The 57671-nt window shown below is 73.2% G+C and carries 43 protein-coding genes (2 of these 43 cut by a window edge); 32 read left to right on the forward strand and 11 right to left on the reverse strand.

The features are described 5' to 3' along the window. Nucleotides 1-1089: the 3' portion of an ATP-dependent DNA helicase gene (locus SNE206_RS22740; protein ID WP_407915321.1), read on the forward strand. Its footprint begins 1005 nt before the window's first position; 1089 of the gene's 2094 nt are visible here — the last part of the coding sequence; the start codon falls outside the window, past its left edge; the stop codon is at nucleotides 1087-1089. A 132-nt stretch (nucleotides 1090-1221) separates the two neighbouring features. On the opposite strand, the gene lexA is transcribed toward SNE206_RS22740, so the two are convergent. Further along, nucleotides 1222-1959: a transcriptional repressor LexA gene (gene lexA, locus SNE206_RS22745; RefSeq protein WP_405015383.1), complete on the reverse strand. Its 738-nt coding sequence runs from the start codon at nucleotides 1957-1959 to the stop codon at nucleotides 1222-1224. Nucleotides 1960-2427: 468 nt separating this feature from the next. Between lexA and nrdR the strand changes: the two genes are divergently transcribed. After that, nucleotides 2428-2925 carry a transcriptional regulator NrdR gene (gene nrdR, locus SNE206_RS22750; protein WP_407915322.1) on the forward strand — a complete coding sequence of 166 codons (498 nt, stop codon included), beginning with the start codon at nucleotides 2428-2430 and terminating at the stop codon, nucleotides 2923-2925. 184 nt (nucleotides 2926-3109) lie between these two features. Continuing rightward, the gene (locus SNE206_RS22755; protein WP_407915323.1) at nucleotides 3110-6166 is read left to right on the forward strand and encodes a vitamin B12-dependent ribonucleotide reductase; all 3057 of its coding nucleotides are present in this window, start codon (nucleotides 3110-3112) and stop codon (nucleotides 6164-6166) included. On the opposite strand, the gene SNE206_RS22760 is transcribed toward SNE206_RS22755, so the two are convergent. Next, entirely contained in the window at nucleotides 6084-7586 is a 1503-nt protein-coding gene (locus SNE206_RS22760) for a DHA2 family efflux MFS transporter permease subunit (RefSeq protein ID WP_407915324.1), read from the reverse strand. The genes SNE206_RS22755 and SNE206_RS22760 overlap by 83 nt on opposite strands. Nucleotides 7587-7661: 75 nt before the next feature. Then, the gene (locus SNE206_RS22765) at nucleotides 7662-8150 is read right to left on the reverse strand and encodes a MarR family winged helix-turn-helix transcriptional regulator (protein WP_407915325.1); all 489 of its coding nucleotides are present in this window, start codon (nucleotides 8148-8150) and stop codon (nucleotides 7662-7664) included. 201 nt (nucleotides 8151-8351) lie between these two features. On the opposite strand from SNE206_RS22765, the gene SNE206_RS22770 reads away from it, so the two are divergent. From SNE206_RS22770 to SNE206_RS22835, 14 genes are all read left to right on the forward strand, one after another. Beyond that, nucleotides 8352-8678, forward strand: coding sequence for a hypothetical protein (locus SNE206_RS22770; RefSeq protein ID WP_407915326.1), 327 nt, complete (start codon nucleotides 8352-8354; stop codon nucleotides 8676-8678). A 71-nt stretch (nucleotides 8679-8749) separates the two neighbouring features. Further along, nucleotides 8750-8983, forward strand: coding sequence for a helix-turn-helix domain-containing protein (locus SNE206_RS22775; protein WP_405011342.1), 234 nt, complete (start codon nucleotides 8750-8752; stop codon nucleotides 8981-8983). Nucleotides 8984-8985: 2 nt separating this feature from the next. Beyond that, the gene (locus tag SNE206_RS22780) at nucleotides 8986-9522 is read left to right on the forward strand and encodes a Clp protease N-terminal domain-containing protein (RefSeq protein ID WP_407915327.1); all 537 of its coding nucleotides are present in this window, start codon (nucleotides 8986-8988) and stop codon (nucleotides 9520-9522) included. Between the two features lie 348 nt (nucleotides 9523-9870). Continuing rightward, nucleotides 9871-11520, forward strand: coding sequence for an ATP-binding protein (locus SNE206_RS22785; protein ID WP_407915328.1), 1650 nt, complete (start codon nucleotides 9871-9873; stop codon nucleotides 11518-11520). After that, nucleotides 11520-11933: a roadblock/LC7 domain-containing protein gene (locus SNE206_RS22790; RefSeq protein WP_407915329.1), complete on the forward strand. Its 414-nt coding sequence runs from the start codon at nucleotides 11520-11522 to the stop codon at nucleotides 11931-11933. The genes SNE206_RS22785 and SNE206_RS22790 overlap by 1 nt, the downstream gene beginning before the upstream one ends. After that, nucleotides 11930-12292, forward strand: coding sequence for a DUF742 domain-containing protein (locus SNE206_RS22795; protein WP_407915330.1), 363 nt, complete (start codon nucleotides 11930-11932; stop codon nucleotides 12290-12292). The genes SNE206_RS22790 and SNE206_RS22795 overlap by 4 nt, the downstream gene beginning before the upstream one ends. After that, on the forward strand, nucleotides 12273-12896 hold the full coding sequence (locus tag SNE206_RS22800) for a GTP-binding protein (protein WP_407915331.1): 624 nt from the start codon (nucleotides 12273-12275) through the stop codon (nucleotides 12894-12896). The genes SNE206_RS22795 and SNE206_RS22800 overlap by 20 nt, the downstream gene beginning before the upstream one ends. Continuing rightward, nucleotides 12893-14140, forward strand: a complete 1248-nt coding sequence (locus SNE206_RS22805) for a cytochrome P450 (protein WP_407915332.1) — start codon at nucleotides 12893-12895, stop codon at nucleotides 14138-14140. Before SNE206_RS22800 ends, SNE206_RS22805 begins: the two co-directional genes overlap by 4 nt. 59 nt (nucleotides 14141-14199) lie before the next feature. Next, a complete protein-coding gene (locus SNE206_RS22810) occupies nucleotides 14200-15402 on the forward strand; it encodes a cytochrome P450 (RefSeq protein ID WP_407915333.1) in 1203 nt (400 codons plus the stop codon). A 255-nt stretch (nucleotides 15403-15657) separates the two neighbouring features. Beyond that, the gene (locus SNE206_RS22815; protein WP_407915334.1) at nucleotides 15658-17019 is read left to right on the forward strand and encodes an ABC transporter substrate-binding protein; all 1362 of its coding nucleotides are present in this window, start codon (nucleotides 15658-15660) and stop codon (nucleotides 17017-17019) included. Between the two features lie 76 nt (nucleotides 17020-17095). Continuing rightward, nucleotides 17096-18112, forward strand: a complete 1017-nt coding sequence (locus SNE206_RS22820) for a carbohydrate ABC transporter permease (RefSeq protein ID WP_407915335.1) — start codon at nucleotides 17096-17098, stop codon at nucleotides 18110-18112. Beyond that, nucleotides 18109-19056 carry a carbohydrate ABC transporter permease gene (locus SNE206_RS22825; RefSeq protein ID WP_407915336.1) on the forward strand — a complete coding sequence of 316 codons (948 nt, stop codon included), beginning with the start codon at nucleotides 18109-18111 and terminating at the stop codon, nucleotides 19054-19056. The genes SNE206_RS22820 and SNE206_RS22825 overlap by 4 nt, the downstream gene beginning before the upstream one ends. 231 nt (nucleotides 19057-19287) lie before the next feature. Continuing rightward, entirely contained in the window at nucleotides 19288-22410 is a 3123-nt protein-coding gene (locus SNE206_RS22830; RefSeq protein ID WP_407915337.1) for an Ig-like domain-containing protein, read from the forward strand. A 415-nt stretch (nucleotides 22411-22825) separates the two neighbouring features. After that, nucleotides 22826-24346 (forward strand): DUF4153 domain-containing protein, encoded by a 1521-nt coding sequence (locus SNE206_RS22835; RefSeq protein ID WP_407915338.1) that lies wholly within the window; start codon nucleotides 22826-22828, stop codon nucleotides 24344-24346. Between the two features lie 46 nt (nucleotides 24347-24392). Here SNE206_RS22835 and SNE206_RS22840 read toward each other — a convergent pair whose 3' ends face one another. Continuing rightward, nucleotides 24393-25940: an MFS transporter gene (locus tag SNE206_RS22840; protein WP_407915339.1), complete on the reverse strand. Its 1548-nt coding sequence runs from the start codon at nucleotides 25938-25940 to the stop codon at nucleotides 24393-24395. Between the two features lie 276 nt (nucleotides 25941-26216). Here SNE206_RS22840 and SNE206_RS22845 point away from each other — a divergent pair, with 276 nt between their 5' ends. The 3 genes from SNE206_RS22845 (at nucleotide 26217) to SNE206_RS22855 (ending at nucleotide 28497) form a co-directional block, all read left to right on the forward strand. Next, nucleotides 26217-26927, forward strand: coding sequence for a TetR/AcrR family transcriptional regulator (locus tag SNE206_RS22845; protein WP_407915340.1), 711 nt, complete (start codon nucleotides 26217-26219; stop codon nucleotides 26925-26927). A gap of 116 nt (nucleotides 26928-27043) precedes the next feature. Further along, nucleotides 27044-27727 (forward strand): ribonuclease HII, encoded by a 684-nt coding sequence (locus tag SNE206_RS22850; RefSeq protein ID WP_407915341.1) that lies wholly within the window; start codon nucleotides 27044-27046, stop codon nucleotides 27725-27727. 311 nt (nucleotides 27728-28038) lie between these two features. Continuing rightward, the gene (locus tag SNE206_RS22855) at nucleotides 28039-28497 is read left to right on the forward strand and encodes a hypothetical protein (RefSeq protein WP_407915342.1); all 459 of its coding nucleotides are present in this window, start codon (nucleotides 28039-28041) and stop codon (nucleotides 28495-28497) included. A 43-nt stretch (nucleotides 28498-28540) separates the two neighbouring features. Here the strand turns inward: SNE206_RS22855 and SNE206_RS22860 are convergent, their stop codons facing one another. Next, entirely contained in the window at nucleotides 28541-29164 is a 624-nt protein-coding gene (locus tag SNE206_RS22860; RefSeq protein WP_407915343.1) for a hypothetical protein, read from the reverse strand. Nucleotides 29165-29599: 435 nt separating this feature from the next. Then, nucleotides 29600-31915 (reverse strand): DEAD/DEAH box helicase, encoded by a 2316-nt coding sequence (locus SNE206_RS22865; protein ID WP_407915344.1) that lies wholly within the window; start codon nucleotides 31913-31915, stop codon nucleotides 29600-29602. 205 nt (nucleotides 31916-32120) lie between these two features. On the opposite strand from SNE206_RS22865, the gene SNE206_RS22870 reads away from it, so the two are divergent. Further along, on the forward strand, nucleotides 32121-33752 hold the full coding sequence (locus tag SNE206_RS22870) for a DUF4192 domain-containing protein (RefSeq protein ID WP_407915345.1): 1632 nt from the start codon (nucleotides 32121-32123) through the stop codon (nucleotides 33750-33752). A gap of 52 nt (nucleotides 33753-33804) precedes the next feature. On the opposite strand, the gene SNE206_RS22875 is transcribed toward SNE206_RS22870, so the two are convergent. Continuing rightward, complete coding sequence (locus SNE206_RS22875) at nucleotides 33805-35118, reverse strand: alpha/beta fold hydrolase (protein WP_407915346.1); 1314 nt, start codon at nucleotides 35116-35118, stop codon at nucleotides 33805-33807. A gap of 985 nt (nucleotides 35119-36103) precedes the next feature. On the opposite strand from SNE206_RS22875, the gene SNE206_RS22880 reads away from it, so the two are divergent. The 5 genes from SNE206_RS22880 (at nucleotide 36104) to SNE206_RS22900 (ending at nucleotide 43594) form a co-directional block, all read left to right on the forward strand. Next, the gene (locus SNE206_RS22880; protein WP_407915347.1) at nucleotides 36104-38077 is read left to right on the forward strand and encodes a glycogen debranching N-terminal domain-containing protein; all 1974 of its coding nucleotides are present in this window, start codon (nucleotides 36104-36106) and stop codon (nucleotides 38075-38077) included. Nucleotides 38078-38327: 250 nt separating this feature from the next. Further along, nucleotides 38328-39086: an NUDIX hydrolase gene (locus tag SNE206_RS22885; protein ID WP_407915348.1), complete on the forward strand. Its 759-nt coding sequence runs from the start codon at nucleotides 38328-38330 to the stop codon at nucleotides 39084-39086. Nucleotides 39087-39533: 447 nt separating this feature from the next. Then, nucleotides 39534-40406, forward strand: coding sequence for a FadR/GntR family transcriptional regulator (locus SNE206_RS22890; RefSeq protein ID WP_407915349.1), 873 nt, complete (start codon nucleotides 39534-39536; stop codon nucleotides 40404-40406). 421 nt (nucleotides 40407-40827) lie between these two features. Continuing rightward, nucleotides 40828-42447 (forward strand): RNA polymerase sigma factor, encoded by a 1620-nt coding sequence (locus tag SNE206_RS22895; protein WP_407915350.1) that lies wholly within the window; start codon nucleotides 40828-40830, stop codon nucleotides 42445-42447. A gap of 229 nt (nucleotides 42448-42676) precedes the next feature. Beyond that, the gene (locus tag SNE206_RS22900; RefSeq protein ID WP_407915351.1) at nucleotides 42677-43594 is read left to right on the forward strand and encodes a S1 family peptidase; all 918 of its coding nucleotides are present in this window, start codon (nucleotides 42677-42679) and stop codon (nucleotides 43592-43594) included. 149 nt (nucleotides 43595-43743) lie between these two features. Here the strand turns inward: SNE206_RS22900 and SNE206_RS22905 are convergent, their stop codons facing one another. Next, nucleotides 43744-43974, reverse strand: a complete 231-nt coding sequence (locus SNE206_RS22905; protein WP_407915352.1) for a hypothetical protein — start codon at nucleotides 43972-43974, stop codon at nucleotides 43744-43746. Nucleotides 43975-44469: 495 nt separating this feature from the next. Between SNE206_RS22905 and SNE206_RS22910 the strand changes: the two genes are divergently transcribed. From SNE206_RS22910 to SNE206_RS22920, 3 genes are all read left to right on the forward strand, one after another. After that, nucleotides 44470-46578, forward strand: coding sequence for a type IIA DNA topoisomerase subunit B (locus tag SNE206_RS22910; RefSeq protein ID WP_407915353.1), 2109 nt, complete (start codon nucleotides 44470-44472; stop codon nucleotides 46576-46578). 385 nt (nucleotides 46579-46963) lie between these two features. Further along, the gene (locus tag SNE206_RS22915) at nucleotides 46964-47461 is read left to right on the forward strand and encodes a DUF485 domain-containing protein (RefSeq protein ID WP_407915354.1); all 498 of its coding nucleotides are present in this window, start codon (nucleotides 46964-46966) and stop codon (nucleotides 47459-47461) included. After that, a complete protein-coding gene (locus SNE206_RS22920; RefSeq protein WP_407915355.1) occupies nucleotides 47458-49092 on the forward strand; it encodes a cation acetate symporter in 1635 nt (544 codons plus the stop codon). The genes SNE206_RS22915 and SNE206_RS22920 overlap by 4 nt, the downstream gene beginning before the upstream one ends. 30 nt (nucleotides 49093-49122) lie before the next feature. Here SNE206_RS22920 and SNE206_RS22925 read toward each other — a convergent pair whose 3' ends face one another. The 3 genes from SNE206_RS22925 to SNE206_RS22935 form a co-directional block, all read right to left on the reverse strand. Next, complete coding sequence (locus SNE206_RS22925) at nucleotides 49123-49515, reverse strand: hypothetical protein (protein WP_407915356.1); 393 nt, start codon at nucleotides 49513-49515, stop codon at nucleotides 49123-49125. A 332-nt stretch (nucleotides 49516-49847) separates the two neighbouring features. Next, nucleotides 49848-50747, reverse strand: coding sequence for a sucrase ferredoxin (locus SNE206_RS22930; protein ID WP_407915357.1), 900 nt, complete (start codon nucleotides 50745-50747; stop codon nucleotides 49848-49850). 175 nt (nucleotides 50748-50922) lie between these two features. Next, a complete protein-coding gene (locus SNE206_RS22935) occupies nucleotides 50923-53382 on the reverse strand; it encodes a DNA topoisomerase (ATP-hydrolyzing) subunit A (RefSeq protein ID WP_407915358.1) in 2460 nt (819 codons plus the stop codon). Between the two features lie 380 nt (nucleotides 53383-53762). Here SNE206_RS22935 and SNE206_RS22940 point away from each other — a divergent pair, with 380 nt between their 5' ends. From SNE206_RS22940 to SNE206_RS22950, 3 genes are all read left to right on the forward strand, one after another. Further along, the gene (locus SNE206_RS22940; RefSeq protein ID WP_407915359.1) at nucleotides 53763-55109 is read left to right on the forward strand and encodes a M16 family metallopeptidase; all 1347 of its coding nucleotides are present in this window, start codon (nucleotides 53763-53765) and stop codon (nucleotides 55107-55109) included. Then, entirely contained in the window at nucleotides 55106-56491 is a 1386-nt protein-coding gene (locus SNE206_RS22945) for a M16 family metallopeptidase (RefSeq protein WP_407915360.1), read from the forward strand. The genes SNE206_RS22940 and SNE206_RS22945 overlap by 4 nt, the downstream gene beginning before the upstream one ends. Nucleotides 56492-57000: 509 nt before the next feature. Then, nucleotides 57001-57671: the 5' portion of an RtcB family protein gene (locus SNE206_RS22950; RefSeq protein WP_407915361.1), read on the forward strand. 523 nt of this gene lie beyond the right edge of the window; the window shows 671 of its 1194 coding nt (coding positions 1-671); its start codon is at nucleotides 57001-57003; the stop codon falls past the right edge of the window.

The following is a 57671-nucleotide window of genomic DNA, read 5'->3' on the forward strand; positions in this document are numbered from 1 at the left end:
CAGATCATCACCTCGCTCGGCGAGACGCGCGACAAGGCGCTCAGCGACGAGGACGCCGTGCGCAAGCAGGCGATGGCCTCCGCCGAGCACCTGCACGAGACCGCCGAACGCCTGCTGGAGGGCTCCGAGTACGACGTCGTCTGGATCGAGCGCAGCGACCGCTTCGGCATGGGCGCCGCCTCGCTGCGGGTCGCCCCGCTGAACGTCTCCGGGCTGCTCCGCGAGGGCCTCTACAAGGACCGCTCGGTCGTGCTGACGTCGGCCACGCTCAAGCTGGGCGGCGACTTCACCGGGGTCGCCGCCTCCGTCGGACTGCCCGGCGAGGGCCGGCTGCCGGACGAGCGTGCCGAGGGCGAGCCGCAGCCCCCGGCCGGGGACGACCCGCCGCTGCTCTGGCGCGGGCTGGACGTCGGCTCGCCGTTCACCTACCCGAAGCAGGGCATCCTCTACGTCGCCCGGCACCTGCCGCCGCCCGGCCGGGAGCCGGACCGCCCGGAGATGCTCGACGAGCTCGCCGAGCTGATCGGTGCGGCCGGCGGCCGCACACTCGGCCTGTTCTCCTCGATGCGGGCCGCCCAGGCCGCCGCGGAGGCGCTGCGCGAGCGGCTGGACAACCCGATCCTCCTGCAGGGCGAGGAGACCCTGGGCGAGCTGATCCGAACGTTCGCCTCGGACGCGGAGACGTGCCTCTTCGGCACGCTCTCGCTCTGGCAGGGCGTGGACGTGCCGGGTGCGGCCTGCCAGCTGGTCGTGATGGACCGCATCCCGTTCCCGCGGCCCGACGACCCGCTGATGAGCGCCCGTCAGAAGGCCGTCGAGGAGGCCGGCGGCAACGGCTTCATGGCGGTCGCCGCCACCCACGCGGCGCTGCTGATGGCGCAGGGCGCGGGGCGGCTGGTCCGGGCGGCGGAGGACAAGGGCATCGTCGCGGTGCTCGACCCGCGGCTGTCCACCGCCCGCTACGGCGGGTTCTTCCGCTCCTCGATGCCGGACTTCTGGTACACCACCGACCGCAACCAGGTGCGGCGGTCGCTCGCGGCGATCGACGCCGCGGCGCCGCCGGTGCGCCCGGTGGCGAAACGGGGCTGAGTGCACGGCAGGGCCCGGAAGGTGCGTGTGCGCCTTCCGGGCCCTGCCGTGTACCGGCGCTGCCGCCGGTGCTGCTGTCGAAGCCGCTGCGGGGTGTCGCGCGGGTCGGCGACGGGTGGGGCTCGTCGGCGGTCAGAGGCGGCGGAGCACCGCGACGACCTTGCCGAGGATGGTCGCGTTGTCGCCGGGGATCGGGTCGTACGCGGCGTTGTGCGGCATCAGCCAGATCTTCCCGTCCTCGCGCTTCAGGCGCTTGACGGTTGCTTCGCCGTCGATCATCGCGGCGACGATGTCGCCGTTCTCGGCGACCGGCTGGCGGCGCACGGTGACCCAGTCGCCGTCGCAGATCGCCGCCTCGATCATCGAGTCGCCGCGGACGGTCAGGGCGAACAGTTCGCCCTCGCCGACGAGCTGGCGCGGCAGCGGGAACACGTCCTCGACCGTCTGCTCGGCGAGGATCGGGCCGCCGGCGGCGATCCGGCCGACGAGCGGCACGTACGAGGTGGACGGCCGGCCGGCCGTCTCGGCGGTGTTGGGGCGGGCGACCTCGACGCCGCGGACCTCGTACGCGCGGGGACGGTGCGGGTCGCGGCGGAGGAAGCCCTTGCGCTCCAGGGCCATCAGCTGGTGGGCGACGGACGAGGTGGAGGACAGGCCGACGGCCTGGCCGATCTCCCGCATGGAGGGCGGGTAGCCCCGGCGCTGGACCGAGTCCCTGATGACTTCGATCACGCGGCGCTGGCGTTCGGTCAGTCCGGCCTCGTCGGTGCGGATGCCGGGGGGACGGCCGGGGAGGGAGCGGGTCGGGGTGGGCGCGCCGAGCACGGCATCCTGCACGGCAGCGTGCTCGATCGGCTGGCTACGGCTCATGCTGTGGTCCACGCCTTGCTGGTCCGTGGTGCGAGCGGAGCGCTCCTGCACCGGGATGGAGTTGCTCTTGAGTTCTACGGCGTTCATGGCGGCCCCTCTTGGACAGGCGTTTCTCCCTTGCCCCGCTCAACTGGTGCCCCTATCGAAAGGTTGCGCCAAACACACGTTCGAGTGAATTATTTAGCAGTCCGCTGACTCGATCAAGGCTTTGGGTGTACATCGATTAAATGTTCGACTCCGGCAGTCTATTTCACCCCTGCCGAAGATTTCGACCCGTCCGGTTCCGGGCCCCGTCGAAGCCCCCGGAAAGCCGCTCTCCCGTCCGGCGTGGCGTGCCCCCGGAGCCCAGATCTTGTGCCAGTCTCTCCGCTCAGGCCTACAGGTTGTGGTCGAGGTTGCCGTCGGCCCGCATCCATCGCGTAGAGTGTCGTGGTCCGCTGCTACGCCGCCAGAGAGGGAGTCCCCCCGGTGCACTGTCCCTTCTGCCGGCATCAGGACAGCCGTGTCGTGGACAGCCGTGCCAGTGACGACGGCAGTTCCATCCGCCGTCGCCGGCAGTGCCCCGACTGCGGTCGGCGGTTCACCACCGTCGAGACCGCGACCCTGATGGTGATCAAGCGCAGCGGCGTCACCGAGCCCTTCTCCCGGGAGAAGGTGATCTCGGGCGTCCGCAAGGCCTGCCAGGGCCGGCCGGTCACCGAGGACGCGCTCGCGCAGCTCGGCCAGCGGGTCGAGGAGTGCGTGCGCGCCTCCGGCAGCGCCGAGCTGTCCACCCACGACGTGGGTCTGGCCATACTCGGGCCGCTGAAGGAGCTCGACGTGGTCGCATACCTCAGGTTCGCGTCCGTGTACCGGGCCTTCGACGGCCTTGAGGACTTCGAGGCCGCCATCGCGGAGCTCCGCGCCGAACAGCCTTTCGTTCCGGAGTGCGGCACCGTGGTGCCGCCCCCCGCCGCCGCGCCCTGACCGGCGCGGCCCCCGGCCGTCCGCGGCCGGGCGTGCCCTCACCGACGGCACACAACACCACACATCGTGCGACAGCGGCCCGTGTCCGAGGCTGCCCGCACACCAGGAGAAGCGAACCACCGGGTGCCCCGTAAGCCGGAAGCATCGGGGCGTCCAGGGCGTTTGCCCAGGAGGAGGAGAAGAAGTGACAGACACGACGAGCGGTTCCGCACGCGGGTCGAAGTCCGAGAAGGCGGTCAAGGGGACCGGCAAGGCTCCCAAGGGCGGTCTGCGGATCGAGCGCATCTACACCACCCCTGGCGTCCACCCCTACGACGAGGTCACCTGGGCGCGCCGCGACGTCGTCATGACCAACTGGCGCGACGGCTCGATCAACTTCGAGCAGCGCGGCGTCGAGTTCCCCGACTCCTGGTCGGTCAACGCGGTCAACATCGTGACCTCGAAGTACTTCCGCGGCGCCGTGGGCACCCCGCAGCGCGAGTGGAGCCTCAAGCAGATCATCGACCGCGTGGTGCTCACCTACCGCGCGGCCGGCGAGAAGAACGGGTACTTCACGTCCCCGGACGACGCCGAGATCTTCGAGCACGAGCTGACCCACGCCCTCCTCCACCAGATTTTCAGCTTCAACTCGCCGGTCTGGTTCAACGTCGGCACCAAGCAGCCCCAGCAGGTGTCCGCCTGCTTCATCCTGGCCGTCGACGACTCCATGGAGTCGATCCTCGACTGGTACAAGGAAGAGGGCATGATCTTCAAGGGCGGTTCCGGCGCCGGCCTCAACCTCTCCCGCATCCGCTCCTCCAAGGAGCTCCTCTCCTCCGGGGGCAACGCCTCCGGCCCGGTGTCCTTCATGCGCGGCGCCGACGCCTCCGCCGGCACGATCAAGTCCGGCGGCGCCACCCGCCGCGCGGCGAAGATGGTCGTGCTCGACGTCGACCACCCGGACGTCGAGGCCTTCATCGAGACCAAGGTGAAGGAGGAGGAGAAGATCCGCGCCCTGCGGGACGCCGGCTTCGACATGGACCTGGGCGGCGACGACATCGCGTCCGTCCAGTACCAGAACGCCAACAACTCCGTCCGCGTCTCGGACGAGTTCATGACCGCGGTCGAGAACGGCACCGAGTTCGGCCTGCGCGCCCGCATGACCGGCGAGGTCATCGAGACCGTCGACGCCAAGAAGCTCTTCCGCAAGATGGCCGAGGCCGCCTGGGCCTGTGCCGACCCCGGCATCCAGTACGACTCGACCATCAACCGCTGGCACACCTGCCCGGAGTCCGGCCGCATCAATGCGTCCAACCCGTGCTCCGAGTACATGCACCTGGACAATTCCAGCTGCAACCTCGCCTCGCTCAACCTGATGAAGTTCCTGCGCGACGACGACACGTTCGACGCCGCGACCTTCGCCAAGGTCGTCGAGCTGGTCATCACCGCGATGGACATCTCCATCTGCTTCGCCGACTTCCCGACCGAGAAGATCGGCGAGACCACCCGCGCCTACCGCCAGCTCGGCATCGGCTACGCCAACCTCGGCGCCCTGCTGATGGCCACCGGCCACGCGTACGACTCCGAGGGCGGCCGCGCGCTCGCCGGCGCCATCACCTCGCTGATGACCGGCACCGCCTACCGCCGCGGCGCCGAACTCGCCGGTGTCGTCGGCCCGTACGACGGCTACGCCCGCAACGCGGCCCCGCACCAGCAGGTCATGCAGCAGCACGCCGACGCGAACGCCGCCTCCGTGGCCGTCGACGACCTCGACGCCCCGGTCTGGGCCGCCGCCACCGACACCTGGGGCGACGTGCTCCGCCTCGGTGCGCAGAACGGCTTCCGCAACGCGCAGGCGTCCGTGCTGGCCCCGACCGGCACGATCGGCCTGATGATGGACTGCGACACCACCGGTGTCGAGCCGGACCTCGCCCTGGTGAAGTTCAAGAAGCTCGTCGGCGGCGGTTCGATGCAGATCGTCAACGGCACCGTGCCGCGCGCCCTCCAGCGCCTCGGCTACCAGCCGGAGCAGGTCGAGGCGGTCGTCGCGCACATCGCCGAGAACGGCAACGTCATCGGCGCCCCCGGCCTCAGGGCCGCGCACTACGAGGTCTTCGACTGCGCGATGGGCGAGCGCTCCATCTCGCCGATGGGCCACGTGCGGATGATGTCGGCGATCCAGCCGTGGATCTCCGGCGCGATCTCGAAGACGGTCAACATGCCGGAGAACGCCACCGTCGAAGAGGTCGAGGAGATCTACTTCGAGGCGTGGAAGCTCGGCGTGAAGGCGCTCGCGATCTACCGCGACAACTGCAAGGTCGGCCAGCCGCTCTCCGCCAAGACCAAGACCCCCGCGGTCGAGGAGAAGCCGGCGGCGGCGCCCGTCGCCGCGGTCGAGAAGGTCGTCGAGTACCGCCCCGTCCGCAAGCGCCTCCCCAAGGGCCGCCCGGGCATCACCACCTCCTTCACGGTCGGCGGCGCCGAGGGCTACATGACGGCCAACTCCTACCCGGACGACGGCCTCGGCGAGGTCTTCCTCAAGATGTCGAAGCAGGGCTCGACCCTCGCGGGCATGATGGACGCCTTCTCCATCGCCGTCTCCGTCGGCCTGCAGTACGGCGTGCCGCTGGAGACCTACGTCTCGAAGTTCACCAACATGCGCTTCGAGCCGGCCGGTCTGACCGACGACCCGGACGTGCGGATGGCGCAGTCGATCGTCGACTACATCTTCCGCCGCCTGGCGCTCGACTTCCTGCCGTTCGAGACGCGTTCCGCGCTGGGCATCCACTCGGTGGAGGAGCGGACCCGCCACCTGGAGACCGGCTCCTACGAGCCCGTCGAGGAGGACGTCGACGTCGAGGGCCTCGCGCAGTCCGCGCCGCTCGCCGCCCCCAAGGCGGTGGAGCCCGTGGCCGAGAAGCCGAAGGCCGTCCCGGCGAAGGCCCACAACTCCACGGAGCTCGTGGAGATCCAGCTCGGCCTCAACGCCGACGCGCCGCTCTGCTTCTCCTGCGGCACGAAGATGCGCCGCGCCGGCAGCTGCTACCTCTGCGAGGGCTGCGGCTCCACCGCTCCTCCCGTTCGTGCTGCCTGCTGCGGGGGCGGAGGACCACCGCCGGCGGCGGCGGGGGACGAGGGCCGTCCCCCGCCGCCCCCGGCGTCTCCGGGCCGTCCGCGGATCACCGGCGGGCGGCCTCCGGGGTGCCGTGCCGGCCCGGACCGGCGGCCAGGGGCGCCGGGCGGCGGAGCAGGACCGCGCTGACGACGAGGGCGGCGGCGAGGAGGCCGGCGCCGGTGCCGAAGGCGAGGTGGAACCCGGCCGTCAGGGCCTCGGCCCGGGCGTGGCCGTCGGCGGTGAGGCGGTCGGCGCGGGCGGTGGCGAGGCTGGAGAGGACGGCGACGCCGAGCGCGGCGCCGACCTGCTGCGTGGTGTTGAAGAGGCCGGACGCCGCTCCGGCGTCCTCGGGCCCGGCGCCGGACATGCCGAGCACGGTGAGGCCGGAGAGGACGAGCCCGCCGCCGCCGGCGAGCAGCATGGTGGGCAGCAGGTGCAGTGCGTAGTCGGCGTGCACGGGGAGTCGTGCGAGCAGGGCGAGGGCGGCGGTCAGCAGGGTGAGCCCGGCGAGCAGGGTGGCGCGTTCGCCGAAGCGGGCGTTGAGCCGGGCGGAGAGGCCGAGCGAGACGCCGCCGATGAGGACGGCTGCGGGGAGCAGGGCGAGACCGGTGGCGAGCGGGCCGTAGCCGAGGACGTTCTGCAGGTAGAGGGCCGTGAGGATCTGGAAGCCGAACATCGCGGCGATGGCGAGCACCTGGACGAGGTTGGCGACGGTGACGTTGCGGGAGCGGAACATGCGGAGCGGCAGGAGCGGCCGGTCGGTGGTGGCCTGACGGGCGACGAACGCGCCGAGCAGGGCGGCGGAGACGCCTGCCTCGCCGAGGGTGCGGGGGGAGGTCCAGCCGTGGGCGGCGGTCCCGACGACGGTGTGGACGGTGAGCATCAGGCCGGCGGTGACCAGCAGGGCGCCGAGGAGGTCGGTGTGTCCGCCGGACAGGCCGGGCCCGCGGTCGTCGGCGAGGACGCGCAGGGCGACGAGGGCGGCGGTGAGCCCGATCGGCAGGTTGACGAAGAAGATCCAGTGCCAGTCGGCGGCCTCGGTGAGGATGCCGCCGAGGACCTGGCCGATGGAGGCGCCGGTGGCTCCGACGAAGCTGAACGCGCCGATGGCGCGGGCCCGTTCGGCGGGTTCGGGGAAGAGCGTGACGATCATGCCGAGGCTGACGGCGGAGGCCATGGCGCCGCCGGCGCCCTGTCCGAACCGGGCTGCCACCAGCATCTCGCGGCTGGTGGCGAGGCCGCAGAGCAGCGAGGCGAGGGTGAAGACGGCGATTCCGGCGACGAAGATCCGGCGGCGGCCGAGGAGGTCGCCGAGGCGTCCGGCGAGGAGGAGCAGGCCGCCGAAGGCGATGGCGTAGGCGTTGACCGTCCAGGTGAGGTCGGCGGGGGAGAAGTCCAGGTCGCGCTGGATGGCCGGGAGGGCGACGGTGACGATGCTGCCGTCCAGGATGACCATGAGCATGCCTGCGCAGAGCACCGCGAGGGCCGCCCGGCGTGAGGCGGCGGGCGCCTCGGAGGGCCGCGGACGGGGGGTGGGGCGCGGGGTGGTGAGGGCGTGCGGGCGCATGGCGTCGCCTCCTGCTTCGTCGGGAACAGGTGAGACGCTAGCAGATGGTTTTGTATGGGACTATCTTTTTCGGGATCAGCTTCGGGCCCGGCGCGCCCGCCGCACCGGGCGGTCGGACTCCACCGGGGTGGCGAGGATGCCCTCCGACAGTCTCGCCAGCGCCCGGGCGAACACCTCCCGCTCGTCGCCGGGCAGGGCGTCGAGCACCTCCTGGTGCACCCGGTCGGCGATCCCCGCGCCCTCGGTCACGGCCACCTCGCCGGCCGGGGTGACGTGGATGATCCGTGCCCGGCGGTCGGTGGTGGACGGCCGCCGCTCGGCCAGTCCGGCCTGTTCGAGCTCGTCCACCGTGACGACCATCGTGGTCTTGTCGAGGTCCGAGAGCTCGGCGAGCTGGATCTGGGTGCGCTCCTCCTCCAGGGCGTGGTGGAGGACGCAGAAGGCGCGCGGTGTGATGCCGAGCTCGCCGAAGGCGGCCGTCATCCGGGTGGCGAGGACGTGGCTCGTGTGGGCCAGCAGGGCCGAGACGTCGGTGACCTGGGGGCCTGGGGTGCTCGGGCTCATGCTGCGAGGGTAGCAATTCCGGACGGTCCGGGATTATCCCGTCATGGACGTTCCGTCCCGGTGCTGCGGGGGCCGTCGCCGCCCGGGCCGTGGCGCGGGGGCGGGGTGGCCGCCGGACGCATTTGTTGGCATGTTACTGACGAACGCGGGGCGCCGGGGGAGCGCGCGGAAGCAGGCTCGACTTCTGGAGGTGGCGGCAGGATGAGCTTCGGTTGGCATGCGCGCCGGGTGGCGGACCCGGCACTGCCGCTGCGGGCGCGGGTGGCGGCGCTGCGCTCGTGCGTGCAGCTGTACCGGCCGCTCGGTTTCCACGGCACGCTCGACCGCCTGGCCGGGCTGGCCGGTCCGTACCAGCGGGACGAGGCCGCGCTGCTGCGTGCGCTGGCCGTGCTGGAGGCGGACCGGGCGCGCTGGCTGGCGGAACTGGAGGCGTACGCCCGCTCGCGGCGGACCGGCAAGCGCCGCGGTCGAAGAATGCCGGCGGACGGCGAGCGGAACCCCAACGACCGGGCCCACTGGTCGACGTAGCGCGGCGGGCGGCGCCGGCGCAGGCGTCAACCTGGGTTGACATGCGGGAGATGTCAACCTAGGTTGACAGCATGAGCGAGACGAAACAGCTCGCGGCGGACGCGAGCAGCCGCGACCCCGCGATCGGCCTCCGGGCCGTCCGGGCCCTGCGCGACCTCGCCGACCGGCTGGAGGACCTCCAGGTCGGCAACGCCCGCGCGCAGGGATGGTCCTGGCAGGAGATCGCCTCCTGCCTGGGTGTCAGCCGGCAGGCGGTGCACAAGAAGTACGCACGCCGGATCTTCGGTTCGAGAGAGGAGGGCTGACCGTGTTCGAACGGTTCACCGACAGCGCACGACGCGTCGTGGTGCAGGCCCAGCAGGAAGCACAGGAACTCCGGCACGAGCGGGTGGGCACCGAGCACCTCCTGCTCGCCTTGGTCCGCGAACCCGCCACCCCGGTGGCCGGGTTGCTGGCCGGCGTCGGCCTCGACCACCCTGCCGTCCGCGCCGACGTGCGGCGGCTGGCCGGCGGCGACGTCGACGGCCCGGCCCTGGCCGCCATCGGCGTCGACCTGGACGCCGTCCGGGAAGCCGTCGAATCGGCCTTCGGAGAAGGGGCGTTGGAGCGGAAGCCGGCCACCGGACGGCGCGAGCGCACCCGCAGCAGGTTCGCGGCCGACGCCCGCCGGACGCTGGAGCTCTCGCTGCGCGAGACGGTCCGGCTCAAGGGCCTCGAGATCTCCGACGGCCACATCCTGCTCGGCCTGCTGAGGGAGGAGCAGGGCCTCGGCGGCCGGGTGATCTCCGGCCGCGGCGTGGACGTCGTCCGGCTCCGCCAGGAGGTGGAGGCCGCTCTCGCCTGATCCGGGCCGCCGCCCGTCCGCCCCCGTCGGGGTGCGGGCGGGAGCGGGTGGATGCGGGCGGGCGGGCGCGGTCGGGAGCGGTCGGTCGGCGGCCGCGGGCCGACCGGCAGGCGGCGGCGGGATGGTGGATCCGTGGAGGCCTGGTGGAGGCCGTCGGGTGGTGCGGGCGCGGAGCGTCCGGAAGCGCGACGGGCAGTCAACTCGCGCGTCGAGGACCGAAGCTGAATGGTTATGATCTGCTGACCGCGTGTACCGATCAAATGCCCGGTGTGCGCCACGGGTGCGCCTCCGGTCGCCCGGCGCGCGGTCGTCCGTTCCGCAGCCGACGCCCGCACGAGGATCAGACTGATGAGAGCCCGCACGCGCCCCGCCCGGGCAGCGACCCAGGGACACGACAGCGGGCCCGCGATCCGGGCCGCGGCCGGGATCGTCCTCGGAGCCGGGGCCGCCGCGGCCGCCCTCGCCCTCACCCCCTCCGCCCACCGCGCGGCCGTCGCCGGAGCCCTGGCCGTCACCACCGCCCTCTGGTGCCTCCTGGTGTGGCACGCCGCCCGCCTCGACGGCCGGGCCCGGCAGGCCGAGCGCCTGCTCGCCGACACCCGCCGCGAACTCGCCGGGCACACCGCCGCCGCAGGCACCCTGCACGCCGAACTCAACGCCGCCCACACCACCGCGGGCTCCCTCCGGGCCGCCCTCGTCACCGCCCAGGCGGAGGCCCGCGAGGACCGCGCAGGCCTCGCGCACGCCCACGCCGTCGAGGAATCCCTGCGCACCGAACTCGCCGGCCTGCACGAGGCGCACACCGCCGCCGTCCGCGAGCGCACCGAACTCACCGCGCTGCGCGACACGGTGCTGCCCGACGTGGTCACCCGCCTGCGCGCCGGAGCCTCGGTCGACGCCGTGCTCGCCCGGCACGACCTCCCCGTGCACCACGCGCTGCTGCGCCGCATCGCCGTCGAGGTCTCCCGCGGCGAGCGCCAGCGGGCCGCCGCCCTGGCCGTCTGCGCCACCGCCGCCGGACGCGTCCAGGCACTGGCCACCAGCATGCACGCCGAACTGCGCGAGATGCAGCACCGGCACGGCGACGACGTCCTCGGCGACCTCCTCGCCCTCGACCACTCCACCGCCCAGGTCGGCCGGATGGCCGACTCCATCGCCGTGCTCACCGGCGCCCGCTCCGGCCGCCGCTGGACGAAGCCGATCGGCGTCGAGTCGATCCTGCGCGGCGCCCTCGGCCGGATCGGCGCCTACCAGCGCGTCCGCCTGCACTCCGCCTCCACCGCCGCCGTCGCGGGCTTCGCCGCCGAGGGCGTCATGCACGCCCTCGCCGAACTCCTCGACAACGCGGCCAACTTCTCCGCCCCGCCGGCCGAGGTGCACGTCTACGTCGAGGAGGTGCACTCCGGCCTCGTCATCACCGTCGAGGACGGCGGCCTCGGCCTCAGCGAGAGCTGGCTGCGCCGCGCCGAACACGCCGTCTCGGCCGAGCCGCTGGACCTCACCGCACTCTCCGCCGGTACCCGGCTCGGCATGGCCGTCGTCGGCTCGCTGGCCCGCAAGCACGACCTGTCGATCTCCTTCCGGCCGTCCGCCCGCGGCGGCACGGGCGTCGTCGTGCTGATCCCCGAGCAGCTCGTCACCCACCCCGCCCCCGTGCTGACCAAGGCCCTCGCGGCGGCGCCCGACCGCCGCACCGCCACGCCCGCACTCCCCGCGGCCCGCCCGGCCCAGGCCGTCCGCCCGGCGCCGGAGACCGCACCGACCCCCGCCGGCGCCCGCACCGGGGCCGGCCACGACTCCCCGACCGCCCCCGGGACCGGCCTGCCGCAGCGTCGCCGCGGCCAGACCCTGGCGGCGGCCACCCCGGAGGCCGAGCCCACCCCGGCACCGCGCTCCGACCGCGCCGGAGCGGCCCTCTCGGCCGCCCGGTTCGGCGCCTTCCGCAAGGCCCTGCAAGGGGCCGAGTCCCCCGACGCCCATCCGAAGGACGATGCCTGATGAGCAGCAGCACCGACCGCGACCTCGACTGGCTCCTGGAGAACCTGCTGAGCGCCACCCCCGGTGCCCGGCACGCCCTGGTGCTCTCGGCCGACGGCCTGAAGCTCTGCCACACCGCCGGCCTCGGCGCCGACCGCGCCGACCAGCTCGCCGCCATCGCCTCCGGGATGCAGAGCCTCGCGCACGGCGCCTCGATGGAGTTCGGCGACCGCAGCGGCGGCGTCCGGCAGTCGATGACCGAGTTCCACGGCGGCATCCTGTGCATCGTCGCCGCCGGTGAGGGCGCCCACCTCGCCGTGGTCACCGACGACGACGCCGACGTCGGCGTCGTCGGGCACAACATGCAGGGGCTGATCGAGCAGATCGGGGTGTTCCTGAGCGCCCCGCCGCGCGAGATCGAGGCCGGGGTGTGACCCGGCGGCTGCCCGGCCGGGACGAGGACCCGGACCGGCTCTACACCGTGACCCGCGGCCGCAGCCGGCCGCCGGAGCACGCGTTCGACCTGGTGACGCTGATCGTCGCCGAGCAGGAGCCCGTGCCCGGCATGCAGTCCGAGCACGCCCGCATCCTCACCCTGTGCGCCGACCCGATCGCCGTCGTGGAGATCGCCGCCGAGCTCGGCCTGCCGGTCAGCGTGGTGAAGATCCTGCTCGGCGACCTGCTGGAGACGGGCCGGATCACCGCCCGCCATCCGCGGTTCGCGCCCACCAAGGCCCGGCTGCCCGACCTCGACACGCTGAAGCAGGTACTGCATGGTCTCCAACAGCTCTGACACCGCCGCCCCGGCCAGAGCACCGCTGAGCAGCACCGCGACGAACGGTCTGAAGATCGTCGTGGTGGGCGGCTTCGGCGTCGGCAAGACCACGCTCGTCGGCTCGGTGAGCGAGATCCGCCCGCTCAACACCGAGGAGACCATGACCCGGGCGGGGGAGGGCATCGACGACCTCTCCGGCATCCAGGGCAAGCGGTCGACCACGGTGGCCTTCGACTTCGGGCGCATCACGCTCAACGCCGAGAACGTGCTCTACGTCTTCGGCGCGCCCGGGCAGGAACGCTTCTGGTTCCTGTGGGACCGGCTCTTCAGCGGCGCGCTCGGCGCCGTCGTGCTGGTGGACACCCGCCGGCTGGAGGAGTCCTGGTACGCCATCGACCGGCTGGAGCACCACGGCACGCCGTTCGTGGTGGCCCGCAACAACTTCGGGCCGCAGGAGCACACCCTCGACGAGATCCGGGCCGCCCTCGACCTCGGGGCCCACGTGCCGCTGATCGACTGCGACGCCCGGGACCGCACGTCGAGCAAACAGGTGCTGATCGAGCTCGTCCGCCACCTGCAGCACCTGGCCCAGGCCCAGACCACCGGAGAGGACACCCCGTGACCGAGCCCGCGACCACCCCGCCGCCCGGCTGCCCGGCCCACGCGGACGCGGCGCCGCTGTACGGGCCGCGGTTCCAGACCGACCCGGGCGCCGTCTACCAGGAGCTGCGCGACCAGCACGGCCCGGTCGCCCCGGTGGAACTCGCCGGCGGCGTCCCGGCCTGGCTGGTCATCGGCTACCGCGAGCTCCAGCTCGTGACCGGCCGGCCCAAGGTGTTCGGCCGCGACTCCGCACGCTGGAACCAGTGGCCGCACATCCCCGAGGACTGGCCGCTCAAGCCGATGATGGCGCCCGTCCCGTCGATCCTCTACACGGAGGGCGCCGAGCACCAGCGCCGCAGCACCGCCGTGACCGACGCCCTGGCGGGCATCGACCCGTACGAGCTGCGCAGCATCTCCGAGGAGGTCGCGGACCGTCTCGTCGACGGCTTCGCGGGCCGCGGCGAGGTGGACCTCGTCGCCGAGTACGCGCACCGGATGCCGCTGATGGTCCTCTGCCGGGTGCTCGGCCTCGACGAGGACGAGGCGCCGGTGCTGATCAAGGGCCTGCTGGCGATGCTCGACGGCGGCGCCGACGCGCAGGAGGGCGCGCAGCAGCTGCTGTCCGTCATGCACGGCCTGGTGCGGCACCGCCGGGAGCGGCCCGCCGCCGACCTCGCGTCGCGGCTGCTGGGGCACGACGCCGGGCTCGACGACGACGAGGTGATGCGCGACCTGCGGGTGCTGCTCATCGCCGGCCACCAGCCGTGCGCGTACTGGATCTCCAACGCGCTGCGGCTCATGCTCACCGACGACCGCTTCGCCGCCTCGCTCTCCGGCGGACGGCGGTCGATCGGGCAGGCGCTCGGCGAGGCGCTCTGGGAGGACCCCCCGACGCAGATCTTCGCGGGCCGCTGGGCCACCCGGGACGTGCAGCTCGGCGGGCAGCAGATCGCCAGGGGCGACATGGTGCTGCTCGGCTTCGCCGGGGCCAACGCCGATCCGACGGTCCGCGACGACGCCGGCCGCCCCGCCGAGGGCAACCGCGCCCACCTGAGCTTCTCCCACGGCGACCACGGCTGCCCGTACCCGGCACGGGAGGCGGCCGAGGTGATCGCCGCCACGGCGATCGAGGTGCTGCTGGACCGCCTGCCGGACATCCGTCTCGCGGTCTCCGAGAGCGCCCTCGTGTGGCGTCCCTCGGCGTGGGTGCGCGGCCTGATGGCCCTGCCGGTGGCGTTCACCCCGGGCTACGTCGCGGGGTGACCCGGCAGGGCGAGGGCGGGAACGGGGGTTCCTGGAGTGACGATTCCCCTGGAGGGGCGATGACGGCCGAGCCGATCGTGATGGACCCGCTGGCGCGGGACAACGCCGCGGAGGGTGCGCTGCTGCGCGCCGCGGGCCCGGCGGTGCCGGTCGAGCTGCTGGGCGTGCGCGGCTGGGCGGTGACCCGGCACGAGGAGGCCCGGCAGCTGCTGACCGACGCCCGGCTGGTGAAGGACGCCACGCACTGGGGGGCGTACCGGAGGGGCGAGGTGCCGGCGACGTGGCCGCTGATCGGCCTCGCCGTCCCGGGCCCGTCGATGGTCACCACGGACGGCGCCGAGCACCGCCGCCTGCGGGCGATCGTCGCGCAGGCGTTCACCCCGCGGCGGGTCGAGCTGATGCGGCCCCGGATCGAGCGGATCACCGCCCGGCTGCTCGACGAGGTGGAGGCGGCCGGTCCGGTCGTCGACCTCAAGACGGCGTTCGCCTTCCCGCTGCCGATGTCGGTGATCGGCTGGCTGCTCGGCGTGCCGGAGGACGACCACGCGTACATCCGCGAGCTGTACGAGCGGTTCTTCTCCAGCACCACCCGGCCGGCGGACGTGCCGGCCACCATCGCGGCCCTCAACGTGCTCGTGGCGGACCTGGTGGCCCGCCGCCGTGCCGAGCCCGGCGACGACCTCGTCAGCGCGCTGCTGGCGGCCGACGTCGAGGGCGGCGCGCTGAGCGACGCGGAGGCCGCCGCCACCCTGCGGGTGATCATCGCGGCGGGGCACGAGACGACGGTCAACCTGATCACCAACGCGGTGCGGGCGCTCCTGGCGCATCCGGACCAGCTGGAGCTGGCCCGTGCGGGTGAGGTGGCGTGGTCCGCGGTGGTCGAGGAGTCGCTCCGCTGGACGCCTCCGACGAGCAACTTCCTGTTCCGTTTCACCACCGAGGACGTCGCGGTCGGGGAGACCGTGATCCCGGCCGGAGACGCGGTGCTGATCTCCTACAACGCCATCGGCCGCGACCCCCTGCAGCACGGCGTCACCGCCGAGCTGTTCGACGTCACCCGGGCCCCCTCCCGGCACCTGTCCTTCGGGCACGGCCCGCACGTGTGCCCGGGCTCCCCGCTGGCCCGGCTGGAGGCGGCCGTGGCGCTTCCCGCGCTGTTCGCGCGCTTCCCGCGGCTCCGGCTCGCGGTCGGCGAGGGAGATCTGCGGCCGAACCCGACGACGGTGGTCAACAGCCTGAGGGAGCTGCCCGTCCGGCTCTGACCGGCGCCGGAGGGCCGCCGGGGGCGGCGGTCCTCCAGCACGGCCGTGTTACGACCGGGACACTGCGTGATGAAGGTCGAACGTGGATCTTGGCGTGGGGTAACCCGTGAGTTAACGTCTTCAAGCCAGCGACTGCTGGGCACAGCTCGATCAACCGGTTCAGCGCAGTGTTGTTCTGTCTTACGGCCGGCATCTCGGTGCCCTGGCGAGGAGGACCGCATTGACCACCACGACGATCGCCTGCGAGGCCTGCCGATGACTTCCCACACGCGGCGGCGCCTGCTGGCCGCCCCCGCCGTACTCGCCCTGGCACTCACTGCGGCGTGTTCGAACAGCTCCTCGAAGGACGATTCCGCCTCGTCCGCTGCACCGACCCTCACCGGCGACTGCGCCCAGTTCCAGCCGTACGCGGGTCACGCGGGCAAGAAGGTGACGATGTTCGCATCGATCCTCAGCCCGGAGTCCGACTCGCTGGAGAAGTCCTGGGCCGACTTCAGCAAATGTACGGGCATCAAGATCTCGTACGAGGGTTCCAACGACTTCGAGTCCCAGCTCCCCGTCCGGGTGAGCGGCGGCAACGCCCCGGACTTCGCGATCATCCCTCAGCCGGGCCTGCTCGCCCAGATGGTGAAGACCGGAAAGGTCGCCAAGCCGCCGGCGCAGACCGTCACCAACGAGGACAAGTGGAGCCCGGTCTGGAAGACCTACGGCTCCGTCAACGGCACCTTCTACGCGGCGCCGATGAGCGCCAACATGAAGTCGCTGGTCTGGTACTCGCCGAAGTCGTTCAAGCAGGCCGGCTACGAGGTGCCCAAGACCTGGGCCGAGCTGATGGGCCTCAGCAACAGGATCGCGACCTCGGGCGGCGCCAAGCCGTGGTGCGGCGGCATCGCCTCCGGCACCGCCACCGGCTGGCCGGCCACCGACTGGGTCGAGCAGGCCGTGCTCGGCTCGTACGGCGGTGACGTCTACGACCAGTGGGTCTCCCACAAGATCAAGTTCAGCGACGCGCAGATCACCGGCTCGATGAAGACGGTGGCCGACTGGATGCAGAACCCGGCGTTCGTCAACGCGGGCATCGGTGACGTGAAGTCGATCGCCACCACGACCTTCCAGGACGCGGGCGCCCCGATCCTCACCAACAAGTGCGCGATGCTGCAGCAGGCGTCGTTCTACCGCGCGCAGTGGCCCAAGGGCACCAAGATCGACCCGGACGGCGACATCTTCGCCTTCCACCTGCCGGCGGTGAACCCCGAGATCAAGAACCCGGTCATCGGCGGCGGCGAGTTCCTGGCCGCCTTCTCCGACCGGCCCGAGGTCCAGGCCGTGCAGAACTACCTGTCGAGCAGCGACTGGGCGAGCAGCCGGGTCAAGACCTCGCCCGGCTGGGTCTCCGCCAACCAGGGCGTGGACAAGAGCCTCTACACGGACCCGATCGACAAGCTGTCCGCCGAGGCGCTGACCGACCCGGCCGCCACCTTCCGGTTCGACGCCTCCGACCTGATGCCGGCCGCCGTCGGCGCGGGCCAGGAGTGGAAGTCGTTCACGGCGTGGTTCGCCGAGGGCCAGTCCATCCAGAAGGTGGCGGCCGACATCGACGCGGCCTGGCCGCAGTAACCGTCGGCCACCCCGGGCAGCGCGGGCTCCACCCACCCGCGCTGCCCCTCCCCATGTCCGAGGAAGGACCCTCCGCATGCCCACGGCACCGGTCCACGCCGTCCACCTCGCCGACTCGGCGTGGACGGACGCGACGATCAAGCTAGGCAACAGCGTCGGCGCGGTCGCCGGCTTTCTCGGCATCCTGCTCCTGGTCTTCTTCGCCGCGGGCCGGGCGAGCGGACGGCTCTCCCGGCCGCTGTCGATCGGCGTCATGCTGGGCCCGGCCGCGCTGCTGCTGGTGGTCGGCCTCATCGTGCCGCTCATCCGCACGGTGTACCTGAGCTTCTACAACGACGACTCGACGAAGGCGGTCGGCGGCCGCAACTACGGCTGGGCGTTCACCACCGACTCGATCCACCAGGTGCTGTGGAACACCTTCCAGTGGCTCGTCGTCGCCCCGCTGGCCGCCACCGGCGCGGGCCTGCTGCTCGCCCTGCTGGTCGACCGGATGCGCGGCCAGGCGATCTACAAGTCGCTGCTGTTCATGCCGATGGCGATCTCCCTCGTCGGCGCGTCGATCATCTGGAAGTTCGTCTACGAGGACCGCGACCCCTCCCAGCCGCAGATCGGCCTGCTCAGCCAGCTGGCCGTCAGCCTCGGCTGGGACGACCCGCCGAACTGGATCCTCAGCCACCCCCTCAACAACTTCCTGCTCATGATCGTCATGGTCTGGGTGCAGACCGGGTTCGCGATGGTCGTGCTGTCGGCGGCGATCAAGGCCATCCCGGACGAGATCACCGAGGCCGCCCGGCTCGACGGCGCCCGCGGCTTCCGGCTCTTCCGGTACGTGACCGTCCCGATGATCCGCACCACCCTGGTGGTGGTGCTCACCACGGTCATGATCACCACGCTGAAGGCCTTCGACATCGTGCGGACGATGACCGGCGGCAACTTCGGCACCCAGGTGCTCGCCAACGAGATGTACTCGCAGTCCTTCGTGCAGTTCAACGTCGGGCACGGCAGCGCACTCGCGGTGATCCTCTTCCTGGCCGTGACCCCCCTGGTGATCTACAACATCGTCCAGCTGCGCAAGGAGCGTGAGCACCGATGAGCGCCAAGCTCTCCCCGGCCACGCCCGCCGAGGGCGCACCGCCCGCACGGTCCGTACGGCGCGCGTTCAGCAGCCCGCTGGCCTCGCTGTTCATGATCGTGGTCACCGTGCTCTGGACCATCCCCACGATCGGCCTCCTGGTCACCTCGGTGCGCCCGGAGGAGGACGTGGCGTCCAGCGGCTGGTGGACGTTCTTCAGCGACCCGAACGCCACGCTGGACAACTACCACACGGTGCTGTTCGAGGGCGGGTTCGGCGTCAGCGGCGGTCTGTTGCCGTACCTGGTCAACTCGGTGGCGATCAGCATCCCGGCGACCGTCTTCCCGCTGGTGCTCGCCGCGATGGCCGCGTACGCGCTCGCCTGGGTGCGGTTCCGCGGCAGCGACGTGGTGTTCTTCCTGATCTTCGCGCTGCAGATCGTGCCGCTGCAGATGGCGCTGATCCCGCTGCTCCAGCTGTTCTCCGGCGGCGCCCACCTGGGCTCGGTCACGATCATCCCGGCCTTCGACCTGAGCGGGACGTACGCGCCGGTGTGGCTGGCGCACACGATGTTCGCGCTCCCGCTGGCGATCTTCCTGCTGCACAACTTCATCGCGCAGCTCCCGCGGGACATCATGGAGGCCGCCATCGTGGACGGCGCCTCGCACTTCAAGATCTTCCGGTCCATCGTGCTGCCGCTGTGCACGCCGGCGCTCGCCTCGTTCGCGATCTTCCAGTTCCTGTGGGTGTGGAACGACCTGCTGGTCGCCCTCACCTACGCGGGCGGCACGCCCGAGGTGGCGCCGATGACCGTACGGCTGGCGCAGCTCACGGGCTCCTTCGGCGGACGCTGGGAGCTGCTGACCGCAGGAGCGTTCCTGTCGCTGATCATTCCGCTGATCGTCTTCTTCGCCCTCCAGCGGTACTTCGTCCGGGGCCTGCTCGCGGGTTCCGTGAAGGGCTGACGCCGCCCGCCGATCCGCCCGCCGATCCGCCGCCGATCCGCCCGCCGGTCCGCACGCGGGCCGTGGGCCCGAACGCCCGCCGACCCTGCTCCGGGTCGGCGGGCGTTCCGTCTGACTGTGCGTGACATGGCCCAGGAATGTGTGGATTTCGAGGACGCACCCGCCGCCCGACCGGTAGACCGGTAGCGGCAGTTCCGCCTTTGATCCGGTGATCGGAATATGGGGGATGGTGTGAGGTTCAGAAGACGTCTGGCCGGCCTGGTGGCCGCCGTACTGGCCGGGGCCGTGCTGGCCACCGGGCCCGCCGCGGGGCCGGCGGCGGCGGCGGGCACCGCGACCCTCGGCAGCACCGCGATCGGCGGCTCCACCGACTCGGGTGACTCCAACCACATCAACACCTCCCGGTTCGTCACCGGGTCCACCGGCGGCACCGTCACCGGCATCAGCGTGCACGTCGGCGCCGTCGGAACGGCGCCCAACAACCAGTACCAGGTCGCGGTCTACGCCGACGCCGCCGGGAAGCCCGGCGCACTCGTCGCCTCCAGCCCCTCCGGCACCCTCACGGCCAACGCCTGGAACACCCTCGCCCTCAGCGCCCCGCTCAACGCCAACACCGCGTACTGGCTGGCGTACAACACCAACGGCACGAGCGGCGCCGTCAACAACCTGCACTACGCGAGCGGCGGCACCAGCGGCTACTCCACCGGCGGCACCGCCTACGGCACCTGGCCCGCCGCGTTCGGCGCGATGAGCTCCATGAGCGCCACCTTCTCCATCTACGCCACCTACACGCAGGACGGCGGCGGCACCACCCCGCCCGGCAGCGGCCCCGGCACCGAGGGCCCGATCCTGCTGGTCGGCAGCGCCTCCAGCCCGTACACCGCGTACTACGCCGAGATCCTCAAGGCCGAGGGCCTCAACTACTACCGGCGGACCGACCTCGCGGACGTCACCGCCGCCGCGCTCGCCGCCCACGACGTGGTGCTCCTCGCCGAGACGGCCCTCACCGCCGCCCAGGTCTCGATGTTCACCACCTGGACCAACGGCGGCGGCCGGCTGATCGCCATGCGTCCCGACAAGCAGCTCGCCGGCCTGCTCGGCCTCACCGCGACGACCGGCACCCTCGGCGACGCCTACCTCAGGATCGACACCGCCGCCGCCCCCGGCGCCGGCCTCACCGCCGACACCATCGGCTTCCACGGCACCGCCGACCGCTACACCCTCAACGGCGCCACCGCCGTCGCCACGCTCTACGACGACGCCACCACCGCCACCGCCAACCCGGCCGTCACCCTGCGCACCGCCGGCAGCGGCCGGGCCGCGGCCTTCACCTACGACCTCGCGAAGTCCGTCGTGCAGACCCGCCAGGGCAACATCGCCTGGGCCGGGCAGCAGCGCGACGGCACCGACGGCTACGAGGCCGCCGAGATGTTCTTCGGCACCAACGGCCAGGCCGACTGGAACGACCTCGGCAAGGCGCTGATCCCGATCGCCGACGAGCAGCAGCGGCTCCTCGCCAACCTCATCGGCCTGATGGACGCGCCGAACAAGCCGCTGCCCCGCTTCTGGTACTTCCCGCGCGACGTGAAGGCCGTCGTCGTGATGAGCGGCGACGACCACGGCATCGGCGGCACCGTCGGCCGCTGGGACAGCTACATCGGGCAGTCGCCCGCCGGGTGCTCCGTCGCGGACTGGGAGTGCGTGCGCGGCTCCTCGTACATCTACACCAACGACCCGATGACCGCCGCGCAGGCCCAGGCCTACACCGACGAGGGCTTCGAGGTGGGCGTGCACGTCACGACCAACTGCAAGCCGTGGGGCACCGCCGCCGACCTGCAGAGCCTCTACAGCAGCCAGCTGACCGCCTGGAAGGCCAAGTACGGCTCGCTGCCCGACCCGTCGAGCAGCCGCACGCACTGCGTGGAGTGGGACGACTGGGCGACGCAGGCGAAGACCAAGCTCGCCAACGGCATCCGGCTCGACATGGACTACTACTACTATCCGTCGGCCTTCGTGCAGGACCGGCCCGGCTACTTCAACGGCACCGGCATGATCATGAAGTTCGCCGACACCGACGGCAGCATCGTCGACGAGTACCAGGCCACCACGCAGCTCACCGACGAGTCCGGGCAGTCCTACCCGTCGACGATCACCGCGCTGCTCGACGGCGCGTACGGCAGCAAGGGCTACTACGCGGCGATCGGCGCCAACATCCACACCGACTTCGCCGCCTCCAGCGCCTCGGACGCGGTCATCGCGGCCGCGAAGGCCCGCGGCGTGCCGGTGGTCTCCGGCCGCCAGATGCTCACCTGGCTCGACGGCCGCAACGGCTCCGCCTTCACCGGCCTCGCCTGGAGCGGCTCCTCGCTCACCTTCGGCATCACCGGCGGCACCCGCGGCCTGCGCGCCATGGTGCCGGTCAACTCGGCCTCCGGCACGCTCACCGGGATCTCCCGGCAGGGGCAGACCGTGCCGTACCGGATCGAGACGGTCAAGGGCACGGCCTACGCCTTCTTCGACGGCACGGTCGGCTCGTACGCCGCCGTCTACGGCCAGGACACCACCGCACCCACCGTCACCGGGACCACCCCGGCCAACGGCGCGACCGGGGTGTCCGCCACCGGACCGGTGAAGTTCTCCTTCAGCGAGCCGCTGGACGCGGCGACGGTCACCTCCGCGGCCGTCACCCTGCGGACGACGAGCGGCGGCACGCCGGTGGCCGGCACGGTCACCTACGACGCGGCCACCAGCACGGCCGTCCTCACCCCGAGTGCCGCACTCGCCCTGACGACCGGTTACACCGCCACCGTCCAGGGGGTGAAGGACGTCGCGGGCAACGGTCTGGCCGGTCCGGTGAACGCCGCGTTCACCACGGCAGGGGCCCCGCCGCTGACCATCGGCTCCAGCACGGTCGGCACCCTCACCGACGACACCGACTCCAACCACCTGAACGGGTCCAAGGTCACCACCGGCTCGTCCCCGGTGGCGCTCACCTCGCTCAGCGTGCACGTCGGCACCGTCAGCGCGGCGCCCAACAACCAGTTCCAGCTGGCCGTCTACAGCGACAGCGCCGGCTCGCCGGGCACGCTCCTCACCTCGACGGCCTCCGGCACGCTGACGCCCAACGCCTGGAACTCGGTGCCGGTGTCCTTCACGCTGGCGGCGAACACCACGTACTGGTTCGTCTACAACAGCAACGGGACCGGCTCCACCGTCAACAACATGCACTTCTCCACCGGGGCCGCCGGCTCCGGCGCCTACAGCAACGCGGTGGTGCCGTTCGGCACCTGGCCCGCCACCTTCGGACCGGCGGTGAAGGACACCCTCGTCTACTCGCTCTACGGCGCCTACTGACGCCGGGTCGGCGGAGGGGGCTTGTGTCACAACTCTGCGACACAAGCCCCCGTCCGGTCATTTGAACCTGTTCAGAAATATCTCGGACGGCCTAGAGTCGCGATCACCGCCGCGGGGCCGAACCCCTGGATCCCGTGTGCCCCGCCACGTCCGAGGGGGACTCATGTCGAACCGGCCCGAGCAGAATCCGCCCGAGCCCGCACCACGTCCGGACCCCGCACCACGTCCGGGCCCCACGCCCGCCGACCCCTCGATCGCCCAGTCTTCGGGCGCGGAGCCTTCGGGTGCGGTTCCCCCGGCCCCGGCTGCGGCGGCGCCGTCCGCGCCGGGGGCCGGATCCCCGCCGTCGGGCGTTCGCCCGCCGGCGTCGGCGGGCTCGCGGGTACCGCCGCAAGGCGCCTTCGGGGCGGGCACGGTGTGGGCGCCCCCCGCCAAGGCGCCGGACCCCGCGTGGATCGTCGCCACCGCACCGACCCGTCCGGCGCTGCCGGGATTCGGCGTCGTGGGCGCCGGAGTGGCGGCCGGTCTGCTGGCGGCGGCCCTGCTCACCGACGGCCTCGGTGTCAACGTCCTGATCTGGGCCGTCGTCGGCGCCGTCGGGGCCGCGCTCGCCTCTGCCGCCGCAGGGCGCCGGGTCAGGCCGTGGACGGTCGTCTGGACGCTCTCGGCGCTGGTGCTGCTGCTCGTACCCGCCCTCACGGAGGCGTCCTGGCCGGTGGTCCTGGCCGTGCTCGCCGCGACCGCCGCCGGATCGCTCGCCCTGCACGGCGGACGCCGCTGGCCCGGAGTCCTCCTGGGCGCGGTCGGCCTGTGGTCGCACCTGGTCCCCGGCCTGGCGTGGGCGGTCGTGGCGCTGCGCACCCGCCGCTACCCGGCCCGGGCGCGGATGGCCTCGGTGGCCAAGGCCGCGGGCGTCTCCCTGGTGCTGCTGCTGGTCTTCGGCGGCCTCTTCGCGAGCGCGGACGCGGCCGTCGCCGAACTGCTCGGCGACCTGATGCCCGACGTCGACCTCGACGACTCGCCGCTGCAGCTGCTGCTGTTCCTCGTGGGGCTGCTCCTGGCGTTCGGCGCCGCGCACACCGCGGCCGGTCCGCGCCGCTTCGACCGCTACCCCGTGACTCCGGGCCGTGAGCGCGGCCGGCTGGAGTGGGGTCTGCCCATCGTCCTGCTGAACCTGCTGTTCGGAGGCTTCGCCGCCGTTCAGGCCGTGGTGTTCGTCGGCGGCTACGAATCGGTCATGCGCAAGCCGGGGGTCATTCCCGCCGAGTACGCCCGGCAGGGGTTCTGGCAGCTGCTGATCGTCACGCTGCTCGTCCTGGTCGTCGTGGCCCTCGCCCGCCGGTGGGCCCCCCGGTCGACGCCGCGGGACCGCTGGACGTCCACCGGGCTGCTCGCGCTGCTGTGCGCGCTGACCCTGGTGGTGGTCGGCTCGGCGCTGTACCGGATGCACCGCTACGTCGACGTGTTCGGGCTGACCCGGCTGCGGATCTCGGTGGCCGCCGTCGAGATCTGGCTCGGTGCGGTGCTCGTCCTGGTGATCGTCGGCAGCATCGCCGCCTCGGCGCGCTGGCTTCCCCGCGCCGTGGTGCTGAGCGCGGTGGCGGCGACCGCGGTCTTCGGGCTGATCAGCCCCGACGCCCTGATAGCCGAGCAGAACGTCCGCCGCTACGAGCACTCGGACACGATCGACGTCGCCTACCTGCGGAGCCTCTCCGCCGACGCGGTGCCCGCGTTGGACCGGCTCACCGGTGACCGCCGCACCTGCGCCCTGCAGGAGATCGCACGGGCGCTCGAAGAGGAACACCTGCCCTGGTACGCGACGAGCCTGGCCGAGGCCAGGGCCCGGGAGATCCTCCGTGACCGGCCGGTCCCTTCCGACCGGGCGGCGTGCGTCCGGGCGGGCGTGTCGCTGTACCGCTCGGTGGACGACTACTGACGGCCGGTGCGGCGGCGGACCCCGGGGCCCGCCGCCGCACGGTGCGTCAGACCGCGACGCCCGCCGGAGCTTCGGACGGGAGGTCGCTGGCCTTCGCCGTCACCATGAAGACCGCGACGAGCAGGGCCACCACCGCGAGGACGGCGCCCACGATGAAGCCCTGGCCGATGCCGTGCGCCAGGGTCTCGCTGTAGGCGGCGCTGCCCACCGGGAACTCGTGGGTGCGCTGGAACTGCTCGGCCTGCTCCGGGCTCGCGCTCTTGAGGAACCCCGGCACGAGCTCGGTGGCCTTCGACTTGGCGGCCGTGCTGAAGACGGTCGTCAGGATCGAGAGACCGAGGGCGCCGCCGATCTGCTGGACCGAGTTGAGCAGGCCCGAGGCCGCGCCGGTCTCGTGGTCGGACACGCCGGCCACCGCGATCAGCATGACCGGGACGAAGATCAGGCCCATGCCGAAGCCGAAGATCACCGTCGGGCCGAGGATGCCGTCCACGTAGCCGCTGTCGGCCTTGAGCTGGGTCAGCCAGGTCAGGCCGACGGCCACGAGGGCCGCTCCGCCCGCCATGAAGACCTTGGGACCGAGCTTCGCCTGGAAGGCCGACGCGATCTGCGCGGCCACGATGATCGCGGCACTGATCGGCAGGAATGCGAATCCGGCCTTCAGCGGGCTGTAGCCGACCACGGTCTGCACGAAGATCGTGATGTAGAAGAAGATGCCGAACATCGCCGCGGCGAGGCAGAGCATCATGATCAGGCCGCCGGTGCGGTTGCGGTTCCGGAAGAGGTGCAGCGGGGTGATGGGCTGCGCCGTCCGCCGCTCGATGACCACGAAGGCGGCGACGAGCACCGCGCCCAGCGCGAACGACCCCAGGGTCAGGGGCTCGGTCCAGCCGTCCGAGGCGGCACGGATGAAGCCGTAGACCAGGGCGACCAGGCCCACCGTCGAGGTGAGCGCGCCCGGCAGGTCGAACCGGCCGGGGCGGCGCTCCGACTCCTTGATGTACCGCGGGGCGGCGACCGCGATCAGGACGGCGATCGGCACGTTGACGAAGAACACCCAGCGCCAGTCGAGGTACTGGGTGAGCAGGCCGCCCGCCAGCAGGCCGATCGCGGCGCCGGATCCGGCGACCGCGGAGAAGACGCCGAACGCGCGGTTGCGGGCCGGGCCCTCCTCGAAGTTGCTGGCGATCAGGGCGAACGCGGTCGGCGAACAGATCGCGCCGCCGAGGCCCTGGAGGGCGCGGGCGGCGAGCAGCAGCGTGGAGTCCTGGGCGAACCCGCCCAGCAGCGAGGCGAAACCGAAGAGCAGCGCGCCCACGATGAAGACCCGGCGCCGGCCGAGGATGTCGCCGAGGCGTCCGCCGAGCAGCAGCAGGCCGCCGAAGGTGAGCGTGTAGGCGTTGATCACCCAGGAGAGGGTGGTGTCGGAGAAGCCGAGGTCGCCCTTGATCTGCGGGAGGGCGATGTTCACGATGGTCGCGTCGAGCACCACCATGAGCTGGGAGGCCGCGATGACGGCGAGGGTGATGCCCTGGCCCCGGCCCGGCCCGGCCTTCGGCGGTGAGGGTGGACTGAGTTTGTCGGAGATGGCCACGTGGTGTTCCCCCTGGTTGTCCGTGCGCTGTGAGGTGGTGCCGGTGGAGCCCGCGACGTGCGTGGATCCGCGGCCGCGCGACCGATGGCGGCGCACGAACACTGTCGAGGAACGGGCTCGTTCACTATCGTGGGACGATATCGGGTCGGAGATTGTGAACGCAAGCGTTCTTTGAGAGTGGTGACGATGGATCAGATGGTGCGGCGTCAGGCGTCGGACGGGCCGTCGGGGGCGGCCGCGGCCGGTTGTGCGCCCCCTGCGGCCGGGACGCGCGTCGTGCCCTCCCCGGGCGCCCCCGCGGCCCCCGTCGGCGTCCGCGTGGTGCCGTCCGCCCGCCCCACGCCCCCCTGCGCCGTGGGCGCTCCCGGCGCTCCGGCCCCGGACCGTGCGGCGCCCGCCCCCGGCGGTGTCGTCCAGTCGCGGCGACGCGGCCGCGCACTGGAGGGCGCGATCTTCGACGCGACCCTCGAACTCCTCACCTCCGGCGGATTCGCACGCTTGACGATGGAAGGCGTCGCCGGGGCAGCGCAGACCGGGAAGGCCGCGCTGTACCGGCGCTGGACGTCGAAGGCCGACCTGGTCGTGCAGGCCCTCGCCGCCACTCTTCCACCCCGCACCGACATCCCCGACCTCGGGTCGGTGCGCGCCGAGTTGATGCAGCTCGTGGCCGGCATGGGCGCGATCATGAACTCGCGGGCGGGAACGGCCATCCGCGTCCTGATGGCCGAGCTCGACCACGAACAGGCCTCCTCCTTCAAGGACTTCCTGCTCGGCCGGGTCCTGGAGCCGGCCAACGCGGCGACCCTCACCATCCTGCGGCGCGGCGAGATCCGCGGCGACGTCCGGACGGGGGCGGCCACGCAGATCGTCGCCGACGTCGCGCCCGCGATGATGCTCTTCCACGCCAAGGGCTGCGAGAACACGCTCGACGAGGCGTTCGCCGCGGAGCTGGTCGACCAGGTCCTGGTTCCCATGGTGCGGGCCTAGCCCCCGCCCCCACCGGCGCGGGCCCTCATCCGGTACGGGCCCCGCCCGGGCCGGTCGGGGCGGTGCCGCCGTGGACGTAGGCTGGTGGCCTCCGGAGCCCGACGAAACGGACCGCCATGCCCTACGACCCCCCGACCCACTCGGTCGAGCGCTCGCTGCGCCGGGCCGGAGCCGCCGTGGTGGCCGGCCTGGACGAGGTCGGACGCGGCGCCTGGGCCGGACCGGTCACCGTCGGCGCGGCCGTGACCGGGCTCCGCCGCGCCCCCGACGGCCTGACCGACTCGAAGCTGCTGACGGTGAAGCGCCGGGAAGCCCTCGCCCCGGTGCTCGCCGACTGGGTCACCGCCTACGCGCTCGGCCACGCGTCCCCGCAGGAGTGCGACGAACTCGGCATGACCGCCGCCCTCCGGCTCGCCGCCGGCCGGGCGCTCGCCGCCCTGCCCGTCCGTCCGGACGCCGTGATCCTCGACGGCAAGCACGACTACCTCGGCGGGCCCTGGCGGGTCCGTACGGTGATCAAGGGCGACCAGTCCTGCGTGTGCGTGTCCGCCGCGTCCGTCCTCGCCAAGGTGCAGCGCGACCGGTACATGGAGGAGCTCGGCGCCGAACACCCGGGCTACGGGTTCGAGGACAACGCCGGCTACCCCTCCCCGGTGCACCGCGCCGCACTGGAGGAGTTCGGGCCGACCGCCGAGCACCGGCTGTCCTGGGCCTACCTCGACGCGCTTCCGCGGTGGCAGCACCTGAAGCGCGAACGGACCCCCGAACCCGCGGACCAGCAGCTCACCCTGGGTTTCTGACGCCCCGCAGGCCCCCGCAGGCCCCCGCCGGGCGCGCCTCCGCGGGCCGCGGGCGGTGCTCAACAGGTGGGGCGCCCGTGCGCATCCGTCCGGCGTTTGATAGATATCCGGGTATGCCTGTCTTCCCCGAGGAGCCGGAGATTCACGAAAGTATCCCGGGCCCCGGCGTTCCCCTCCCCCACACGTCGGACGCACCCAGCCCCCGTATGCCTTCCGTCAACCCTGCTGCGTCCGGCGTCGTGCCGGGTCCGCGGCCCGCACCGCCCCGCCCGGCGCCGCCGAGACCCGCCGCGCCGCGGGCGTCCGGCACCGTGCCGGGGCCCCGTCCCGCCACCGGGTCCGGCTCCGCCGCGCGCCCGCAGTCCCCGACCGTCCGGCTCCTGCCGGCCACGCCGCAGGACGCACTCGGCTGCGCCGACGACGTCGTCGACGAGCTGCTGGAAGCCGGCCGCCGGCCCGGCGACGTGCTCGTGCTGACCGTCGGCGAAGCACACCCCTGGCAGCAGCACGAGCTGTCGTTCGGCGAGGAGCGCTACCGGGCGCAGCTCGCCGAGGCCGCCGACGTGTTCTACGCCGACGCTGCCGACTCCGCCGTCCGCGAGGCGCGCCGCGAGGTCGTCGTGCTCGTGGTCAACGCGAGCGGTGCCAACCGGGCCGGCAGCGCCGCCGTCCGGGCGGCCGGACTCGCGGGCTCCCTGCTCGTCGTCTGCGGCGGTACCGAGGCCGTCGCCCCGCTGTTCCCGGGCGCGGAGCGTCCCGTCCCGGCCTGACCCGGTCCGTCCCCGCGATGCTCAGCCGTGCCGTCGCCCGCCCTCAGCGGGCGGCGGCCCGGCGTATCGCGTCGAGCGGGGTCACCGCCGCGGACGGGCGGGTCCGCTCCGGTTCGCGGGCGCTGCGCGGCGGCAGTTCCGTCACCGTGTGCACCGGCCCGTCCGCCCACGAACCCGAGTGCGGGCTGCGCCCCCGCCAGTCGTGCCCGATCACGTGCCAGCCCGCGGGCGTGAGCGCGACGTACGAGCCGCAGCGCAGGCCGTGCAGTGCGGCCGCGTCACGGAGCGCCCACATCCAGGCGCCGTCCTGCTCCGTCCACTCCGGGATCCCTTCGCGGCAGCGCATCAGCACCGCGGTGCGCACGGGCGCGGCGAGCCGGAGGTCGTGCGGGATCACCTGCCGCAGGTGGGAGAGGATCGTGTTGCGGTGGTGCCAGCCGTCCGTGACGTGCTGGCGCGCCGAGAACGAGGCGGAGGCGGTCAGCTGGTGCGCGGCGTCCAGCACCGCGACCACCGTCGTGCCGGGCTGCGGCAGGTGCCGCTGGTGGAGCTCGCGGACGAACTGACGCGGGGCGCGGAGCATCGGAACACCGGACTCGACCCAGGCCTGCAGGGCGATGGTGCGTCCGGCGGAAGGATCCCGGCCGTGGTCGTTGCGGTTGATCACGGTCCTCCTTCCGGCCGTCTGCGGGCACACCTGTCCGCGGGTATGCCGAACACCGGGTCGTGCGACCGGGTGTCGGGTACTCTCCGATTCTCCCGTCAGATCAGTGCGAGCGGCAATGACGAGATAACGGCTGCCGCCCGAAAATCGGTGTTCTGTCGGATATATTCCACGGCCTGCGCTGACCCATTCGGCTGACGGGTGTGCGGCTGCGGGCCGAAGTGCCGGTTTCCTCCCGATGGCCGCCCGGTGAACCGCCCGTGCGCCCGCGGGGCCCCGTGGCTGCCGCCCTCAGGCCTGCCGCTGCCCCGTGCCCGCGACTGCCTCCGTGCACGCCGGAGCGGGGCGCCCCGGAATCGGTGGCGGGCCCCGGACGGCCCGGACCTGGACAGCTCGGGCTCGGACGGCCCGGACCTGGACGGGTCCGGCCCGGACGGCTCAGGCCTGGACCGCCAGGACCAGCGGGAGCACCGCCGTCGCGCCGGCCTTCCGCAGCAGGCGAGCCGCGACCGTGACCGTCCACCCGGAGTCGACCAGGTCGTCGACCAGCAGCACCGGGCCCGGCGACGCGGCCAGAGCCTCCCGCAGCGGATCCGGCACGGCGAGCGTGCCCGAGAGCGAGTGCAGCCGCTGAGCGCTGTTGCTGCGCGGCCCGTGCGGCGGCCGGCCCGTCGCGTACCCGACCTGCCCCAGCAGCGGCAGCCTGCCGATCGCGGCGATCCGCGCGGCCAGGCTCTCCACCAGCGCGGGCCGGGTCGAGGAGGTCATGGCGACCACCCCGACCGGCCGGGCCGTCTGCGCACCGGCGGAGTCCGGAGGTCCGGCCCAGCCGCCCGGGCCGCGCGCCCAGTCGGCCACCACGCTCACCAGCGCGTCCACCACCTCGGGCGGCACCGGGCCGTCCGGCGCCGCGTCGGCGAGCAGGGCCCGCAGCCGGGTGCCCCAGCCGATGTCGGACAGCCGGCCGAGGGCCCGCCCGGTCTCGGCCTGCTCCCCGGCCGGGATCCGGCCCTTGAGCGGCACGCCGAGCGCCTCCATGCCGGTCGGCCACAGCCGCCGCGGCTCGAACGTCACACCCGGCCGGCCGAGTGCGGCGCGGGCCGCGGCCAGCGCGTCCGGCGATACCTCGGTGCCGTGCCGGGCCCCGGCACAGTTGTCGCAGCGCCCGCAGGGCACCGCCTCGGGATCGTCCAGCTGGCGGCGCAGGAACTCCATCCGGCAACCGTCCGAGGCCGCGTACGCCCGCATGGCCTGCTGCTCGGCCTCGCGCGACTCGGCGACCTTGGCGTACCGCGGCCCGTCGTACGCCCACGGCCGGCCCGTCGCCTCCCAGCCGCCCCGCACCCGGCGCACCGCGCCGTCCACGTCCAGCACCTTGAGCATCGTCTCCAGCCGGGCCCGGCGCAGGTCCACCCGGGTCTCCAGCGCGGCGGTCGACAGCGGCCTGCCCGCCTCGGCGAGCGCGTCGATCGTGCGGCGCACCTGCTCCTCCGCGGGGAAACCCAGCGACGCGAAGTACCGCCAGATCGCCTCGTCCTCCCGGCCCGGCAGCAGCAGCACCTCCGCGCGGTCGACACCGCGGCCGGCCCGGCCGACCTGCTGGTAGTAGGCGATCGGCGAGCCCGGCGACCCGAGGTGCACGACGAAACCGAGGTCGGGCTTGTCGAACCCCATGCCCAGGGCTGAGGTCGCCACCAGTGCCTTCACCCGGTTCGCCAGGAGGTCGGCCTCCGCGCTGCGCCGCTCGGCGTCCTCCGTCCGGCCGGAGTACGAGGCCACCGGGTAGCCCCGCGAGCGGAGGAAGGCCGTCACCTCGTCGGCGGCGGCGACGGTCAGCGTGTAGACGATGCCCGAGCCCGGCAGTTCCGCGAGGTGGTCGGCCAGCCAGGCCAGCCGGTGGGCGGGGTCCGGGAGGTCCAGCACCGCGAGGCTGAGGCTCTCGCGCTCCAGCGGCCCGCGCAGGACGAGGGCCTGCCGGTCGGTGCCGGTGTCGGCGTGCGCCACGTCCTCCTGCCCGCCGGGCGCCGGTGCGCCGCCGGTGCCGAGCTGCTCGGCGACGTCGGCGGTGACCCGGGCGTTGGCCGTGGCGGTGGTGGCGAGCACCGGCACGCCGGGGGAGAGGTCGGCGAGCATGGTGCGCAGCCGCCGGTAGTCGGGCCGGAAGTCGTGGCCCCAGTCGGAGATGCAGTGCGCCTCGTCGACCACCAGCAGGCCGGTCGAGGCGGCCAGTTTCGGCAGGACCTGGTCGCGGAAGTCCGGGTTGTTCAGCCGTTCCGGGCTGACCAGCAGGATGTCGACCGCCCCTGCCGCCACCTCCGCCTGGATCTCGTCCCACTCCTGCGGGTTGGCGGAGTTGATCGTCCGCGCGTGGATGCCGGCCCGGGCGGCGGAGTCGACCTGGTTGCGCATGAGCGCGAGCAGCGGCGAGACGATCACCGTGGGGCCGGCGCCCGAGGAGCGCAGCAGCGCCGTGGCGATGAAGTAGACGGCCGACTTGCCCCAGCCCGTGCGCTGCACCACCAGGGCCCTGCGGTGGTCGACGACCAGAGCTTCGATCGCACGCCACTGGTCCTCGCGCAGCACGGCGGCCGGGCCGGCCAGCTCGCGCAGCACCGCCTCCGCCCGTTCCCGCACGGCGGCACGGTCGCCGGGCGCGGCACGGTCCCCGTCCGGGGCGTCCGGGGCGGCGGCCGCCGTGTCGTGGCCGGCCGTGTCGTGGTGCGAAGGGTCGGGGCGGGGGGTGCGCTCGTCCATGCCCCATGCATACCGCGCGGCACCGACAGGGGGCGAATGCGGCGGCGCGGCGCGGACGGCCCGCCGCGTGCACGGTGGCCGAGCGGTCGTCAGAAGAGCGTCCGGGCAAACCCCTTGTCCCCCGGACGAGGGACCGCATGCTGACCCCCCGGGGTTATCCACAGGGTGCATCCCGGCCCCCGGGATGCGCGGCACGCTTCACGGCATGACCAACGACGAACACCGCACCCCTTCCGGCGGCGTCTCCGCCACCACGGCCGGCGTCCTCCCGATGCAGATGCGGGGCCCGGCCGACATGGCCGAGATGCTGCCCTACCTGCTCGGGTTCTTCCCCGACGACAGCATCGTCGCCGTCGGGCTCCAGGGCCCGGCGCTCCAGCAGGGCGGCGTGATCCGCCTGGACATCCCCGAGGACCCCGGCCGGTGGCAGCGGGTCGCCCGGGAGACGGCCGCGCTCCTCCTCGAACTCTCCGAGAAACGGGACCGCCGCCCCGAGCAGGTCCTGCTGTACCTCGTCCGGGATCCCGTGGACGCGGCCGCCGGCGCGACGCCGCCCGACGACGGACCCGAGACCGTCCGTCCGCTCGCCGACCACCTCGCCACGGCCTTCCGCGAGGCCGGCGTGCTGGTCAAGGAGTCGCTCTGCGTCTCCGGCGGCCGCTGGTGGTCCTTCCTCTGCACGCAGCCGGGCTGCTGCGACCCCGGTGGCACCCCGATCCGGCCCGCCCACCTGCCGAGTGCCATCGCGGCCGCGGCGACCTTCGCCGGGCTCGCCCCGCGGGGCAGTCGCCGGGCCATCGTCGCGGGGCTCGCCCCGGTCGGTCCGCCGACGGCGGACCTCCAGCGGCAGGAGATCGAGCGCGCCGGCCCGGGCTTCATCCGGGAGCTCGCGGCCGGGCGGCTCGACGCGGTCCACCGGACGGGCCTGTTGCTCGCCGAGGCCATGGCCGAGTTCCGGGCCGGCGCACGCGAGGTCGACGCCGAGCGCAGCGCCAGGCTCCTGCTCGGACTCCAGGACAAGCTCGGCCGCGACCGCGGAGCCGAGTATGCGGAACCGCACGAGCTCGCCACCGCCCAGCGGCTGTGGCGCCACCTCGTCCGGCGATGCGTCGACCCGTTCGAGCACCTGGCCGCGCCGCCGCTCACCCTGCTCGCCTGGACGGCCTGGCTGGCCGGCGACACCGCCACCGCGCGGATCATGCTGTCCCAGGCGCTCGAAGTGGACGCCGACTACACGCTGGCCCAGCTGCTCTACGAATCGATCAACGCCGGGCTCGACCCGGAACGGCTGCGGGACAACATCCGGGAGCAGCGGGCCGACCGCGGGCGCGAGGGCCCGCCGGACGGTGGCGAGGCCGGTGGCCCCGACGACGACCCTGACGACGGCCCCGCCCCCGCCCCCTCGCCGTCGGCCCCTGCGCCGTCGGCCCACGGCTCGGCGACCGGGCGACCCGGCACCAGCATCAATGCCGGTGCCGCCGAGGAGTCGGACTCGGACCCGGAGCCGGACGTGGACGGCCCGATGCGGACGGCCCGTGTCGCGGCGCGAGCGGTCGAACCGGGCGTGACCGCAGGGCCGGAGCCGACCCCGTGTCCGGAGGCTCCGGGGGCGTCCCCGGTGTCCCCGGCGTCCCCGGAGTACGGGGGACCGGGGGAGCAGGGTGAACCGGGAACCCCGGGTCTGCCCGGAGGGGCGGGCCGCCGCCGACCGCCAGGCCGGGCCGGGAGGCCCGGCCTCGGACGGCTGCGCCTGCGATCCCGCTCCCGGTCGTCCCGCGACCGGACGCCGTCGATGCGGCCCGGGCGGTTCGGCGCCGATCGCACCGGCACGGTCTGAGGGCTCCGTGCCCTGCGGCCCGTCCGCAGGGCACGGCCGGGCCGCTGCCCGCCTAGACCTCGCCGTGCGCCATGCGGATCAGCCGGTCGAGCACCGCCCGCCCGCTCACCCGCAGGCCGTCGTGCTCCCACTCGTTGGTGATCCAGTACCGCAGGTTGCCGACCGCCCGTGCGGTCTCCAGCGAGTGGTCGGTGTCCACGTACATGTCGTCGTGGTAGACGGCGGCGAACACGGGGACCTCGTTCGCCGCCAGGCGCTCGGGGGAGTAGAGGTCGGGCCAGTCACGCCGCTGGGCGAGGAGCTGCGCCGTTTCGCGCAGCGGCACGAGGGCCGGATCGGCCTCGAACATCCACGGGTAGATCATCTCTCCCGTGAACAGCACCGGGGCCCCCGAGCGGAGCGCCTGCTCGGCGTCGAACGCGGGGAACTCCTTCCGCACCCGCTCGGCGGCCCACTCGGTGCCCGCGCGGTCCACGGAGAGCTGCCCGTAGATCGACTCGTGCAGGACGGCGTAGAGCGGGTTCCCGGCGAAGGACAGCTGTGCCTGCACCCCGCCGAGGAAGGTGTCGGACAGTTCGGCGCCGTCCGTTCCTTCGACCCAGGCCTCCTCCAGGAGGTAGTGCAGGGTGTCCGAGCCGGACCCGCCGCCGAGCAGCAGTCCGATCGCCTGGAAGGCCTCGACCGTCAGCCGGCCGCCGTCCGGCAGCTCGGCCGGGCGCCCCGCCAGGTGCGCCGCGATACCCCGGACCGTCGCGACGTCCTGCGGATGGCGGGCGTAGTGCGCCGCGTTCTTCCGGGCCACCCGCGGGTACGCGGCGCGGTAGACGTCGTCCGCCGACACCCGCAGCCCTGCGAGCCCGCCGGTGACGAACGCCTCGCGGACGCCCTCCGGCGCCAGCGAGAGGTACGTCAGTGTGCAGAAGCCCCCGAAGCTCTGGCCGAGGAGGCTCCACTGCCCGTCCTCGCCGAGGAGGAGGCGGCGGACGAGTTCGGCGTCCCGCACGATCGAGTCGGCCCGGAAGTGGGCGAGGTAGTCGGCCTGTTCGGCGGCGCCTCCGCGCCGTGCGAGCGTCTGCCGGTTCGCCGGGGTGGACCGCCCGGTCCCGCGCTGGTCGAGCAGCAGGACCCGGTAGTCGTCGAGTGCGCGGGAGAGCCAGTTGTCCCGGCCCAGGGGCCGTCCGGCCTTCCCTCCCGGCCCACCCTGCAGAAAGAGCATCCAGGGCAGGTTCTCGTGCTCCCGGCCGGGAGCCACGACCTCACGGGCGTAGACCTCGATCCGCTCACCCTCGGGACGCCGATGGTCGAGCGGCACCCGGAAGACGTGGTCGGTGGTGACAATCCCCGGCAGCCGGCTGGCGGTGGACATGCAACTCCTTGGTGCGTACTGGTCACAAGCGAGATGCGGCGGTCGGCAGGCTGTGGTTCCCGGTGCGTGTGCCGCCGCTCCCGCACCGTATCCTGGCCGCGGACAGGAGCCGGTCGAGGACGCCACGGAGGTGGCGGTCCCGCAGCCGGCCCGCGGGCCGGGCAGCGTCGGTGGGGGCGGCGGCGGACCGGCCGGACAGTCACGACGACACGGCGCGCCATCGCCGCCGCGCGTGTCGGCGTGACCTGTGAGACGTGCAGGACGTTCACCCAACGGGGCGCGGGTGGCAGCATCCGCCCGGCAGCCCTGCACGGCCGACCGAACACGGCGCCGACGCGCACAGCGCCCGATGTCGTACGGCTCCGCCCGACCGGCGCGACGCCCGGACGGCCGAGGCCGGTACGCCGCCGGGGCCGCCCGGTCCTGCTCCCACCCGATCGACCCTGCCCACGGCAGCGCAGTACAGACCGCGAACGAGCACGCTCGCGGTCGACCGGCCCCGCAGCAGCCGGCCGACCGAAGGGAGGAGAGTCCGGTGACCGTCACCAGGCCACCACAGCCGGGCACACCGGCGTCGTCGGCGACCACACCGACGTCGGCGCCGGGGGTGTATCCGGAGACGCCACCCCTTCCACCGGCCACGGCTCCGGCCCCCGCGATGCCACCGCAGCCCCAGCGGCCGCCGGCGCCGCCCGCAGGCGGGCCCGCCGGCCCGCCGCCGACCGCCCCGGCGAGACCGCCCGCCCCGCCCCAGCCGGCCTCGCCCCCGCCGGGTCGCGGGCCGGGTCCGACCTCCCGTCCGGCGCAGTTCCCGGTCTCCCCGGCCCCGGCGCCGCACTCCCCGACACCCCCGCCGGCGTATCCCCCGCCGACAGCAGCTCCGGGGTACCCGGCTCCCGCCGGGGGGCAGCCCCGCCCGCCCGCCGCACCGCGCCCGCAGGCCGTCAGCGCCCACGACGCGCTGCTCTGCGTCGACGCGCCGGCGATGGCGGCGTCCGGCGTGGACGGCCAGTTGCGCGGCCAGGGGCTGCAGGGCTTCTACCGGGCCGGCATCCGCACCCTGGCGCGCATGGAGGTCCGCCTCGGCGGCATCGAGCCGATGCCGCTGCAGGGTGCGCTCACCTCCGCCGCCGAGGCGCGGTTCGTGGGCAGCATCCGGGTTCCCGGCGATCCCGACCCCGATCCCGCACTCACGGTGGAGCGCCTCCGCCACGCCGACGGCTCGGAGACGGTCACCGTCCGCAACGCCGGAGGCCGCCCGGCCAGGCTCCCGCTGGAGATCACCTTCGGCACCGACCTCGGGCTGCTCGCCGACATCGCCGCCGGACAGCGCGCCGCCGACCTGCCGAGCCAGGTCCAGTCGGCCGGCCTGCGCTGGGCGGGCGGCGGGCGCAGTGCCACCGTCTCCGCCCGCCCCACGCCGCACGCCGTCCTGGCCGGGGCGGGTGTGCTGCGCTGGGACCTCGAACTGCAGCCCGGGGCCCGCTGGGCGGTCGAACTGCACACGGCGCTGGAGAGCGCCCCGGCCGGCACCCGGCCGCCCACCGGCCGCGGCCAGGGAGTCCCCCTGCCCTGGACCGAGCCCGAGGTCAGGTGCGACGACTCCCGGGCCGAACGCCTCGTCCCGCGCTCCCTCGACGCCCTCGCCGCCCTGCTGCTCGCCGACGCGGACCGCCCGACCGACCTCTACGCGGCGTCCGGCGCCCCCTGGCGGTTCGGCCTGACCGCGGCCGACGCCCTGTGGGCGGCGCGCTGGACGCTGCCGTTCGGCACCCGGATGGCAGCCGGCACCCTCCGGGCCATGGCACGCCGTCAGCAGTCCGCCGCCGCGCCAGGTGCAGCCGGCACGGCCCCGCGCCAGGAGGGGGTGATCCCCGGTCCGATGCGGCACGGCGGTCCCGAACTGCCTCCGACGTGCACGGCCACCGAGGCCACCCTGCTCTTCGTCACGGTGCTGGCCGAGGCGTGGCGCTGGGGCCTGGGCCGTCCCGAGGTGATAGAGCTCCTTCCGGCGGTCGAACGGGCCCTGGCGGCGATGCGTGCCGCGGTCGGCGACGGGTCGGACAGCCCGGACGGCTTCGTCCTCGACCTCGGCCGGTCACCGGAGGAGCGGGCGAGCCGTCCCGCGGCCGCCCGCTGCGAGGTCCAGGCCCAGGCGTACCGGGCGGCGATGCACGGGGCCGAGCTGCTCGCGGCCTTCGCCAGGCCGGGGGCCGCGGAGTGGCGCAGCTGGGCCGCTGCGCTGCGCGAGCGGTTCAGGGAGCAGTTCTGGATCGACGACCTGTCGGGAGGCCGTCCCGCCGCAGCGCTGCTCACCGGCGGGCGGTCGGTGCCGGCGGTGGCCTCGTCCTTCGTCCACCTGCTCGACGTCGGGCTGTCCAGGGAAGGCCAGCTCCTGGAGGGTCTGCTCGACCGCGAGCAGACCCGGATCCTCGCGCAGCGTCTGGTCGCCCCCGAGCTGGACTGCGGCTGGGGCCTCCGGACCCTGAGCGCGAAGTCTCCGAGGTTCAACCCGCTCGGGCACCGCAGCGGAGCGGTCCGGGTGCACGAGACGGCCCTCGCGGTCGCCGGTCTCGCCGACGCCGGCTTCGAGCGGGAGGCGGGCGTGCTCCTGGAAGGACTCCTCGGCGCCGCCGAACACTTCGACGGGCGGCTGCCCGAGATGTACGCCGGGGAGCAGCGGGTGGCGGGCTGCCCGCCGGTGCCGCACCCCGCGGCCTGCCGTCCGGCGGCGCTCTCCGCGGCCGCCGGGGTGCACGCGGTGCTGGCACTGGCCGGGATACGGCCCGACGTCCCCGGCGGCAGGGTGGTGGTCCGGCCGGCCAGCACGACCCCGCTGGGCGAGCTGGAACTGACGGGCCTCCGGGTGGCGGGCGAGCCGTTCTCCGTCCGGGTCAGCCGGATCGGTGTGGCCGTGGTGGAGGAGGCGCCTCCGCAACTGCAGCTCGGTGCGGGCTGAGGCGTCCCGCCGAGGTGCCCGCCCCTGCCCCGGCTGCTGGCCCGGCAGGGGACGGCACGGTTCGGGGCGCGTCCCGCCGTGCCGCCACCCGCGCGTCCCGGCTGCGGCTGCCCTGCTGCGGACCGGTGGCTGCCGGGTTCCGCGTGCGAGCCGCAGGTCCGCCCGTGGTGGCTGACCGGCGGGCGGCCCGGGCGCGGGCGGCTTGCCGGAGTCTGTGATTATCGTCAGAGAGACGACTATGATCGTCGCCATGTCGCGCTATGACCCGTCGGCCTTTCCCCCGTTCGCCGTCACCGTCGACCTGGTGGTGCTGACGGTGCGGGAGCACGAGCTGTGCGCACTCCTCGTCCGTCGGGGTGAGCCGCCGTTCCAGGGCTACTGGGCGCTCCCGGGCGGTTTCGTCCGCCCCGACGAGGGGCTCGCCGAGGCGGCGTCCCGCGAACTGGCGGAGGAGACCGGGCTGCGCGCGCACTCCACCGGTCAGTCGGCCGCCGGTGTGCACCTGGAGCAGCTCGCCACGTACGGGCATCCGCAGCGCGACCCGCGGATGCGCGTGGTCAGCGTCGCCCATCTCGTGCTCGCCCCGGACCTGCCGACACCCCGTCCCGGCGGTGACGCGAGCAGCGCGCGGTGGGCCCCCGTCCGGGAGCTGATCGAGGACGGTCCCGCGGACGGCGTTCCGCTGGCGTTCGACCACGGCCGGATCCTCGGGGACGGCGTGGAGCGGGCCCGTTCCAAGATCGAGTACTCCTCGCTGGCCACGGCCTTCTGTCCGCCCGAGTTCACGGTCGGCGAGCTCCGTCGGGTGTACGAGGCGGTGTGGGGCGTCGTCCTGGACCCGCGCAACTTCCACCGGAAGGTCACCGGCACCCCTGGGTTCCTCCTGCCGTCCGGCGGCACCACCACGCGCCAGGGCGGTCGCCCCGCGCAGCTCTTCACGGCCGGCGGCGCGACGGTGCTGAACCCTCCGATGCTCCGCCCGGAGCCCGACGCGCCGGGACGGGCCTGACACCTGCGGCGCCCGGGGCGTCGGGCTCCGGGCCGGGACGTGCGCGGCGGGCCGGAGGAGCGCGCGATCCACGGACGCGCGCGGCGGTGCTGCCCGCGCCGTGCGCGCGGACCGGGCGGACGGTCGCCCGTTCGGGCGCCCGCCGACGGGGTGAGCCCCCGCGGTGCGATCCGTCCCGGGGTGCGGGCCCCGCCCACCGGCGCTCCCGCGGCCTCCGCGCCGCCCGGGGGCGGGTGCCGGGAGCACCGGGACGGTGCGCGCAAGTCGCCCGCGCCGCACCCGTGATGACGTAGCGTCGACCATGCGTGGCGATCGGTGAGGACTGCCGATCGAAATGGGACGTTATGCCTGATAAGAAGTCAATGATCCAGCCACGGACGATCACCCTTTCGTGTGCTTTTCAGGAGAATCCTCAAGCCGGGTCCGCGGATCGCCGACAAAGGACGTGTGAGTACCCTTGCGCACCCCGCCATGACCACCGCCCGCTCGGCCGACCCGATCGCCTCCGGCGATCTCGACCGATTTCCCTACGCCGAACGGCCCACCCCCCCTGCCCCCCGATGGGAGGGTTCCGAGTCGGACCTCGGCCGACCCGGCCGCAAGACCACCAGCAGCCGCGGCCGCGGCCTGCACGGGCAGCTCGTGCAGCAGCTCGGCCAGATGATCGTCTCCGGCGACCTCGGCGCCGACCGCCCGCTCGTGCCGGAGGAGATCGGCCAGCGCTTCGAGGTCTCGCGCACGGTCGTCCGCGAGTCGCTGCGCGTGCTGGAGGCGAAGGGCCTGGTCAGCGCCCGGCCGAACGTCGGCACCCGGGTCCGCCCGGTCGCCGACTGGAACCTCCTCGACCCCGACATCATCGAGTGGCGCGCCTTCGGCCCGCAGCGCGACGAGCAGCGCCGCGAGCTCTTCGAGCTGCGCTGGGCGATCGAACCGCTCGCCGCGCGGCTCGCCGCCGGCCACGGCCGCGAGGACGTCCAGCACCGGCTCGTCGAGCTGACCGGGATCATGGGCCACGCCTCCGCCCAGGGCGACATGCTCGGCTACGGCCGCGCCGACGCCGAGCTGCACGGCCTCGTCCTGCAGATGGCCGGCAACCGCATGCTGGAGCACCTCTCCAGCATCGTCTCCTGCGCCCTGCAGGTGTCGGGCGGACCGGGCGCCACCTGCGAGCGCCCCTCGGACTCGGCGATCAGCCTGCACGTCCGCCTCGTGGACGCGCTCGGCACCGGGGACGGCACGGCCGCCGACGCCGCCGTCCGCGCGCTGCTCACCGTGCACCCCGACGTCGAGCCCTCCGTGCCCGCCCCTCGCGAGCACTGAGTCCGCGCGCACCGGGATGGTTCACTGAGACCGTCGTCACGCCCGCCCCGCCGCCGCATCGTGCCGCTGCACCCCCTCCCATCTGCACTTGAGCCGTGAAGGCCGGGCAGGAGGAGGGCGCCGGCACCGGGCGGCGGAGGCATCGGGCGGCGGCACGGACGACGGTGTGACCGGCGCCACGAACGGCATGCGTAACACTTGAGGGGTGGCAGCGATGTGTACGGAGCGGAAGCAGCTCCGGAATACCACCACCATGTCAGAATGCTGTGTTGGTCTGCGGCGCTGCTGCCGTCCCGCAAACCCGGTCCTCGTCCTCGAACCCGAGCCGTTCGGAGCCGACCTCGCACGTGTCTGTGCGTGATCGTCTCCCGTCCGCTCGGGTGGTCGGGTCAGGGTTCGAGTCCACTCATCGTCCGAGAGGTTGTTCGTGTCGGCCAGCACATCCCGTTCGCTCCCCCCCGAGATCGCCGAGTCCGCAGCTCTGCTCGCGCTCATCGAGCGGGGCAAGGCCCAGGGGCAGATTGCCGGTGACGACGTGCGTCAGGCCTTCGAGGCGGACCAGATCCCGGTCACCAAGTGGAAGAACGTCATGCGCAGCCTCAACCAGGTGCTGATTGAGGAAGGAGTTGACCTCATGGTCAGCGCGGCCGAACCGGCCGGCTCCAAGCGCAAGAGCGTTGCCGCCAAGAGCACTGCCAAGCGCACTGCCACCAAGACGGTCACCACTCGGACCCCGGCCGCCCAGACCAAGCCCCCGGTGCGGATCGCCCCGGGTGCGATCCCTGCTGCCGCTCCCACTCCTGCTGTCGTGGCGGTCTCCGCCGAGATCACCGTCGTCGAGACGGCCACGATCGAGACCGTCGAAGGCAAGCCGGTGGCCCGCAAGGCCGCCGCCCCCGCCAAGAAGGCCGTGGCCAAGAAGGCGGCTGCGCCCGCCAAGAAGACCGCCGCCAAGAAGACCGCCGCCGGCAAGTCCGGCAAGGAGGACCTCGGCGAGGAGCTGGAGGAGGTGGCGCTCCCCGGCGACAAGCCCGCCGCCGAGGGCGACGCCCCGGAGGAGGAGTCGGAGGGCTTCGTCCTCTCCGACGACGACGAGGACGACGCGCCGGCCCAGCAGGTCGCCGTCGCCGGTGCCACCGCCGACCCGGTCAAGGACTACCTCAAGCAGATCGGCAAGGTCCCGCTGCTCAACGCCGAGCAGGAGGTCGAGCTCGCCAAGCGCATCGAGGCCGGCCTGTTCGCCGAGGACAAGCTGTCGGCCGCCGACAAGCTCGCTCCCAAGCTCAAGCGCGAGCTGGAGATCATCGCCGAGGACGGCCGCCGTGCCAAGAACCACCTGCTGGAGGCCAACCTCCGCCTGGTGGTCTCGCTGGCCAAGCGCTACACCGGCCGCGGCATGCTCTTCCTGGACCTCATCCAGGAGGGCAACCTCGGTCTGATCCGTGCGGTCGAGAAGTTCGACTACACCAAGGGCTACAAGTTCTCGACCTACGCGACGTGGTGGATCCGCCAGGCCATCACCCGCGCGATGGCCGACCAGGCGCGCACCATCCGCATCCCGGTGCACATGGTCGAGGTCATCAACAAGCTGGCCCGCGTCCAGCGCCAGATGCTCCAGGACCTGGGCCGCGAGCCCACCCCGGAGGAGCTGGCCAAGGAACTCGACATGACCCCCGAGAAGGTCATCGAGGTCCAGAAGTACGGCCGCGAGCCCATCTCGCTGCACACCCCGCTCGGCGAGGACGGCGACAGCGAGTTCGGTGACCTGATCGAGGACTCCGAGGCGGTCGTCCCGGCCGACGCGGTCTCCTTCACCCTGCTGCAGGAACAGCTGCACTCGGTGCTCGACACCCTGTCCGAGCGTGAGGCCGGCGTCGTCTCGATGCGCTTCGGTCTCACCGACGGCCAGCCGAAGACGCTCGACGAGATCGGCAAGGTCTACGGCGTCACGCGTGAGCGCATCCGCCAGATCGAGTCGAAGACGATGTCCAAGCTGCGCCACCCGTCGCGTTCGCAGGTCCTGCGCGACTACCTGGACTGATCCCCGAGGCCGCCGGCGGTGCCGGCGGCCTGCCGAAAGGGCCCGGAGCTTCCCGCTCCGGGCCCTTTCGCGTCGTCCCCCCGCACCTGCGGGGGGACGGCAGGGCGATTCGGCGGGCGGGCCTCGCATCCCTCGTACGGGTGGACGCGGCCCGGGTTGCGGACACCGGCAGTGATGGCTTGACTACGCTGTGGCGGTTGTCTGTCGTCGAGCCACGCTTGGAGACCCGGTGTTCTCCCTGGATGCCTCCGCCCTCCCGCTCCGCACCCCCGAACCCGGTGCGCGCGCCCGGCCCGCAGCCGGGGCCGGGCGTCGTCCCGGCCGCCCCCGCGGCCGCCGGGCGGTGACCCTGGCCCTGCTCGCCGTGCTGCCGGCCTCGGCGGCGCTCGGTGCGGCCGGCCCCGCCCAGGCGCAGCGGCGGATCGTCGGCGGCGCCGCGGTCGCCGACGCCGACCACGGATGGATGGTCGCCCTCGCCAGCCGCCAGCAGTTCGGGGGTGCCCGCTCCGGGCAGTTCTGCGGCGGGGTGCTGGTGTCGCCGACGAAGGTGGTCACGGCCGCGCACTGCTTCTACGACGAGCGCACCGGCCGCCGGGTGGACCGCCCGGGGCTGCAGGCCGTGGTCGGCCGTGACGATCTGCGCACGCGTGACGGCAGGGAGGTGGCGGTGCGCACCGTGTGGATCCACCCCGCGTACGACTTCGCGCACAACCTGCGGGATGTGGCGGTGCTCACACTGGCGGAGCCGCAGACGCAGCACCCGGTGATCGGGCTGGTCGGCCAGGGCGAGTCCGAGCCCTACGCGGCGGGGACGGGCGCGCTGGTGTACGGCTGGGGCGACACCCGGGGCAACGGGAGCTACTCCCCGACGCTGCGCTCGGTGGAGGTGCCGGTCGTCGCCGACGAAGCGTGCGCGCGCGCCTACCCTGCGGGAGGCGACAGTCCGTACGACGCCCGCGTGATGGTGTGCGCCGGCGCCGAGAGCGGCGGCAGGGACGCGTGCCAGGGCGACAGCGGCGGCCCGCTGGTCGTCGGCGGACGCCTGGCCGGCCTGGTCTCCTGGGGGACGGGCTGCGCGGAGGCGGCCCACCCCGGGGTGTACACGCGGATCGCCGCCGTGAGCGACGATGTGCGTTCCGTGCTCTGACGGTCACTGTCCGACGTGGTGTCAGAACGTGTCCGCAGCCTCACGGATGGCGAGCGTCCCGGTACGGCAGAGGCCGGACAGCAGGTCTGTCGATCTGCTGCCCGGCCTCACGGCCTGGGCCGGAACGGCTCGTCGGGCGAGGGCCTGGGTCAGCGCTCGTCGGGTTCGGCCGTGGCGGGCGTCGTGGTCAGGCGACCCGTCTCGTCCTGTATCTCCACGGCAATCTTCTTGAGCTCGGGCTCGAACTTCCGCCCGTGGTGGGCGCAGAACAGAAGTTCACCGCCGCTGGCGAGGACGATGCGCAGGTAGGCCTGGGCTCCGCAACGGTCGCAGCGGTCAGCCGCGGTGAGCGGGCTCGCAGGGGTCAGAACAGTAGTCACGTCGCCTCTTCTCTAGCTCGACGAGCTGTCGTACCAGGGTCAACATCCAACCAGGACGATTTCGTTCCCGCTCGTGGCTTTTCTTCTCTGAGGATTCTGCTGTGTTGATGAGGAGGTGCCCCGGGGACCGGTGGTTCATGCGTACCGATTCCCGCGACGGATCACAGCCCTCGAACGCCCGATCGAAGCGATGTCCGAGGTCCGCGTAGCATAATCCTCTGCTGGGTTGGAGCATAAGCCCCGTCCCGAGCACCGGTAGCCTGCATCGCAGCAGCTCCGCCGCCTGAGCCGGGTGCCACGGTCCGCCAGGAGCCGTGGTGGCAGGTGGAAATGGCGCCCCGGCGTCCGGCGGCGAGGCCATGGTCGTGTTCGCGCAGCGCGTACAGGCTGCGATGGCCGTCACGACCCCGCGTCTCGCCCAGTGAGAGCACGCCGGGGGCAACGGACGGTCCGAGCAGACGAGTCAGAGAACTTCATTGAGGAGTGCAACGCCGCATGAGTGCCGAATCAGTGCCGTCCGCCCTGCTGGCGAAAGACGACGGTTCCAACTACACCGCTCGGCACCTCCTCGTCCTGGAGGGCCTGGAGGCCGTCCGCAAGCGCCCCGGGATGTACATCGGGTCGACGGACAGCCGCGGCCTGATGCACTGCCTGTGGGAGATCATCGACAACGCGGTCGACGAGGCCCTCGGCAACTACTGCGACCGGATCGAGGTCTTCCTCCGCGAGGACGGCTCGGTCGAGGTCCGCGACAACGGCCGCGGCATCCCGGTCGACGTGGAGCCCAAGACGGGCCTGTCGGGCGTCGAGGTCGTCATGACCAAGCTGCACGCCGGCGGCAAGTTCGGCGGAGGTTCCTACGCCGCCTCCGGCGGCCTGCACGGTGTCGGCGCCTCCGTCGTCAACGCGCTCTCCGCCCGCCTGGACGTCGAGGTCGACCGCAGCGGCCACACCCACGCCATCAGCTTCCGCCGGGGCACCCCCGGCATCTTCACCGAGCTCAGCCCCGACGCGCCGTTCGAGGCGGGCAGCGGCATGACCAGGAAGGGCAAGGCGCCGCGCGGCCGCACCGGCACCCGCATCCGCTACTGGGCCGACCGGCAGATCTTCCTCAAGGACGCCAAGCTCTCGCTGGAGAGCCTGCACGCCCGCGCCCGGCAGACCGCCTTCCTCGTGCCCGGCCTCACCATCATCGTCCGTGACGAGCGCCTGGCGGAGAGCGAGGGCGTCGACGAGAAGACCTTCCGCTTCGACGGGGGCATCGCCGAGTTCTGCGACTTCCTCGCCCCGGACAAGCCGATCTGCGACGTCGTCCGGCTGCACGGCGACGGCACCTTCAAGGAGACCGTCCCCGTCCTCGACGAGCTCGGGCACATGACGCCGACCGAGGTCACCCGTGACCTCGGCGTGGACATCGCCCTGCGCTGGGGCGCCGGCTACGACACCACGCTGCGCTCCTTCGTCAACATCATCGCCACCCCCAAGGGCGGCACCCACGTCTCGGGCTTCGAGCGCTCGCTCGCCAAGACCGTCAACGAGGTGCTGCGCAGCGCGAAGCTCCTGCGCGTCGCCGAGGACGACATCACCAAGGACGACGCCCTGGAGGGCCTCACCGCGGTCGTCACGGTGCGCCTGGCCGAGCCGCAGTTCGAAGGGCAGACCAAGGAGGTGCTCGGCACCTCCGCGGCCAACCGGATCGTCGCCGGCGTCGTCGCCAAGGAGCTGAAGGCGTTCCTCACGTCCGCGAAGAAGGACGAGAAGGTGCAGGCCAGGTCCGTCCTGGAGAAGGTCGTCGCGGCCGCCCGCACCCGGGTCGCCGCGCGCCAGCACAAGGAGGCGCAGCGCCGGAAGACGGCGCTGGAGACCTCGTCGCTGCCCGCGAAGCTCGCCGACTGCCGCAGCGACGACGTCGAGCGCAGCGAACTCTTCATCGTCGAGGGCGACTCCGCGCTCGGCACCGCCAAGCTCGCCCGCAACTCGGAGTTCCAGGCGCTGCTGCCGATCCGCGGCAAGATCCTCAACGTGCAGAAGGCCTCGGTGGCCGACATGCTCAAGAACGCCGAGTGCGCCTCGATCATCCAGGTGATAGGAGCCGGCTCCGGACGCACCTTCGACATCGACCAGGCCCGCTACGGCCGCGTCATCTTCATGGCCGACGCCGACGTCGACGGGTCGCACATCCGCTGCCTGCTGCTGACCCTCTTCCAGCGCTACATGCGTCCGATGGTCGAGCAGGGACGGGTGTTCGCCGCGGTGCCCCCGCTGCACCGCCTCGAACTCACCAACCCCAAGCGCGGCCAGGACAAGTACCACTACACCTACTCGGACGGGGAGCTCCGCCGCACGGTGCTGGAGTTCCAGTCGAAGGGGCAGCGCTGGAAGGAGCCGATCCAGCGGTACAAGGGCCTCGGCGAGATGGACGCCGACCAGCTGGCCGAGACCACGATGGATCCGCGCCACCGCATCCTGCGCCGGATCAACCTCGGTGACCTGGACGCCGCCGAGCGCACGTTCGACCTGCTGATGGGCAACGACGTCGCCCCCCGCAAGGAGTTCATCGTGGACTCCGCCGCCACGCTGGACCGTTCGCGCATCGACGCCTGAGCGTCGCCCGTCCCGGGGCCCTCCACCCTGCGGGTGGAGGGCCCCGGTGCGTGCCGGTGCGTGCCGAGGCGGTGTCGGTGCGTGCCGGTGCGTGCCGAGGCGGTGTCGGTACGTGCCGGGGCGGCGTCGCGGGGCCGGCCGCCGACGGGTGCCGGGGCTCGCCGGTAGGTCGATCGGACCGGTGGGAGAAGGATTTTGACGCCTGGTCAGGATCCGCTGACACCCGAACGGCTCCTTCCGTCATCAGTTCGAGTGAACGTATCTGCGCTGATTGGCGGACGGGCCGTTCCGGGTTCCATGCTGGACGGGTCAGCGCGACCGGAATCCTCGACTCCGGCCCGTCGAGTCGGCGTGCACCCGCGCACGTCCCCGTCCAGGAGTGTCCGTGGTGCTGCAGGAGAGGTTCGACTGGTGGGCCGGGCGGTCGACGGGCCGCTCCACGGCGCGGGCGGCCAGGGTACCCGCGCAGCCCGCCCCTGCTGCCCCTGCTGCCACGGTGGAGCCGACGTCGGCGACAGCCGGGGCCTCCGCGTCGTCCGCGGACCCGGTTGTCGGGCGGAGCCCGGCGGACGCGGCCGAGGTGTACCGCGCGGTGCAGGCGAGCGAGGCCTTCGCGGAGATCCGCCGCGGCTACCGCGGGTTCGTGGTTCCGGCCACCGCCGCGTTCCTCGGCTGGTACCTGCTGTACGTCCTCGCGCTGGCCGCCGCACCCGGTCTGATGCGCCATCGGGTGGCCGGGCCCCTGAACATCGCCTGGCTGCTCGGCCTCGGGCAGTTCGCCGTGGTGTTCCTGCTGACCTGGCTCTACGCCCGCAACGCGCGCACCCGGCGCGACCGCGCCGCCCTGGAGCTGCGCTGGGACACCCAGGACCAGCTCCGGTGAAGGGGCTCACCGTGCTCGCGGCCGGGGCCGCCCCGGAGGCCCACCACGGCCTGGCCGTCACGCTCTTCGCCGTCATCGTGCTCGTCACCCTCGGCATCACGCTCTGGGCCGGCCGCCGCGGCCGCGCCGCCGAGGACTTCTACGCCGGCGGCCGCGACTTCAGCCCGCTGCAGAACGGTCTCGCCCTCACCGGCGACTACCTCTCGGCCGCGTCGTTCCTCGGCGTGACCGGCCTGATCGCCCTGTACGGCTACGACGGCGTGCTCTACAGCATCGGCTTCCTGGTCGCCTGGCTGGTCGTGCTGATGCTGGTGGCCGAGCTGGTCCGCAACGCCGGCCGCTACACCCTGGCCGACGTGCCGGCCCTGCGGATGCGCGCCCGCCCGGTGCGGGCGGCGGCCGGGACCGCGGGCGTGGCGGTCTCGCTGCTCTACCTGATCGCGCAGATGGTCGGTGCGGGCAGTCTCGTCGCCCTGCTCCTCGGGACGGGGGACGGGCCGGCCAAGGCCTGGACGATCGTCGCGGTCGGCGGCCTGATGATCGTCTACGTGACGGTCGGCGGCATGCGCGCCACCACCTGGATCCAGATCGTCAAGGCCGTGCTGCTGGTGGCTGGTTCGGTCCTGCTCACGGTGCTCGTCCTGGTCCGCTTCCACGGCGACCTCGGGGCGCTGATGCAGGCCGCCGCCGACCGCAGCGGCGCGGGGCGCGCCTACCTGGAGCCCGGGCTGAAGTACGGCGAGGGCCTGACCAGCAGGCTGGACTTCGTGAGCCTCGGCCTGGCCCTCGTGCTCGGCACGGCCGGTCTGCCGCACATCGTCTGCCGGTTCTACACTGTGCCCACGGCCCGGGCGGCCCGCCGCTCCACGATCTGGGCGATCGGCCTGGTCGGCGGGTTCTACCTGATGGCGGTCGTGCTGGGGCTGGGGGCGGCGGCGCTCGTCGGCTCGTCCGCCGTGCGGAGTGCCAACCCGGCGGGCAACACCGCCGTCCCGCTGCTCGCCGCGGAGCTCGGCGGCGGCACGGGCACCACCCGCGGGGTGCTCCTGTTCGCGCTGATCTCGGCGATCGCCTTCGCCACCATCCTCGCCGTGGTCGCCGGGCTGACCCTGGCCGCGTCCGCCGCCTTCGCGCACGACCTGTACGCACGTGCCTGGCGGCGCGAGGGCCGGCCGGAGGTGACGGAGCGCCAGGAGGTGCTGGCAGCCCGGGTCTCCGCGGTGGTGATCGGTGGGCTGGCGATCGTCCTGAGCCTGTTCGCGCAGCGGCTGAACGTGGCGTTCCTGGTCGGTCTGGCGTTCGCGGTGGCGGCCTCGGCGAACCTGCCGACCCTGCTGTACAGCCTGTTCTGGCGCCGGTTCACCACCCGCGGGGCGGTCTGGGCGGTCTACGGCGGGCTCCTGCCGGCCCTCCTGCTGGTGGTCTTCTCCCCGGTGGTGTCCGGCTCGCCGACCGCACTGATGCCCGGGGTCGACTTCCACTGGTTCCCGCTGGAGAACCCCGGCCTGGTCTCGGTGCCGGCGGGATTCCTGGCCGGCTGGATCGGCACCGTCACCTCGCGGGAGCCGGCGGACCCGGACCGGTACGCCGAGATGGAGGTCCGCTCGCTCACCGGGGCCGGAGCCGTCTAGCCGCCCGGCCCGGCCCCGGTGGTCGCGCCGTCAGAACGTACAGCTGGTGGTGTGGAGTTCGGGCCGGCCGACCGGGCCGCCGGTGGCGCACACCATGGTGCGGTAGTCGGTGCGGACCGCCGGGGTCGTCAGGGCGAGCGGGCCGGTGGCGATCAGCGAGGAGGCGGCGACCGTCTCCCACGGTCGGCCCCAGGCCCGTTGGATCCTCACCTCCACCGTCAGCAGGCCCGGCCGCGAGGGGTCGCCCGCGTCGAGCCGGGCGGCGCCCACCACGCCGGTGCCGCTGGGTTGCTGCCAGACGCACGGCCGGACGGCCGGCGACGGGCAGGCCGCTCCGGGCGACGCGGCAGAGGCGTCGCCCACGGGCGCTATGGCGAGGATCGCTGCTGTGATGGAAGTCAAGCCTGCGATACGGGACATCATGGCGCTGTTCTCCTTTGAATCAGAGCCTTGGTCGGATGAGTGCGACTATGTCATGCTCGCGACAAAAAAGCCACCCTGTGTATCCGCATGGCGACCGAACGTCAGAGTGGGTCGTGCCGTCGGAGGGAGACGCCGCGCCTGCCGGGCCCTATGGCCGCCGGGCCTGATGGCTGCGGGGTCCGATGGCCGCCGGGCCTGATGGCTGCGGGGTCCGATGGCCGCTGGGCCTGATGGCTGCGGGGCCCGATGGCTGTGGGGCCCGACGACCACCGGCTCCTGGGCGGCGCCGGGCCGTCGAGCAGCGGGCCGTCGAGCAGCCGGCCGCCGGGCCGTCAGAGCGGGCGGACCGCACCCGCGATCATCACGGACGGCGTACCCGCCGCCTTGCCGCAGCTCTCCGGGCGGGGCGGCGACGCCGTCCCCTCCGTGACCGGCACCTCCCAGCGGCGCCCGTCCGCATGGCCGACCTCCACCGTCCAGCCGTCCGCCCCGCGGAGCTCCTGGCGGACCGTCAGCGCATCGGCGGCCGTCTCCCCGTACGCCAGCCGCACCGCGTGCTCCGCGGCCTGCCCCGGCCGCCCCCAGCACGAACGGCCCCGGGAGAACTCCGGCACCGTGTGCCCCGACGCCGTCGACGCCAGCACCTCCTTGGCGCCCGCCCCCGACAGCCGCCCGTACGCGTAGCCGTACGGCAGCACCAGCATCGTCGGCGAGAACCGGTGGCCGCCCAGGTGCGTCACCTCCCAGACCTCGCTGTGCCCGGACGCGGCCAGTTCCAGGGCCAGCGGGCGTCCCAGCAGCGCGCAGCAGCGGTCCCGGCGGCCGTTGGTGCACACCAGGGCCACCGGCCCGCCCGTGTGCGCCGCGCCCAGCCCGCCGTGCTCGCCCGCGCCCAGTGCGGCGAAGTCCAGAGCCAGCAGTTCCGCCGGTGACCCGACCGTCAGCCGCCGCACCCAGGACCGGCCCGGCACGGTGTGCGCGACGAGCACGTCATGACGGGCCCCCACCGCCTCCGCGTGCCGCCCCGGGCGCCGGATCAGCGCCACCCGCACACCGGTACCGGCCGAGGCGGCGTCCAGCGCCCGCCCGACCTCCGTGTCCAGGTGGCTCTCCGTGAGGGCCTTCGCGCCCCACGGGCCGGACTGCTCGACCAGGAGCCAGGTCGTCGCGGTGGCCGCGGTGGCCGCCAGCGGCTCGGTCAGTTCACGCGACAGTGTCGTGCAGGTGCTCACCCAGGGAAGCCTACCCTTCACAGCGAGCACGGACCTGGCAGCGAGCGCCCGGCCGCCCCCGGATTGGTGCCCGCAGGTCGCTGCGTGCGGTCTGCCGTCTGCGGCCTGCCGCCTGCCGCCGCACGACGACGGAGGGGGCGCCGGGATCCGGCACCCCCTCCGTCCGTCCGCAGGGCTACGCGCGCCCGCCGACCACCGCGATCTTCGCCGTCACCGGCGTACCCGACCCGTCCCGGCGCGGATCACGCTCCGGCAGCTCCACCGGCACACCCGCCGCCGTCGCCGCCAGCGCCGGCACCGTACCCGCCCACGCGAACGTCAGACCGTCCTCGCCGCGCAGGAAGCGCTGGCAGCGGACACCGCCCGTCGCCCGGCCCTTGCGCGGATACTGCTCGAACGGCGTCAGCTTCCACGAGGTGTGCTCACCGCCCGCCAGCGTGCCCGACGCCGTCGCCACCGACAGCACCACCGCGTCCGCCGCCGGATCCACCGCCGTGAACGACAGCACCCGCGCCCCGTCCGACAGCTTGATGCCCGCCATGCCACCCGCCGGACGGCCCTGCGGCCGCACCTGCCCCGCCGGGTACCGCAGCAGCTGGGCGTCGGACGCGATGAACACCAGGTCCTCCTCGCCCGTCCGCAGCTCCACGGCGCCGACCACCTCGTCGCCCTCCCGGAGGGCGATCACCTCGAACTCGTCCTTGTTCGCCGGCCACTCCGGCACGACCCGCTTCACCACGCCCTGCAGCGTGCCCAGCGCCAGGCCGGGCGACGACTCGTCGAGCGTCGTCAGCGCCAGCACCCGCTCCCCGGTCTCCAGCCGCAGGAACTCCGACACCGCCGCGCCGCCCGCCATCGTCGCCGCGCCACCCGGCGGCAGCTGCGGAAGGTCGATCACCGGCAGCCGCAGCACCCGGCCCGCCGACGTCACCACGCCCACGTCCGCACGCGCCGTCGCCGGCACCGCCGACATCAGCACGTCGTGCTTCGCCCGCCGCGTCCCCGCGTCCTCGTCCTCCGCCGGACCGCCGTCCGCCGTCCGCGCCAGCAGGCCCGTCGACGACAGCAGCACGCGGCACGGATCGTCCGCCACCTCCAGCGGCACCGACAGCGCCGCAGTCGGCACCGCCCCCGCCTCCAGCAGGACCGTCCGCCGCTCCGTACCGAACTGCTTCGACACGGCGGCCAGTTCACCCGACACGACGGAACGCAGCCGGGTGTCCGACTCCAGGATCTCCGTCAGCCCGGCGATCTCCGCGTTCAGCTTCCGCTGCTCGTCCTCCAGCTCCACCCGGTCGAACCGGGTGAGCCGCCGCAACGGCGTGTCCAGGATGTACGCCGTCTGGATCTCCGACAGCGAGAAGCGCTCGACCAGCCGCTCCTTCGCCTGCGCCGCGTTGTCGCTCGACCGGATGAGGGCGATGACCTCGTCGATGTCGACCAGCGCCACCAGCAGGCCCTCGACCAGGTGCAGCCGCTCCTCCCGCTTGCGCCGCCGGAAGTCGCTGCGCCGCCGCACCACCTCGAAGCGGTGGTCGACGTACACCTCCAGCAGCTCCTTCAGGCCCAGCGTCAGCGGCTGCCCGTCGACCAGCGCCACGTTGTTGATGCCGAAGGTCTCCTCCAGCGGCGTCAGCTTGAACAGCTGCTCCAGCAGCGCCTCCGGCACGAAGCCGTTCTTCACCTCGATGACCAGGCGCAGGCCGTGCTCACGGTCCGTCAGGTCCTTGACGTCGGCGATGCCCTGGAGCTTCTTCGCGTTGACCAGGTCCTTGATCTTCGCGATCACCTTCTCCGGGCCGACGCTGTACGGCAGCTCGGTGACGACGATGCCCTTGCGGCGCGCCGTCACGCTCTCGATCGAGGTCGCCGCACGGATCTTGAACGTGCCGCGGCCGTTCTCGTACGCGTCCCGGATGCCCGACAGCCCGACGATCCGGCCGCCCGTCGGCAGGTCCGGGCCGGGGATGAAACGCATCAGCGTGTCGAGGTCCGCACCCGGGTGCTTGATCAGGTGCCGGGCCGCCGCCACCACCTCGGTCAGGTTGTGCGGGGGCATGTTCGTCGCCATGCCGACGGCGATCCCCGCCGCGCCGTTGACCAGCAGGTTCGGGAACGCCGACGGCAGGACCGTCGGCTCCTGCTCACTGCCGTCGTAGTTCGGACCGAAGTCGACGGTGTCCTCGTGGATCGACTCCACCATCGACATCGACGCCGCCGTCAGCCGCGACTCCGTGTACCGCATCGCCGCCGGCGGGTCGTCGTTGCCCAGCGAACCGAAGTTCCCGTGGCCGTCGATCAGCGGAAGCCGCATCGAGAACGGCTGCGCCATGCGGACCACGGAGTCGTAGATCGACGCGTCCCCGTGCGGGTGCAGCCGGCCCATCACCTCACCGACCAGGCGCGCACACTTCACGTGCCCGCGCTCCGGGCGCAGGCCCATCTCGTTGGCCTGGTAGAGGATCCGGCGGTGCACCGGCTTCAGGCCGTCCCGCGCGTCCGGCAGCGCACGGGAGTAGATGACCGAATACGCGTACTCGAGGAACGAACCCTGCATCTCGTCCACCACATCGACATCGAGGATGCGCTCCTCGAAATCACCGGGCGGCGGAGTGGGCGAACTGCGGCGGGCCATCGCGGCGGGGCTCCTTGCGTATCGGGTGTGCGGCTGACGGGCGGCATCGACGCCGTGACAGTCGAACCGGTGACAACTGCGTCGAACCTTACGGGGGCACGGCGCCCCCCATTGTGGACCCTCCCACCCACAATGCCGCCCACCCCCGCCCCCCTACCGCCCAGTCGGAACCCCGCACCTGCCTCCCGGAACCCCGTACCGCCCGCCGCCGCCCCCACCACGGCCTCCACCGCCGCTTCCACCACCACGTCCGCCGCCACTTCCGCCAGCGGCGAACGCCCACCACGCGCGGACACATCCCGGCCTCCCACGCGTTGCACCACAATGGGGAACGCACACCGCCCCCGACCTGCAGTCGACCAGGGAAGGACCCACAGCGCATGGCCAACCCGGCCCCCGCCTCCGACCGAGGCCTCGCCATCACCGAACACCGCCTGGCCAACGGCCTGCGCGTGGTGCTCTCCGAGGACCACCTCACCCCGGTCACCGCCGTCTGCCTCTGGTACGACGTCGGCTCGCGCCACGAGGTCAAGGGCCGCACCGGTCTGGCCCACCTCTTCGAGCACCTGATGTTCCAGGGATCCGCCAACGTCTCCAACAACGGGCACTTCGAGCTCGTCCAAGGCGCCGGCGGCTCCCTCAACGGCACCACCAGCTTCGAGCGCACCAACTACTTCGAGACCATGCCCGCCCACCAGTTGGAGCTCGCGCTCTGGCTGGAGGCCGACCGCATGGGCTCGCTGCTCACCGCACTCGACGACGCGTCCATGGAGAACCAGCGCGACGTCGTCAAGAACGAACGCCGCCAGCGCTACGACAACGTGCCCTACGGCACCGCGTTCGAGAAGCTCACCGCCCTCTCCTTCCCCGACGGGCACCCCTACCACCACACGCCCATCGGCTCGATGGCCGACCTCGACGCCGCCACCCTCGAAGACGCCCGCGCCTTCTTCCGCACCTACTACGCGCCCAACAACGCGGTGCTCGCCATCGTCGGCGACCTCGACCCCGAGCAGACCATCGCCTGGGTCGAGAAGTACTTCGGCACCATCCCCGCCCACGACGGCAAGCAGCCCCCGCGCGACGGCACCCTCCCCGACACCGTCGGCCGCGAGATCCGCGAGACCGTCGAGGAGGACGTCCCCTCCCGCGCCCTCATGGCCGCCTACCGCCTCCCGCACGACGGCACCCGCGAGGCCGACGCGGCCGACCTCGCCCTCACCATCCTCGGCTCCGGCGAATCCAGCCGCCTCTACAACCGGCTGGTCCGCCGCGACCGCACCGCCGTCACCGCCGGCTTCGGCCTGCTGCGCCTCGCCGGCGCCCCCTCCCTCGGCTGGCTCGACGTGAAGACCTCCGGCGAAGCCGGCATCGACAGCATCGACACCGCCGTCGACGAGGAACTCGCCCGCTTCGCCGCCGAAGGCCCCACGCCCGAAGAACTCGAACGCGCCCAGGCCCAGATCGAACGCGAATGGCTCGACCGGCTCACCACCGTCGCCGGCCGCGCCGACGAACTCTGCCGCTACGCCGTGCTCTTCGGCGACCCGGCGCTCCTCAACACCGCCCTGCCCAAGGTCCTCGACGTCACCGCCGAAGAGGTCCGCGCCGTCGCCGCAGCCCGCCTGCGCCCCGACAACCGCGCCGTGCTCGTGTACGAGCTCACCACCCCGGCACCCGACGCCGACACCGAGGACGACCAGACCGAGCAGGAGACGGCCGCATGACCACCGAATCCGCCATGACCTTCCACCCCCGGCCGACCGCCGGCACCCCCGCCCCGTGGGCGTTCCCCGCCCCCGAGCGGCTCACCCTCGCCAACGGCATCACCGTGCTGCACTGCCACCGGCCCGGCCAGCAGCTCGTCGCCGTCGACCTCGTGCTCGACGCCCCCCTCGCCGCCGAACCCGCCGGGCTCGACGGCGTCGCCAACATCCTCGCCCGCGCCTTCAACGAGGGCACCGACACCCTCACCGCCGAGGAGTTCGCCGGCGAACTCGAACGCGCCGGCGCCACCCTCGACGCCCACGCCGACCACCCCGCCATCCGCGTCTCCCTGGAGGTCCCCGCCTCCCGCCTCGAACGCGGACTCACCCTCCTCGCCGACGCCCTGCGCGCACCCGCCCTCCCCGAGGACGAGATCGAACGCCTGGTCGCCAACCGCCTCGACGAGATCACCCACGAACTCGCCAACCCGGCCCGCCGCGCCGCCAAGGCCCTCTACGCCGCCCTCTTCGACGGCGCCGACCGGCTCTCCCGCCCCCGCAGCGGCACCGCCGAGACCGTCCGCACCATCGACCGGGCCGCCGTCCAGGCCTTCTACCAGGCCCACATCCGGCCGGCCACCACCACCGCCGTCGTCGTCGGCGACCTCACCGGCCACGACCTCGCCGCACTCCTCGAAGGCACCCTCGGCCGCTGGACCGCCGACACCGCGCCGCCCGCCGTCCACGCACCCGTCACCGCGGACGACAAGGGCCGCGTGATCATCGTCGACCGCCCCGGCTCCGTCCAGACCCAGCTCCTCGTCGGCCGCATCGGCCCGGACCGCCACGACCCCTCCTGGGCCGCCCAGATCCTCGGCACCTACTGCCTCGGCGGCACCCTCACCTCCCGCCTCGACCGCGTCCTGCGCGAGGAGAAGGGCTACACGTACGGCGTCCGCGCGTTCGCCCAGCCGCTGCGCTCCGCCGCCGACGGCTCCGGCCGCGCGCTGCTCGCCATCAGCGGCTCCGTCGACACCCCGTCCACCGCCCCGGCCCTCGCCGACACCTGGACGATCCTGCGGACCCTCGCCGCCGAGGGCCTCACCGACTCCGAGCGCGACGAGGCCGTCCAGTTCCTCGTCGGGGTCGCCCCGCTCAAGTACGAGACGGCCGGGTCCGTCGCGGGCACCCTCGCCGACCAGGTCGAGCAGTACCTGCCCGACGACTTCCAGGCCGAGTTCTACCGCCGGCTCGCCGCCCTCGGCGCCGAGGCCGCCACCGAGGCCGTGGTCGGCGCCTTCCCGCCGGACCGCCTCGTCACGGTGCTCGTCGGCGACGCCTCCGTCATCGCCGACGACGTCCGTGACCTCGGCATCGGCGAGGTCACCGTCGTCTCCAACTGACGGCACCCGGCGCCGGCACCACCCGGCACCGGCACCGCACCACCAGGCACCGGCACCACCAGGCGCCAGTACCACCCGGGCCCGGCCGAGCACCCGCTCGGCCGGGCCCGCGGCCGTCCCGGCGCCGGCCCGGGCTGAACCACTCCGACGACGGCCTGCGCCACCTGCCGGACGGGCGGTGCCGGGCAGGCTTCCCGCCCGGCGCACCGCCCCGGGGAGACGCCCGAAACTCCGTTGCGGCGGCCTGCCCGCGCATGGCTAGATGTCTTCCGGCACCGGCGGACACACGCTTGCCACACCCGGGCAACAGAGCGGAAGGAGGCGGTCACCATGCGGGTCGAGCCCTTGTACCGGCGCTCCCCGAGGCCGTCCTCGCGACCGTCCTCCGCCTGTCCGACCGCCTGAGCGGTCCCTCCCGCCCCACCAGGACTTCCCCGAGCCGCACCGGGCCCCTTCGCGCGGCATCACACCTACGCTGGAACCAGCCGACCCGTGGAGGTCGAACCACCATGACATACACCGAGGTACCCGGCGTCCGCGTCCCGATCCGGATGTGGACCGACCCCGCCACCGTCGAGGGTCAGGCCATGCAGCAGCTGCGCAACATCAGCACCCTGCCGTGGCTGCACGGCCTCGCCGTCATGCCCGACGTGCACCTGGGCAAGGGCGCCACCGTCGGTTCCGTCATCGCCATGAACGGCGCCGTCTGCCCGGCCGCGGTCGGCGTGGACATCGGCTGCGGCATGACCGCCGTCAAGACCTCGCTCACCGCGAAGGACCTGCCGGACGACCTCTCCCGGCTGCGCTCGAAGATCGAGCAGGTCATCCCGGTCGGCCGCGGCATGCACAGCGACCCGGTCGACCCGGGCAAGCTGCACGGCTTCGCCACCGCACGCTGGGACGACTTCTGGGACCGCTTCGACGGCATCGCGTCCGAGGTCCGGTGGCGGCGCGAGCGGGCGGCGCAGCAGATGGGCACGCTGGGATCCGGAAATCACTTCGTGGAGGTGTGCGTCGACAGCACCGGTGCGGTCTGGCTGATGCTGCACTCCGGTTCGCGCAACATCGGCAAGGAACTCGCCGAGCACCACATGGGCGTGGCCCGCTCGCTGCCGCACAACCAGGGACTGATCGACCGCGACCTCGCGGTGTTCATCGCGGACACGCCGCAGATGAACGC

This window comes from Kitasatospora sp. NE20-6 (assembly GCF_045862635.1).

Excerpts from the sequence above, each read along its gene's own strand:
- lexA (WP_405015383.1), bottom strand. The coding sequence starts at position 1,959 with ATGAGCCGTAGCCAGCCGATCGAGCACGCTGCCGTGCAGGATGCCGTG.
- SNE206_RS22760 (WP_407915324.1), bottom strand. The coding sequence starts at position 7,586 with ATGCGCCCGCACGCCCTCACCACCCCGCGCCCCACCCCCCGTCCGCGG.
- SNE206_RS22765 (WP_407915325.1), bottom strand. The coding sequence starts at position 8,150 with ATGAGCCCGAGCACCCCAGGCCCCCAGGTCACCGACGTCTCGGCCCTG.
- SNE206_RS22770 (WP_407915326.1), top strand. The coding sequence starts at position 8,352 with ATGAGCTTCGGTTGGCATGCGCGCCGGGTGGCGGACCCGGCACTGCCG.
- SNE206_RS22775 (WP_405011342.1), top strand. The coding sequence starts at position 8,750 with ATGAGCGAGACGAAACAGCTCGCGGCGGACGCGAGCAGCCGCGACCCC.
- SNE206_RS22785 (WP_407915328.1), top strand. The coding sequence starts at position 9,871 with ATGAGAGCCCGCACGCGCCCCGCCCGGGCAGCGACCCAGGGACACGAC.
- SNE206_RS22790 (WP_407915329.1), top strand. The coding sequence starts at position 11,520 with ATGAGCAGCAGCACCGACCGCGACCTCGACTGGCTCCTGGAGAACCTG.
- SNE206_RS22800 (WP_407915331.1), top strand. The coding sequence starts at position 12,273 with ATGGTCTCCAACAGCTCTGACACCGCCGCCCCGGCCAGAGCACCGCTG.
- SNE206_RS22810 (WP_407915333.1), top strand. The coding sequence starts at position 14,200 with ATGACGGCCGAGCCGATCGTGATGGACCCGCTGGCGCGGGACAACGCC.
- SNE206_RS22815 (WP_407915334.1), top strand. The coding sequence starts at position 15,658 with ATGACTTCCCACACGCGGCGGCGCCTGCTGGCCGCCCCCGCCGTACTC.
- SNE206_RS22820 (WP_407915335.1), top strand. The coding sequence starts at position 17,096 with ATGCCCACGGCACCGGTCCACGCCGTCCACCTCGCCGACTCGGCGTGG.
- SNE206_RS22825 (WP_407915336.1), top strand. The coding sequence starts at position 18,109 with ATGAGCGCCAAGCTCTCCCCGGCCACGCCCGCCGAGGGCGCACCGCCC.
- SNE206_RS22850 (WP_407915341.1), top strand. The coding sequence starts at position 27,044 with ATGCCCTACGACCCCCCGACCCACTCGGTCGAGCGCTCGCTGCGCCGG.
- SNE206_RS22865 (WP_407915344.1), bottom strand. The coding sequence starts at position 31,915 with ATGGACGAGCGCACCCCCCGCCCCGACCCTTCGCACCACGACACGGCC.
- SNE206_RS22870 (WP_407915345.1), top strand. The coding sequence starts at position 32,121 with ATGACCAACGACGAACACCGCACCCCTTCCGGCGGCGTCTCCGCCACC.
- SNE206_RS22875 (WP_407915346.1), bottom strand. The coding sequence starts at position 35,118 with ATGTCCACCGCCAGCCGGCTGCCGGGGATTGTCACCACCGACCACGTC.
- SNE206_RS22880 (WP_407915347.1), top strand. The coding sequence starts at position 36,104 with ATGGCGGCGTCCGGCGTGGACGGCCAGTTGCGCGGCCAGGGGCTGCAG.
- SNE206_RS22885 (WP_407915348.1), top strand. The coding sequence starts at position 38,328 with ATGTCGCGCTATGACCCGTCGGCCTTTCCCCCGTTCGCCGTCACCGTC.
- SNE206_RS22910 (WP_407915353.1), top strand. The coding sequence starts at position 44,470 with ATGAGTGCCGAATCAGTGCCGTCCGCCCTGCTGGCGAAAGACGACGGT.
- SNE206_RS22925 (WP_407915356.1), bottom strand. The coding sequence starts at position 49,515 with ATGATGTCCCGTATCGCAGGCTTGACTTCCATCACAGCAGCGATCCTC.
- SNE206_RS22935 (WP_407915358.1), bottom strand. The coding sequence starts at position 53,382 with ATGGCCCGCCGCAGTTCGCCCACTCCGCCGCCCGGTGATTTCGAGGAG.
- SNE206_RS22940 (WP_407915359.1), top strand. The coding sequence starts at position 53,763 with ATGGCCAACCCGGCCCCCGCCTCCGACCGAGGCCTCGCCATCACCGAA.
- SNE206_RS22945 (WP_407915360.1), top strand. The coding sequence starts at position 55,106 with ATGACCACCGAATCCGCCATGACCTTCCACCCCCGGCCGACCGCCGGC.